The sequence below is a fragment of the Pseudomonas ulcerans genome, from assembly GCF_036324125.1.
Lineage (GTDB): Bacteria > Pseudomonadota > Gammaproteobacteria > Pseudomonadales > Pseudomonadaceae > Aquipseudomonas > Aquipseudomonas ulcerans.
Window position 1 is genome coordinate 1 of record NZ_JAZDQN010000027.1, and the last position, 57671, is coordinate 57671.

The 57671-nt window shown below is 61.6% G+C and carries 47 protein-coding genes and 4 pseudogenes (1 of these 51 running past the window's edge); 36 read left to right on the top strand and 15 right to left on the bottom strand.

Annotated elements, in window-relative coordinates; all coding sequences use genetic code 11:
* Positions 1 to 265: 265 nt before the first annotated feature.
* Positions 266 to 1648 (top strand): hypothetical protein, encoded by a 1383-nt coding sequence (locus V0R59_RS21320; protein WP_330076664.1) that lies wholly within the window; start codon positions 266 to 268, stop codon positions 1646 to 1648.
* A 164-nt stretch (positions 1649 to 1812) separates the two neighbouring features.
* Here the strand turns inward: V0R59_RS21320 and V0R59_RS21325 are convergent.
* Positions 1813 to 2577: pseudogene (locus V0R59_RS21325) on the bottom strand (IS5 family transposase); the annotation flags it as partial.
* A 99-nt stretch (positions 2578 to 2676) separates the two neighbouring features.
* Between V0R59_RS21325 and V0R59_RS21330 the strand changes: the two are divergent.
* Positions 2677 to 3530: pseudogene (locus V0R59_RS21330) on the top strand (IS5 family transposase).
* Here the strand turns inward: V0R59_RS21330 and V0R59_RS21335 are convergent.
* Positions 3530 to 3773, bottom strand: a pseudogene (locus tag V0R59_RS21335) (transposase); the annotation flags it as partial. The pseudogenes V0R59_RS21330 and V0R59_RS21335 sit on opposite strands and share 1 nt — an antisense overlap.
* Positions 3774 to 3989: 216 nt before the next feature.
* Here V0R59_RS21335 and V0R59_RS21340 point away from each other — a divergent pair.
* Positions 3990 to 5642, top strand: coding sequence for a methyl-accepting chemotaxis protein (locus V0R59_RS21340; RefSeq protein ID WP_330076716.1), 1653 nt, complete (start codon positions 3990 to 3992; stop codon positions 5640 to 5642).
* 175 nt (positions 5643 to 5817) lie between these two features.
* Here V0R59_RS21340 and folE read toward each other — a convergent pair whose 3' ends face one another.
* Complete coding sequence (gene folE / locus V0R59_RS21345) at positions 5818 to 6375, bottom strand: GTP cyclohydrolase I FolE (RefSeq protein WP_330076665.1); 558 nt, start codon at positions 6373 to 6375, stop codon at positions 5818 to 5820.
* A gap of 13 nt (positions 6376 to 6388) precedes the next feature.
* Positions 6389 to 9952: pseudogene (locus V0R59_RS21350) on the bottom strand (indolepyruvate ferredoxin oxidoreductase family protein).
* 273 nt (positions 9953 to 10225) lie between these two features.
* Between V0R59_RS21350 and V0R59_RS21355 the strand changes: the two are divergent.
* Entirely contained in the window at positions 10226 to 11152 is a 927-nt protein-coding gene (locus V0R59_RS21355) for a quinone oxidoreductase family protein (protein WP_330076666.1), read from the top strand.
* Positions 11153 to 11206: 54 nt separating this feature from the next.
* On the top strand, positions 11207 to 12118 hold the full coding sequence (locus tag V0R59_RS21360) for a LysR family transcriptional regulator (RefSeq protein WP_095156777.1): 912 nt from the start codon (positions 11207 to 11209) through the stop codon (positions 12116 to 12118).
* Positions 12119 to 12187: 69 nt separating this feature from the next.
* Here the strand turns inward: V0R59_RS21360 and V0R59_RS21365 are convergent, their stop codons facing one another.
* A complete protein-coding gene (locus V0R59_RS21365; protein WP_330076667.1) occupies positions 12188 to 12745 on the bottom strand; it encodes a TetR/AcrR family transcriptional regulator in 558 nt (185 codons plus the stop codon).
* Between the two features lie 243 nt (positions 12746 to 12988).
* Between V0R59_RS21365 and V0R59_RS21370 the strand changes: the two genes are divergently transcribed.
* From V0R59_RS21370 to V0R59_RS21400, 7 genes are all read left to right on the top strand, one after another.
* Positions 12989 to 14608, top strand: coding sequence for a GMC family oxidoreductase (locus tag V0R59_RS21370; protein WP_330076668.1), 1620 nt, complete (start codon positions 12989 to 12991; stop codon positions 14606 to 14608).
* Positions 14605 to 16095: an aldehyde dehydrogenase family protein gene (locus tag V0R59_RS21375; protein WP_330076669.1), complete on the top strand. Its 1491-nt coding sequence runs from the start codon at positions 14605 to 14607 to the stop codon at positions 16093 to 16095. The genes V0R59_RS21370 and V0R59_RS21375 overlap by 4 nt, the downstream gene beginning before the upstream one ends.
* A 64-nt stretch (positions 16096 to 16159) precedes the next feature.
* Positions 16160 to 17818 (top strand): DUF1302 domain-containing protein, encoded by a 1659-nt coding sequence (locus V0R59_RS21380; RefSeq protein WP_330076670.1) that lies wholly within the window; start codon positions 16160 to 16162, stop codon positions 17816 to 17818.
* Positions 17819 to 17845: 27 nt separating this feature from the next.
* Positions 17846 to 19207 carry a DUF1329 domain-containing protein gene (locus V0R59_RS21385; protein WP_330076671.1) on the top strand — a complete coding sequence of 454 codons (1362 nt, stop codon included), beginning with the start codon at positions 17846 to 17848 and terminating at the stop codon, positions 19205 to 19207.
* A gap of 182 nt (positions 19208 to 19389) precedes the next feature.
* A complete protein-coding gene (locus tag V0R59_RS21390) occupies positions 19390 to 20424 on the top strand; it encodes an amidohydrolase family protein (protein ID WP_330076672.1) in 1035 nt (344 codons plus the stop codon).
* On the top strand, positions 20421 to 21620 hold the full coding sequence (locus tag V0R59_RS21395) for a phosphotransferase (RefSeq protein WP_330076673.1): 1200 nt from the start codon (positions 20421 to 20423) through the stop codon (positions 21618 to 21620). Before V0R59_RS21390 ends, V0R59_RS21395 begins: the two co-directional genes overlap by 4 nt.
* 2 nt (positions 21621 to 21622) lie before the next feature.
* Positions 21623 to 22408, top strand: a complete 786-nt coding sequence (locus V0R59_RS21400) for a tyrosine-protein phosphatase (RefSeq protein ID WP_330076674.1) — start codon at positions 21623 to 21625, stop codon at positions 22406 to 22408.
* Here the strand turns inward: V0R59_RS21400 and V0R59_RS21405 are convergent.
* Complete coding sequence (locus tag V0R59_RS21405; RefSeq protein WP_095156515.1) at positions 22405 to 23289, bottom strand: DMT family transporter; 885 nt, start codon at positions 23287 to 23289, stop codon at positions 22405 to 22407. The genes V0R59_RS21400 and V0R59_RS21405 overlap by 4 nt on opposite strands.
* An 11-nt stretch (positions 23290 to 23300) precedes the next feature.
* Positions 23301 to 24146, bottom strand: a complete 846-nt coding sequence (locus V0R59_RS21410) for an SDR family oxidoreductase (protein ID WP_330076675.1) — start codon at positions 24144 to 24146, stop codon at positions 23301 to 23303.
* A 407-nt stretch (positions 24147 to 24553) separates the two neighbouring features.
* On the opposite strand from V0R59_RS21410, the gene V0R59_RS21415 reads away from it, so the two are divergent.
* The 8 genes from V0R59_RS21415 (at position 24554) to V0R59_RS21450 (ending at position 35765) form a co-directional block, all read left to right on the top strand.
* Positions 24554 to 26209, top strand: coding sequence for a DUF1302 domain-containing protein (locus tag V0R59_RS21415; RefSeq protein ID WP_330076676.1), 1656 nt, complete (start codon positions 24554 to 24556; stop codon positions 26207 to 26209).
* Positions 26210 to 26239: 30 nt separating this feature from the next.
* Positions 26240 to 27604, top strand: coding sequence for a DUF1329 domain-containing protein (locus V0R59_RS21420; protein ID WP_095156518.1), 1365 nt, complete (start codon positions 26240 to 26242; stop codon positions 27602 to 27604).
* A 186-nt stretch (positions 27605 to 27790) separates the two neighbouring features.
* The gene (locus V0R59_RS21425) at positions 27791 to 28858 is read left to right on the top strand and encodes a WD40/YVTN/BNR-like repeat-containing protein (RefSeq protein WP_330076677.1); all 1068 of its coding nucleotides are present in this window, start codon (positions 27791 to 27793) and stop codon (positions 28856 to 28858) included.
* A 35-nt stretch (positions 28859 to 28893) separates the two neighbouring features.
* A complete protein-coding gene (locus V0R59_RS21430) occupies positions 28894 to 31428 on the top strand; it encodes an efflux RND transporter permease subunit (RefSeq protein WP_095156520.1) in 2535 nt (844 codons plus the stop codon).
* 44 nt (positions 31429 to 31472) lie between these two features.
* Positions 31473 to 32444 (top strand): VOC family protein, encoded by a 972-nt coding sequence (locus V0R59_RS21435; protein ID WP_095156521.1) that lies wholly within the window; start codon positions 31473 to 31475, stop codon positions 32442 to 32444.
* Positions 32441 to 33250, top strand: a complete 810-nt coding sequence (locus tag V0R59_RS21440) for an enoyl-CoA hydratase/isomerase family protein (protein ID WP_330076678.1) — start codon at positions 32441 to 32443, stop codon at positions 33248 to 33250. The genes V0R59_RS21435 and V0R59_RS21440 overlap by 4 nt, the downstream gene beginning before the upstream one ends.
* A gap of 30 nt (positions 33251 to 33280) precedes the next feature.
* Entirely contained in the window at positions 33281 to 34102 is an 822-nt protein-coding gene (locus V0R59_RS21445) for an SDR family NAD(P)-dependent oxidoreductase (RefSeq protein ID WP_095156523.1), read from the top strand.
* Between the two features lie 58 nt (positions 34103 to 34160).
* A complete protein-coding gene (locus V0R59_RS21450) occupies positions 34161 to 35765 on the top strand; it encodes a phytoene desaturase family protein (protein WP_330076679.1) in 1605 nt (534 codons plus the stop codon).
* A gap of 47 nt (positions 35766 to 35812) precedes the next feature.
* Here V0R59_RS21450 and V0R59_RS21455 read toward each other — a convergent pair whose 3' ends face one another.
* Positions 35813 to 36478: a TetR/AcrR family transcriptional regulator gene (locus V0R59_RS21455; RefSeq protein WP_330076680.1), complete on the bottom strand. Its 666-nt coding sequence runs from the start codon at positions 36476 to 36478 to the stop codon at positions 35813 to 35815.
* Between the two features lie 186 nt (positions 36479 to 36664).
* Between V0R59_RS21455 and V0R59_RS21460 the strand changes: the two genes are divergently transcribed.
* From V0R59_RS21460 to V0R59_RS21480, 5 genes are all read left to right on the top strand, one after another.
* Positions 36665 to 37942 carry a cytochrome P450 gene (locus V0R59_RS21460; protein ID WP_177454426.1) on the top strand — a complete coding sequence of 426 codons (1278 nt, stop codon included), beginning with the start codon at positions 36665 to 36667 and terminating at the stop codon, positions 37940 to 37942.
* Between the two features lie 57 nt (positions 37943 to 37999).
* Positions 38000 to 39031, top strand: coding sequence for a hypothetical protein (locus V0R59_RS21465; protein WP_330076681.1), 1032 nt, complete (start codon positions 38000 to 38002; stop codon positions 39029 to 39031).
* 83 nt (positions 39032 to 39114) lie between these two features.
* Complete coding sequence (locus V0R59_RS21470; protein WP_095156527.1) at positions 39115 to 39903, top strand: SDR family NAD(P)-dependent oxidoreductase; 789 nt, start codon at positions 39115 to 39117, stop codon at positions 39901 to 39903.
* 31 nt (positions 39904 to 39934) lie between these two features.
* Positions 39935 to 41224: an MFS transporter gene (locus tag V0R59_RS21475; protein WP_330076682.1), complete on the top strand. Its 1290-nt coding sequence runs from the start codon at positions 39935 to 39937 to the stop codon at positions 41222 to 41224.
* A gap of 13 nt (positions 41225 to 41237) precedes the next feature.
* Positions 41238 to 41588, top strand: a complete 351-nt coding sequence (locus V0R59_RS21480) for a nuclear transport factor 2 family protein (RefSeq protein WP_095156529.1) — start codon at positions 41238 to 41240, stop codon at positions 41586 to 41588.
* On the opposite strand, the gene V0R59_RS21485 is transcribed toward V0R59_RS21480, so the two are convergent.
* From V0R59_RS21485 to V0R59_RS21500, 4 genes are all read right to left on the bottom strand, one after another.
* The gene (locus tag V0R59_RS21485; protein ID WP_330076683.1) at positions 41578 to 42417 is read right to left on the bottom strand and encodes an oxidoreductase; all 840 of its coding nucleotides are present in this window, start codon (positions 42415 to 42417) and stop codon (positions 41578 to 41580) included. The two genes, V0R59_RS21480 and V0R59_RS21485, sit on opposite strands and share 11 nt — an antisense overlap.
* A gap of 75 nt (positions 42418 to 42492) precedes the next feature.
* Complete coding sequence (locus V0R59_RS21490; RefSeq protein ID WP_095156531.1) at positions 42493 to 43728, bottom strand: NAD(P)/FAD-dependent oxidoreductase; 1236 nt, start codon at positions 43726 to 43728, stop codon at positions 42493 to 42495.
* 20 nt (positions 43729 to 43748) lie between these two features.
* The gene (locus V0R59_RS21495) at positions 43749 to 44069 is read right to left on the bottom strand and encodes a 2Fe-2S iron-sulfur cluster-binding protein (protein WP_095156532.1); all 321 of its coding nucleotides are present in this window, start codon (positions 44067 to 44069) and stop codon (positions 43749 to 43751) included.
* 23 nt (positions 44070 to 44092) lie between these two features.
* Complete coding sequence (locus V0R59_RS21500) at positions 44093 to 45352, bottom strand: MFS transporter (protein WP_330076684.1); 1260 nt, start codon at positions 45350 to 45352, stop codon at positions 44093 to 44095.
* A gap of 307 nt (positions 45353 to 45659) precedes the next feature.
* Between V0R59_RS21500 and V0R59_RS21505 the strand changes: the two genes are divergently transcribed.
* From V0R59_RS21505 to V0R59_RS21530, 6 genes are all read left to right on the top strand, one after another.
* Positions 45660 to 45896 (top strand): ferredoxin, encoded by a 237-nt coding sequence (locus V0R59_RS21505; RefSeq protein WP_330076685.1) that lies wholly within the window; start codon positions 45660 to 45662, stop codon positions 45894 to 45896.
* A gap of 51 nt (positions 45897 to 45947) precedes the next feature.
* Complete coding sequence (locus V0R59_RS21510) at positions 45948 to 46706, top strand: SDR family NAD(P)-dependent oxidoreductase (protein WP_095156535.1); 759 nt, start codon at positions 45948 to 45950, stop codon at positions 46704 to 46706.
* Positions 46707 to 46772: 66 nt separating this feature from the next.
* Positions 46773 to 47723 (top strand): VOC family protein, encoded by a 951-nt coding sequence (locus V0R59_RS21515; RefSeq protein WP_095156779.1) that lies wholly within the window; start codon positions 46773 to 46775, stop codon positions 47721 to 47723.
* A gap of 1 nt (position 47724) precedes the next feature.
* Positions 47725 to 48609 (top strand): fumarylacetoacetate hydrolase family protein, encoded by an 885-nt coding sequence (locus V0R59_RS21520; RefSeq protein WP_095156536.1) that lies wholly within the window; start codon positions 47725 to 47727, stop codon positions 48607 to 48609.
* A 33-nt stretch (positions 48610 to 48642) separates the two neighbouring features.
* A complete protein-coding gene (locus V0R59_RS21525; RefSeq protein WP_330076686.1) occupies positions 48643 to 50223 on the top strand; it encodes an MFS transporter in 1581 nt (526 codons plus the stop codon).
* A gap of 94 nt (positions 50224 to 50317) precedes the next feature.
* Entirely contained in the window at positions 50318 to 51103 is a 786-nt protein-coding gene (locus V0R59_RS21530) for an IclR family transcriptional regulator (protein WP_095156538.1), read from the top strand.
* 9 nt (positions 51104 to 51112) lie between these two features.
* On the opposite strand, the gene V0R59_RS21535 is transcribed toward V0R59_RS21530, so the two are convergent.
* Positions 51113 to 52303 carry a thiolase family protein gene (locus V0R59_RS21535; RefSeq protein ID WP_330076687.1) on the bottom strand — a complete coding sequence of 397 codons (1191 nt, stop codon included), beginning with the start codon at positions 52301 to 52303 and terminating at the stop codon, positions 51113 to 51115.
* Entirely contained in the window at positions 52303 to 52701 is a 399-nt protein-coding gene (locus V0R59_RS21540; protein WP_330076688.1) for a Zn-ribbon domain-containing OB-fold protein, read from the bottom strand. The genes V0R59_RS21535 and V0R59_RS21540 overlap by 1 nt, the downstream gene beginning before the upstream one ends.
* A gap of 134 nt (positions 52702 to 52835) precedes the next feature.
* On the opposite strand from V0R59_RS21540, the gene V0R59_RS21545 reads away from it, so the two are divergent.
* The 4 genes from V0R59_RS21545 (at position 52836) to V0R59_RS21560 (ending at position 56722) form a co-directional block, all read left to right on the top strand.
* The gene (locus tag V0R59_RS21545; RefSeq protein ID WP_330076689.1) at positions 52836 to 53537 is read left to right on the top strand and encodes an SDR family NAD(P)-dependent oxidoreductase; all 702 of its coding nucleotides are present in this window, start codon (positions 52836 to 52838) and stop codon (positions 53535 to 53537) included.
* Positions 53534 to 54535 (top strand): fumarylacetoacetate hydrolase family protein, encoded by a 1002-nt coding sequence (locus tag V0R59_RS21550; protein WP_330076690.1) that lies wholly within the window; start codon positions 53534 to 53536, stop codon positions 54533 to 54535. Before V0R59_RS21545 ends, V0R59_RS21550 begins: the two co-directional genes overlap by 4 nt.
* Before the next feature lie 112 nt (positions 54536 to 54647).
* A complete protein-coding gene (locus V0R59_RS21555; RefSeq protein ID WP_330076691.1) occupies positions 54648 to 56048 on the top strand; it encodes an aromatic ring-hydroxylating dioxygenase subunit alpha in 1401 nt (466 codons plus the stop codon).
* Positions 56049 to 56146: 98 nt separating this feature from the next.
* Complete coding sequence (locus V0R59_RS21560; protein WP_330076692.1) at positions 56147 to 56722, top strand: aromatic-ring-hydroxylating dioxygenase subunit beta; 576 nt, start codon at positions 56147 to 56149, stop codon at positions 56720 to 56722.
* Between the two features lie 27 nt (positions 56723 to 56749).
* Here V0R59_RS21560 and V0R59_RS21565 read toward each other — a convergent pair whose 3' ends face one another.
* Positions 56750 to 57493 (bottom strand): DUF2889 domain-containing protein, encoded by a 744-nt coding sequence (locus V0R59_RS21565; RefSeq protein WP_330076693.1) that lies wholly within the window; start codon positions 57491 to 57493, stop codon positions 56750 to 56752.
* Between the two features lie 100 nt (positions 57494 to 57593).
* On the opposite strand from V0R59_RS21565, the gene V0R59_RS21570 reads away from it, so the two are divergent.
* Positions 57594 to 57671 carry the 5' portion of an SDR family NAD(P)-dependent oxidoreductase gene (locus V0R59_RS21570; RefSeq protein ID WP_330076694.1) on the top strand. The gene runs 723 nt beyond the window's last position, so the window shows 78 of its 801 coding nt (coding positions 1–78); its start codon is at positions 57594 to 57596; its stop codon lies beyond the right edge, outside the window.

A 57671-nucleotide genomic window follows, 5' to 3' on the forward strand; every position in this document is an offset into this window, starting at 1 on the left:
TTTTTCGGTGGGCTGCTGGCATTCAGAGGGACTGACCTCCCAATAGCCGGAAAATATCCGGCTAATTCAGAGCATCCTTAACGGTAGGGCGCCTATTTCGGAACGCGTTATATTGCTCAGCAGCAATCACGCCGAACTACAGCCTCTCAGCAGTGCCTCTAGCCACTGTGCGTCTTGTTAGCTGTGGTTACGGTTGCGGTATTCCTAGATGGTGCTGAGTTGCGCTAGTATTGATGCTCTTGGGAAATAACTGTTGAGTGGTTAAATGTCTGTGTGTTCTGAGATCTCGCATCTTTCTGAAGAGCAAGTGGAAGAGCTTTATCGGCGATACATTTCTGGTGAGCGGAATGCTGATCTTGTGGCTGAATATAAAATAGCTGTTCCCCCTAACAGCCTAATCAAAGTATTTCCGCCGGTTCAACTGGATTCGATATCTTGCCCATACTGTTGCGTGAAAATGTATGAGCGAAGAAAAAGTAAAGGGGATTTTACGTCAGGGGTAACAGTAGGTTACTGCCAGACGTGCGAGCACAAATATTACCAAGGGCGTTCCTATGGTAGCAGGCGCCAATGCACGTGCGGTCCATGCGAGAATGAGCGTGAAAGGGAACAACTGAATAAGGATCAGATTGCACGTGAAAAAATACTTGAGTATTGGCAGCCGCTAGTTGCGAATGCTATCCCGTTCGAGGACCTCGATATGCGGGAAAAGGTTTACTTGCTGTCATTGATTAACGCACAAGGGGATCTCAAAGGCTCTAAAATTTTATCGGTCCTTGAACGTAGGCGTGACGTTTGGTTGGCGCCCACTGGAGAATTGGAAACTGAAGTGCTCGAACTACTCTATCGGCGTAGATTGATTGTTGTAGATCCGGAGTCGCCTCTCTCTGCATTTGACAATAAGAAAATAGAGTCCGTTAATCTAACGGCTGTTCGCTGGCTTTTAAATGTTGAACTTCAGGGGGCGTCAGTTATCTCTGTAGAGGGATTGCAAAGACAAATCGTGAAAGAGTTTGCCATGGCCCCGGCAGGCTATGATGCCCATCAAACGAAATTGCTGGTAGTAAGCATTCTGACTGAACAGGTCATGAGGCAGATTCATTATCACTGTGCGCGATATGATCTATTTTTTACTGCCGAAAAGAAAGGTAGAGATGTCGTTGCTTCTCTACTGGCGGATTATAGCGTGGCGGTTGTCAGCTACTTTGCCTACTTGGCCGCGCATCAGGCATATAATTATCGCAAAAATTCTCATGTCAGTATTGTTCAGGCTACGAATGTAATTCCTCGAAAACTTCACGAGTACGGTATTAAGGCGCGCAGTGAAGCCTGGGATCTTAGTTCTAAGAAATTCCTCAGCAATGATCCGCGGTCCGAGTTGAATAAGGTGGTCTTCGATTTGGTGTTGCGGGCGGAAGATAGCGGCTCTTATAAGAAAATTGGTGATTATTTTATGCCGATGCCGATGCCGATGCCGATGCCGATGCCGATGCTCAAGCTGAGCTCACCAAAATCGGCCTTAGTCTTCAGTTGTCCCGTTTGCGGCTCCAGCGCGGTGCATGCCAGTACGTGCGCAAGCGGAATCATCGTCGACTGTAAGGACTGCATAGCCAGATCTCCGGTTCAACTTACTCATCCAATTGCCTGACGTTGGCAGGTGCAATGGTAATGGTAGTTGGGGGCAGCCTGATTAAGGTCGGGCCTCCCTTTCTGCTCAGGTTGCTAAGGAAACTCCGAACAAGCTGCCCATCAGCCGGAAATGGACGGCTTGGCGATGCCGAAAAGCCTGATTTTCAGCCGCTGATTATTGGATCACCAAGGCACAGCCTTGGTTTTCTGCCCTCGCGGGCGCACCTCTCCCGCTCCAGGCAATAATTGCGAGCGTACCATCCACAGATTCGACAGGGCAAACAGCGTGGTCAATCGTGCCGTGTTCTTGGCCAAGCCACGGAAACGGGTTTTCACACAGCCGAACTGGCGCTTGATCACACGGAAGGGGTGTTCGACCTTTGCTCGCGCCTGCGCTTTGACCTTCTCGATATTGCGTCTGGCTTTGTTGAGCACGCTGCGTTTGCTCAAGTGCTTGTAGATGCTACGACGAGCCGCAATCTGCCAGATCACCGGCCTTCCCTCGTGCTCCGGCCGCTTCTCCATGCCGGTATAACCCGCGTCAGCACAGATAACATTTTCATCGCCACGCAACAGGTGAGCGACCTCCGTGACATCGGCCACATTCGCCGCTGTACCGTGGACGTGGTGCACCAGGCCCGACTCGGCATCGGCACCGATATGTGCCTTCATGCCGAAGAAGTACTGGCTACCCTTCTTCGTTTGATGCATTGCAGGATCGTGCTTGCCCTCCTTGTTCTTGGTCGAACTGGATGCGTGGATAATGATGGTATCGACGATGGTGCTCTGGCGCAACGACAGGCCCTTGTCTCGCAGGCAATTGTTGATGGTTTCCAGAATCCCCGAAGCCAGTTCGTGCTTCTCCAGCAGGTGCCGGAAATTCATGATCGTGGTGTCTTCGGGGATCGGAGCGCTGAGCGTCAGACTAGTAAACTGGCGCATCGAGGTGATCTAGGTTCTGTCTGAAATTCGGAGAAAGCGAACTCCACTGCCGTGAGCGCTGAGATTTTGTAAGGTTTTCAGCCATCTAAGGAAAGGAATCCTGTGATGGCTAAGCGCTACGAAATTTCGGATGAAGCATGGGATGTAGTCGCGGATCTCTTCCCCAACCCACGCCAGAGGTAGACCGCGATCAAGTGATCGCCTAATGCTCGATGGAGTGCTTTGGTTGTTGGGCTCAGGTGCTGCTTGGCGGGACATGCCCGATTATTTTGGGCCCTGGCGGACGGTTTATCACCGCTTCCGAATTTGGCGAAACCGGGGAACATTTGATCAGATGCTCAAGCGATTGCATCTCAAGCTCAATGATCAAGGGCTCCTTGACCTGCAGATCTGGATGATCGATTCAACTGCTGTTCGTGCTACCCGCGCCTCACCAGGTGCAGGTAAAAAAGGGGGGCTGATGAACCCGCCGATCACGCTCTAGGCCGCAGTCGCGGTGGCCTCACCACCAAGATTCATATGCTCTGCGACGCCAACGGCGTGCCATTGCGCTTTCTCCTTTCTGGCGGTCAAGCCAGCGACATCAGGTACGCACAGCCATTGCTGGATGATGTTCGCATCCCGACGAGCAAACGAGGCCGACCTCGCAAGCGCTGCCGCTGGCTTTTGGCCGACAAGGGCTACGACGCTGATGCACTGCGGCGCTACTGTGACCGATATCGCATGCAGCCGGTTATTCCGTTGCGTGCGATGAAGCGCAAACCCTAGCCTGGGTTGCCCCGCCTGTTTGATCGCCCCAAGTACCGGCAACGTAATGTGATCGAGCGTCTGTTTGGCTGGCTGAAAGAGAACCGCCGAATCGTCACGCGCTTCAACAAACTCGAGAAAGCTATGGCGCGATGGTCTCGCTGGCTTGTGTCATGCGGTGTCTGCAACACCTTTTTTCAGACAGAACCTAGTACAGCGCTTCTTCCATGGCTGGGTCGCTCAGCGAGAACCAGTTCTGCAGCAGATGAATACGCAGCATGGTTTCCAGTGGATACGGCTTGCGACCACCGCCGGCCATTGCGTAATGCGGCTCGATCAAATGCAACCAAACCGCTCCACGGCACCACCTATTCCATCTCGACCAGGAAACGTCCGCGACGGGTTTGCTTGCGCTTACCGGCGTACTCGAAATCGGAAAAGCTCATCTGACTCATGGGATGGCGGGCTTGTAGAGGGCAGTTGGATGGAGGTCTATTTCAGCAAAGGTTAGGTGGGCTGTGCTGACTTGATCGGAGAATCCCTAAAGCAACGACAGAGAGGGTTTCCACGCTGCCTGTTCTCCATTGGAAATTTGATGTTGTATGTAGAATTTTACGTGATAAATTTCCACGTCAGCGGATTCCCTATAACAACAAGAACGGTCATTGATTATGCATCTTTGCAAAAAGCTCTCCATCGGTGCCAAGCTTTTGGTGCTGCCCATCTTGTTCGTGCTTGCATTGTCAGTCGTCTCAGGTATGGCCTATTACGGTCTGGCCAGGCAGCAGGCAGTCATCGAAGAAATTCAACAGTTGCGCTTCCAGCAATATCGGCAGGTGCTGGAAACCGCGACCGCGTTGCAGGCGGCGATGGTCGGCGCATATGCCACGGGGTCACGCATTCTTGAGTCCCAGGGGCAGGCCACGCTCGAGGAACTGGAGTCTTATTTCGAGGATATTCGGGCCAGTGTCGATGACCTGCGCACTGGTCTCGACAACGCAGCCCGTGAAACCCGCCTGGGTGAAGAGGAGAAGGCGCTCTACGAAGCGGTGCACGAGCAGGCTGCCGTGGTTACCCAAGGACTGGACGATTTCCAGAGCACCGCCTTGAGAGATCAGATTCAGGCTGCTTCGCTATTGGGCCGGGTGCGCGCTGATAGCAACGGCCTGCAGGCCCAGTTCAACAGTCTGTTGGGGTTGCAGGCACAACTGACCGCCGACGCTTTCGCCGAGGCTGGTGCCCTGCAGCGCCAGATGTCAAAGATGCTGGTAGTGGTACTGCTGGCCGCCAGTGCCCTGGCCTTGATGGTCAGTCTTTTGTTGCGGGGGCAGATCCTGCGTCCTATTCGGGAAATCGAGCAGGCATCGATCAGGTTGCGTGACGGTGATCTGACTCATCGTGTGCGCGTGATCGGGGGGGACGAGATCGCTCATACGGCGCAGGCGTTCAATGAGCTGATTGACAGTTTCCAGCAGGCGATGCGCCAGGTCGCAGCGGTTGCAGCTTCGGTCAGCGCCTCGGCCGAGACCCTGGTAGGCGCCTCGGCGCAGGTGGCCGAGAGTTCCTCGGCACAGACCGGTGCGGTTGGGGTGGTGTCGATGACCATCGAGCAGATGAGCGTCAGCATCGCCGCCATCTCCAACCATGCCCAGAGTCTGCGAGGGTCCGCCGAGGCCAGCTTACGGGGCACGCAGGACGGGCATCAGGCACTGTCGCGGCTGCTCGAAAACATCGACAGCGTACGCCTCGCATTCTCAGCTATCCGCGGCTCGGTGGGTGATTTCGTCGAAAGCACTTCGGCGATCACCACCAGCATCACCCAGGTCAAGGACCTCTCTGCACAGACCAACCTGCTGGCGCTCAATGCGGCGATCGAAGCGGCGCGCGCAGGGGAAAGCGGGCGCGGTTTCAGTGTGGTGGCTGATGAAGTGCGTCAATTAGCGCAACGCTCGGCGCGAGCGGCCAATTCAATCAATGATCTGACCGTGAAGCTTGAGGGTCAGTCCGAGGTGGTTGACGAGGCGCTGCGGGCAGGCACCGTGGCGCTGGATGACAGCGGCAGGTTGCTGAGCGAATTGGAGAGCACCTTGCAGCAGGCCGCGGACCTGGTCGGCGACTCGACGCGGGGCGTGGACCAGATCGCCGACGCAGTGAGTGTGCAAAGTGAGGGCGGCCGGGGGATAGCAGAAAATATCGAACACATCGCACGGATGGCAGGGGATGGTGATGCGATTACACGTCAAGTGTCCGGAGCGGTGGTTTCCCTGCGGGAACTTTCAGACGAACTTAGCCTGGCGGTGAGCCGTTTCCGCTTCGAAGCCTGACCGGTGAGGCCGCTTGTCGAGGGGCCCCGCTGGCGACGCTCATGGTTGCGCAAACGTGGCCTGTTCGCGACTTGGCGCGGTTTATCACAGGGCTGACGTTGATGTTCGGTGGCGAAATTTGACGCGTGGCTGGTGTGCGGGAGTAGCAGATGCCGTTCCCGCATACCAGTGAGCGCTAACGGCTACGAATCAATTGCAAGAACTCTTGCCGAGTGTTGTACGAATCGCGCATGCACCCCAGCATGACCGAGGTACTCATCACCGAGTTCTGCTTTTCCACGCCGCGCATCATCATGCACATGTGCTTGGCCTCGATCACCACTGCCACGCCGGCAGCATGGGTCACCTCGGCAATCGCTTCGGCAATCTGGCGGGTCAGGTTTTCCTGGATCTGCAGCCGGCGCGCAAACATATCGACGATACGTGCCACCTTCGACAGACCCAGGACCTTGCCCGTGGGGATGTAGGCAACGTGCGCCTTGCCGATGAACGGCAACAAGTGGTGCTCACACAGCGAATACAACTCGATGTCGCGTACGATCACCATCTCGTCGTTGCCCGAGTCGAACAATGCGCCGTTGACGATTTGCTCAAGGCTTTGCTGATAGCCATGACACAGGTACTGCATGGCTTTCGCTGCGCGCTTGGGCGTGTCGAGCAAACCTTCGCGCTGCGGGTTTTCGCCGACGCCCTCCAGGATTTCGCGGTAGTTACGGATGAGTTCCTCGTTCATGGCTGTCCCTGATTCAGAGTTGAGTGACGGTAATCTTGCCGGTGGCCGCGCTGGCATCGTGAAACTGCCCGCTCGAACCCGTGCGCCACTGCTCCAGTAACTGCGCCTGTCGTTGGTGGGCATGGCGCAGGAAACGCTCCTTCACCGGCCCATACCCCCGCACGCTGTCTGGCAGTTCCAGTAGCTCACGCGCCAACCGCAGGTTGTCGCTCCCAAGGCCTGTCAGTACTTCATTCAGAATGCTTTCGTAGTTGCGCAGCCAGTCGCGTTCAACCTTGCGTTCATGGGTGTGGGCAAAGGGATCGAGCTAAGTGTTACGCACAACCTTGAGCCTGGCCAACAGCTTGAAGCCTTTCAGCATCCAAGGCCCGAAGCTGCGTTTTTTCGGGGCTTTGTCCGAATTATTGTCATTGAGCAGCGGCGGTGCCAGGTGAAACCGCAGACGGTAGTCGCCCTCGAACGTCGACTGGATGTTCGCCAGGAATTCCCCATTGGTGAATAGCCGCGCGACCTCGTATTCATCCTTGATAGCCAGCACTTTGAAGTACTGGCGGGCCACGCTTTGCGACAGCTCGCCCGGCTGGCCCAGCAGCCGGGTCTCGGCCGCCATGAACTGCTCGACGCGTTGTCGATAGCGCTGGGCATAGGCCTTGTTCTGGTAGGCGGTAAGGGTGTTTGTGCGCCGGTCCAGTGTTTCTTCCAGGGTCCGCGACAGCGTACGGTCGGCGCTTTGCTGCTTGCCGGCGTCCACCAGACGCAGCACCCGCGCCAGGTCGTGGGCGCTGCGTCGGCCCCAGGCAAAGGCCGCGAGGTTGAAGGACACTGCGGTGCCATTCAGTTCGATGGCCTGTATCAGTGCGGCTTCGCCCACCGGTAACCAGCCCTTCTGGTAGGCATAGCCCAGCATGAAGGTGTTGGTGGCGATCGAGTCGCCCATCAGCGCTGTGGCAATTCTGCTTGCGTCGACAAAGTCGGCGCGCGCAGGGCCAACAGCCTCGGCAATCTGCGCTGACATTTGCTCGGTATGGAATTGCGGGTCGGGATGGCTCTGCAAGTCGCCGCTTTGCGCCTGCATGGCGAAGGTGCGTACGAACGCGCTGGTGATGCTTTTCTCGCTGTTGACCAGCGCATGCGTTACGCCCTGGCGCAGCTTGGACAAGGTTTCGGTGTTGGCGCTGACCACCAGGTCACAGCCCAGCAGCAGGGCGGTTTCACCCTCGGCAATCCGTGGGGCGAACAGTTCTTCCTGGCGCGCGGCGATGCGAATATGCGACCAGACCGCGCCACCTTTTTGCGCCATGCCCGCCATGTCGAGGTTGAGCGTGCCTTTGCCTTCGATGAACGCCGCCATGCCCAGCAAGGCACCGATGGTCACCACGCCCGTGCCGCCCACGCCGGTCACCAGAATGCTGTAGGGCTCGTCGAGGGAGACGGTCACGGGGTTGGGGAGCGTCCACAGGTCGCCGGGCTGGGCTGCCAGGGCCTGGGGCTTGCGCAGCACACCGCCTTCTACGGTGACAAAACTTGGACAAAAGCCGTTGAGGCAAGTGAAGTCCTTGTTGCACGACGACTGATCGATTTCGCGCTTGCGGCCGTACTCGGTTTCGACCGCGACCACCGACATGCAATTGGACTTGCTGCTGCAGTCGCCACAGCCTTCGCATACTGCCTCGTTGATGACCACCCGGCGCGCCGGGTCGGGGAACTTTCCGCGTTTGCGACGCCGGCGTTTCTCGGCGGCGCAGGTCTGGTCATAGATGATCGCCGACACACCCTGGAACTGGCGCAACTGTTCCTGCACCTCGTCCATTTTGTCGCGACGCATTACCGGTACGCCTTCGGCCAGGTCGTGGATGTCCTTGTACTTCTCGACATCGTCACTGACCACCACCAGGCGCTGAACGCCTTCGGCCGCCAACTGGCGGCTGATTTGCGCCACGCTCAGACTGCCATCCACCGGCTGCCCGCCCGTCATGGCCACCGCGTCGTTGTAGAGGATTTTGTAGGTGATCTGCGCCTTGGCCGCGATGGCGGCACGAATGGCGAGAATGCCGGAGTGAAAGTAGGTGCCGTCACCCAGGTTGGCAAACACGTGTTGGGTGGTGGTAAACGGCGCCTGGCCGATCCAGGCCACGCCTTCGCCGCCCATCTGGCTGAAGGTCTGGGTTTGCGGGTAGATCCAGGCCGCCATGTAATGGCAGCCGATGCCGGCCAGTGCGCGGCTACCGGAGGGCACTTGGGTCGAGGTGTTATGCGGGCAGCCCGAACAGTAGTGCGGTACACGCTCCATCAGGTTGCTGAACTGACCCTTGCTGGCCAGTTGTGCGTCGAGTACGGCCAACTGAACCTGCAGCGGGCCGCCCGGGTGCAGGCGCAGGATCCGCTTGGCCAGGGCACGGGCGATCATGGCCGGGGTCAGGTCACTGATCGCCGGCAACAGCCAGTCGGTATGCGGCAGGCTCCATTCGCCCTTGTCGTCGAACTTGCCGACGATGCGCGGACGTACATCTTCACGCCAGTTGTAGAGTTCTTCCTTGAGCTGGTATTCGATCAGGTGGCGCTTTTCTTCCACTACCACAATCTCTTCCAGGCCTTCGGCAAACAGGCGCACGCCTTCGGCTTCCAGTGGCCAGACCATGCCGACTTTGTACACGCGCAGGCCGATCTTCTGCGCCTGCGCCTCGTCGATGCCGAGGATCTTCAGGGCCTGGCACACGTCGAGATAGGATTTGCCCGAGGTCACGATGCCGATCCGGGCATTGGGCGCATCCATGACGATACGATCAAGACGGTTGGCGCGGGCATAGGCCAACGCCGCATACAGCTTGTGTTCCAGAAGGCGTTGTTCTTGCGCCAGTGGCGGGTCCGGCCAGCGGATGTTCAGGCCACCTTCGGGCAGCGCAATGGTGGGAATAACCGGCTGAACACGGTGGATATCGATGTCCACCACGGCTGCGCTTTCAACGGTGTCGGCCACCGCCTTGAGTGCGACCCAGCAGCCGGAATAGCGCGACATGGCCCAGCCATGCATGCCGTAGTCCAGGTATTCCTGTACGCCCGAGGGTGCCAGTACCGGCATCATTACTGCTTTGAAGATGTGTTCGGTCTGGTGCGGCAGGGACGAGGAGCGCGCGCCGTGGTCGTCGCCGGCAATGGCCAGCACCCCGCCGAAGGGTGAGGTGCCCGCGGCATTGGCGTGACGAAACACATCACCGCAGCGGTCCACACCCGGGCCCTTGCCATACCACATGCCGAACACGCCATCATAGGTCGCGCCTTCGAACAGGTTGACCTGCTGTGTACCCCAGATCGAGGTGGCGGCCAGATCTTCGTTCATGCCGGGGTGGAACACCGTGTGGTGCGCCTTGAGGTAGTCACGTGCTTTCCACAAAGCCTGGTCGAAACCGCCCAGCGGCGAGCCGCGATAGCCGGAAATGAACCCCGCGGTATTCAGGCCGTTGGCCTGGTCGCGTTGACGCTGCATCAGGGGCAGGCGGACCAGCGCCTGAATTCCTGTGAGCAATACGTGACCACTGTGTTGCACATATTTGTCATCCAGTGAAACCGGCGTACTCATGTTCATCCTCCAGGCGTTTTTGTTCTTGTGTGGCGGTGCCCGCTGCGTGGCGATGCCTTGTTTCGGCCGAAGTCTAGGAAGCAGGGTATCGATCGTAAAATCACAAAAACGGCGGCGCGATATTGGCTTTTCAAATATCCGGGCGGTGCGGCGTTGGCTGTGTACGACCGCTTGGGCCGGGGTGATGCTAATTAAATATGGACAAATAATCAAAATATGTTCAATTATTGGTAATGCAAACGCTGAAAAATAAAACAGACAAGGGAGAAAGCCATGCGTGCAGCCATCATTTCCGAACGCAATGCGCCGCCACAGGTGCGTGAGTTCAATGAGCCGCAAGCGCAGGACGGCGCGGTACTGATCGATGTGGACACTGCCGGCCTCGGGGGTTGGGACGTGCTGGGTGCCTATCGCCTGGGCGTCGAATACCCCTGTGTCATTCGCGGCGAAGGCGTGGGCCGGGCTCCGGATGGCCGTCGGGTGTATTTCGGTGAGCGCTCGGTGCTGCCTTATGGCGCGTGGGCCGAGCGAACCCTGGTGCCGCAGGCCGAGGTGTGGAACGTGCCGGACGATGTGGACGACAAGACTGCGATCAGCATGGGCATTGCTGCTACCGGGGCCATCGTGCCGCTGGAAAAGGCAGCGATCCAGAAGGGCGAAAAGGTATTGGTGCTGGGCGCTACCGGCACACTGGGGCAGATTGCCCTGCAGCTTGCGCGCGGCATGGGCGCGGGCAAGGTGGTCGGTGCCGCCCGCTCGCAGGCGGCACTGGGCAGCCTGAAGTCACGCGGCATCGCCGACGAAGTGGTGACCTTGGGCGGCAGTGATGATGTGGAGGCGCTCAAGGACGCAGGCGATGGCGGCTTCGACGTGGTCCTCGACCTGGTGTGCGGGCAGCCCCTGCTGACGTCATTGAAGGCCACCAATTGGGGGGCGCGCATCATCACCATCGGCACCGGTGCCGGCCGCCAGCTCAACCTGGACATCGCCGACTTGCTGTTTCGCAACCTGTCGTGCATCGGTACCGGCCAGCGGCCTCCGGCGGACCGCGAGCAGATCTGGCTGCGGCTGCTGAAGATTGCCAGGGAACAACAGATTCACGTGGACTACCTGGACTTCACCCTCGACCAGGCGGCCGAAGCATGGGCTGCGCAGGTCAACGGGCCGCACGCAAAGATCACGGCCACTATCCGCCGCTGACGGATGCACGCGGTAAGCGGTTCCATTCGGTGTGGCGGCAGGCTCGGCAAGCAGATGACCAAGGGCAAAGACGTTTCCATGCGCCAGTTGCGCTATTTCGTGGCGGCGGCCGATGCCGGGCAGTTTTCGCAGGCGGCGCTCAAGGTACATGTGTCGCAGTCGGCCATTACCGCCGCGGTGCTGCACCTGGAGGAGACCCTGGGCGTCAGCCTGTTCGACCGCTTGCCCTATGGCGTGACGCTGACGGCCGAAGGCAACAAGTTTGCCCAGCACGCGCGGCACATCCTCGACACGCTGCAGGACGCCCTGAGCGAGCCGCTGTTTCTCAGCCATGCGATGCAGGGCAGTGTGCGCGTGGGGGCGTCGTATACGGTGCTGGGCTATTTCTTGCCAGCGTTGCTGGCGCGATTCAAACGCAGCTACCCGCAGGTAGAGATCGACCTTGTGGACATGGACCGCCACAGCATCGAACAGGCGGTGAATGATGGCGACCTTGACCTGGGACTTGCGATCGTGTCCAACACGCCCAGCCTGAAGGGCTTTGCGCACCAGGTGTTGATCCGTTCACGCCGACAACTCTGGTTGTCCAGCCAGCACCCTTTGATGGCAGCCACGTCAATCGACCTCGCAGACGTCGCGCAGCATGCCTATATCCTGGCCACCCTGGACGAAGGGGACAGCTCGACGCTGCGCTACTGGGAGTCGCGCGGGCTGGCCCCGAATGTCGCCTTTCGCACGTCCTCGATGGAGGCGTTGCGCGGCCTTGTGGGTCACGGCTTTGGCGTGACCATCCTGTCCGACATGCTCTACCGGGCCTGGTCGCTGGAGGGCAAAAAGATTGAGGTCCGGCCGTTGGTGGATACCATTCCGCCCATGGAGCTGGGGCTGATCTGGTTGCCGGACAGGTGCCTGTCGGCGCCTGCCCAGGCGTTCCGGCAGTTCCTGATCATGGCGTGCGCGTCGTGATGCCCTCCTGGCAGGCGCTGGCTTGCGGCGGCCAGGAGCCGTTGTTCATCAGGCTGTCGAAGGTCTCGGTCATTCCTTGGCGGAGTTGGGATAATCGTGGCGCACCCACCATAGCCACAACCCCACCAAGGCACCGACGAAGCAGCGCACGGCGGCTTCGCCGCGGATGCCGGTTCGTGAGTAGAGGCCTTGTGAGCGATAGTGTTCACGGACCTGGATGGTCAGGATGCTTTCCAGGTGTGCCAGTATCACGCGGTGCCCAGGACCGCTGAAAAATGAGGTGGTGAGCGCGGCATGGCGTTCGGTCGCGCCGAACAGCCAGGCCGATACGTCCAGTACCACGCACCGGTCGCCACGGACTTCAGTGATCCGCGTACACGGCACGCCGATGGCGTCGTACCCGGCGATGATCAAATCTTCTTTGTCGCGAAAGTGCGCATAGAACGTCGAGCGTGCTACCCCGGTCCTATCCAGCAATTCCTGCACGGTGATTTCGCTGTAGTCCTTCTCTAACGCCAGGCGGTACATCTGGTCCAGCAGCCGTTCGCGGGTGCGTTGCGAACGCAAGGCGTGGCGTCGGCTGGAGAGGCTCTTGTCTACGGTTTGTACGGAACTTGCACGCTTCATCCTGTACCTCTGCAGAGCTTTCTTATTGGAGTCGTGACGCCTGGCGGCAGGGCTGCCCGGCGGTGCTTTCTGAACAGTGGCATACACATTTCCAGGTCGGCAAGAAATGTTTTAGAACAGATTTTCGATAATTGTTAATTATTTCCCGCATGCCGAACACATTCGCGGTTCCGTTCGTTGTCGCTTTACCCCGCCGGCCGTACCGTCTCTCCAGTGCCCACGTACCTGGAGAGAACAACAACAATGAGCAAAACGTACGACTACATCATCATCGGCGCCGGGTCGTCGGGGTGTGTATTGGCCAACCGATTGTCTGCCGACTCGACGGTATCGGTGCTGCTGATCGAAAGCGGCCCGGAGCATCGCAGCCCGCTGATCGCCATGCCCCGGGGCATCGGCAAACTCCTGCGCCCCGGCAATCCGCATGTCTGGAGTTACCAGGCCGCCCGCGGTGCGGGCATGGCCGACGAGGTATGGCTCAAGGGCAAGACGCTGGGCGGCTCCAGTTCGGTCAACGGCATGGTTTATGTGCGCGGTACGCCTGACGACTACGACCATTGGGAAGCCTTGGGGTGTACCGGCTGGGGCTGGGCCGACATGGGGCGGCAGTTCGTTGCGCTGGAAGACCACCAATTGGGCAAGAGCCAGTGGCGCGGTGTGGGCGGGCCGCTGAAAGTCACCGTGCACCCGGCGGGGTATGCCTTGTGCGATGCGGTGATCAGCGCGGCCGGTGAACTGGGGGCGGCGCGCACCGACGATACCAACCACGTTGCGTCGGTGCGCGAGGGTGGTTTTGGCTATCAGCCGCAGACCACCTGGAAGGGGCAGCGGTTCAGTGCCGCGCGGGCCTTTCTCGACCCGATACGTGAGCGCCCGAATCTGACGGTGATGACGGACACTGACGTACAGCGTATCGAGTTCACCCAGCGCCGCGCTTCAGCGGTACACACCAGTGGCCACGCGGGAACGGCCTGTTTCGACGTGCGCCACGAAGTGCTGCTGTGCGCGGGAGCCATCGAGTCGCCCAAGTTACTGCAGCTATCAGGCATCGGCCCGGCCGGGTTGTTGTCGGGGCTGGGCATCGCCGTGGTGCACAACGCGCCCGAGGTGGGACGCAACCTGCGTGAGCACGTGTACATGGCGATGCAGTACCGGGTCACTCGTGGCAGCTTCAACCACTGCTTTCACGGGTTGGGCCTGCTGGGGGCGGTGGCCCGGTACTTTCTGCGCAAGAAAGGCCCGATGACTCACGCGGCCCATGAGGCGGGCGGTTTTGTCAAAACGCTGCCGGAGCTGGAGCGCCCGGATGCGCAGATCGGCGTCAGTCTTTATTCCATGGACGGCGACGGCAACAAGGTCGAGATCGACAGGCAACCCGGCCTGACCATCGGCGGCTACTTCCTGCGCCCGCAAAGCCAGGGGCAGGTTTGTATTCAATCGGCTGACCCCAGCGCGCCCCCACGTATCGACGCCAACTACTTGAGCGCCGAGGTCGATCGTCGCTCGGCAATTGCCCTGTTCCGCTGGTGTCGCCGCCTGGCCGCACAGCCGGCGCTAAAACCGTACATCGTGAGTGAGCTGACACCGGGGGCGCACGTCGAAAGCGATGACCAGATCCTGGCGGCCTTTCGTCGCTTCGGCCAGACCGCTTTCCACGTCAGCGGCACCTGCCGCATGGGCGCCGACAGTGCTTCGGTGCTCGATCCCGAGCTACGTGTGCGCGGTGTCCAGGGCCTGCGGGTGGTCGACACCTCGGTGATGCCCTGCCTGGTATCGGGCAACACCAATGCACCGGCCATGGCCATCGCCATGCGCGCGGCAGAACTTATCACCGGCAAGCTATCAGGAGCGGTAACCGCATGAGCGTTCCCTTCACCCAACTGGACAAACTGTATATCGATGGCGACTGGGTTCGGGCGGACGGTCCGCCCGAAGCGGTGCTCAACCCCGCCACCGAGGCGGTGATCGGCTACGCCCCGGCCGGCGATCTGCACAGCGCCGAGGCGGCCATCGCCGCTGCGCGCACGGCCTTCGACCACGGCCCCTGGCCGTGGCTGAGCATGGCCGAGCGTGCGGGCTACCTGCGGCGGATGCACGCTGCGCTGGTGGCCAGGCGTGAACAGATCGCCGCGCTGATCATCGCCGAGGTCGGCTGCTCGCAGGGCGTGACCTATGCCATGCAAGTGGACATGCCGCTCGGCCATGTGCTCACGGCCATCGAGCAATCGCTGCACAGCGACAGCCTGCAGATTCCCGTGCAGGCCAATCCAGATCCCTTCAACCCGGGCGGGCCGATGATCCTGGGCAGCGGCACCGTGGAGCGTGAGCCGATCGGGGTGGTGGCGGGTATCACCGGCTATAACTTCCCGTTTCTGCTCAACCTGGCCAAAGTGTTCCCGGCGTTGCTGGCGGGTAACACCCTGGTGCTCAAACCCTCGCCTTTCACGCCGTACTCAGCGTTGCTGTTCGGGCAGATCGCCGAAGAGGTCGGGTTGCCCAAAGGCGTGCTCAATATTGTCACGGGGGCTACAGCGGTCGGCTGCCTGCTGAGCAGTGATCCGCGCGTGGACATGGTGTCATTCACCGGGTCTGAAGCGGTAGGCATCAGCATCATGAGCCAGGCCGCACCCACGCTCAAACGTGTGCACCTGGAACTGGGCGGCAAGTCGGCATTGATCGTGCGCGCAGATGCTGACATCCAGGCCGCCGCCCTGGGTGCGGTCGCCGGGCTTGCGGTGAACGCGGGACAGGGCTGCGCCTTGCTCACACGCTTCGTGGTTCACCACTCGGTGAGGGAGCCGTTCGTGCAGTGCGCCAAGGCCATTGCCGGGCAGTGGAAGGTCGGCGATCCGGCAGACCCCAGCGTGATGATGGGCCCGCTGATTCGCGAGGCACAGCGGGCCAGGGTCGAGCACTTCATCGCCAGCGGCAGGGACGCTGGCGCCACGCTGGTGTGCGGCGGCGGACGCCCGGCGCACCTGGCCCGCGGGTTCTTCAGTGAGCTCACCCTCTTCGACAATGTTCGCAACGACATGACCATCGCCCAGGAGGAAATCTTCGGGCCGGTCGGCGTGGTGATCGGGTTCGACAGTGATGATGAGGCGGTCGCCATCGCCAATGACTCGCGCTTCGGCCTGAACAGTGCGGTGGCCTCGGCGGACGCCGCCGTCGCCTACGACCTCGCCAGGCGCATCCGCGCCGGCAGTGTGTACCTCAACGGCGGCAGCGGCAGCTTGCCTTATGCACCGATTGGCGAGTTCAAACGCTCAGGTATCGGCCGCGAGTTCGGGCCCAACTGGCTGAAGGAGTTTACCCAGGAAAAATCGATCATCTATCCCATCGGCCGCTAGTACCAGCGCCTCGCCAAGGGCGTTTCAACAGAACGACTGACAATAAGAACAAAAGGTGGTTTGCATGAAAGGGACGAGAAAACAGGGCCGCTCGCGGTCCCTGGCGCTGCTGATATTGAGCGGCCTGTCGGTAGGCCAGACTGGCGCCGCACTGGCGATGGCCATCGACTTGCCCAACCCGGACTTTCGCCTGCGCTGGGACAACACGGTGCGCTACAACCTGGGCATGCGCATGGAGGGCCAGGACCGACGCATCATGAACACGCCCTCGTATGACGAGTCCGATGGCAAGTTCGACAAGGGCGACATCGTCACCAACCGCGTCGATGTACTCAGCGAAATCGACTTGTCCTACCGCAAGGACTGGGGGCTGCGCCTGAGCGCTGCCGGCTGGTACGACCAGGCGTACCATGACAGCACGGTGCGCAGCCATGTCGCCGGCTACCAGAGCAGTTACGACAACGATCGCTACAGCGCGGAGGTCAAGCGTTACGTCGAGGGCCCGTCGGGAGAAATGCTTGACGCCTTCGTGTGGAAGAACGTGCGCCTGGGTGATGCCACCGTCAACGTCAAGGTGGGCCGCCATACCAACTACTGGGGGGAGGGCCTGTTGTTTGGCGCCCATGCGGTGTCCTACTCGCAAGCGCCGCTCGATGGCGCCAAGGCCGTTACCAGCCCGGGCATCGAAACCAAGGAAGTGTTCCTGCCCATCGGGCAGATCTCCGCCAAGGCACAGGCCACCGACAACCTCACCCTGGCCGCGCAGTACTTCTACGAATGGGATTACACCCGCATGCCGTATGGCGGCACCTATTTTGGTCCGGCTGACCCGTTCTTCGAAGGCCCGGACCGGCTACCGGTTGCGCCGGGGTTTTCCCTCAACCGAGAGAAGTCCAGATACGGTCGTGACTCGGGCAACTGGGGCGTAATGGCCAAGTACGAGGTGGAGGCGATTCAGTCCACTGTCGGTGTCTACTACCGCCAGTTCGATGATTACCAGCCCTGGCTGGCGCCGGCGGTGTCCCTGGCCAGTGGCAGCTACCGTCTGGTTTACCCCCGCAACGTCAAGCTGATGGGCCTGAGCTTTTCCCGCGTGTTCGATTCGGTTTCGGTGGGCAGCGAGATTTCCTACCGCAAAGGCGGTGCCCTGAACGCAATAGGGGTGGACCCGACCGACAACGAAGGACCGCGTGGCGACAGCTTTCACTTTGTGGCCAACGCGGTGTACGGCGTGCCGCGCAACTTCATCGCCAACAACGCCACGCTGGTCGGGGAGTTCGCTTATAGCCACCTGCGCAAGGTGACCGGTCACGAAGACCTGTATCTGGGCGAAGGCAACGCCAACTGCGTAGACCCGCGCGTGGGCACGGCCGGCTCGGGGGACAAGCGTGAGGGTTGCTCCACCCGCAACTACGCGGCTTTCGCGCTCAACTACACCCCGCAGTACCTGTCGGTGTTCCCGTCCTGGGACATGACGGTGCCGCTCACCGTCAACTACGGCCTGTCGGGTAATGCCGCAACGGCCGGTGGCGGCAACGAAGGGGCACTGACCTGGTCGGTCGGCGTGCAGTTGACCTACGCCCAGCGCTATGAATTCGGCTTGCGCTACGCCGACAGCGACGCGCAGTCCAAGCACATTCCCGGTGACACCGTGGGCGGCAACGGCAGTGTCGGCGGCACGGACCGGGGCTGGTTGGCGTTCACCTTCAAAACCTCCATCTAAGAAAGCCAAGAAGCGGAGTACCTGTTGATGAAACTACAGATGGCACTGGCGGTAACGTTGCTGAGCGTTGCCACATGCAGCCTGGGCGCGGCACCGGCCGATCAGGTCGCCGAGATCGACAAGACGCTGACGCCTTTCGGCGCGATTATCGCGGGCAATGCCGAGGGCAGCATTCCGCCCTACACCGGTGGCCTGCGCCAGGCACCCCCGGGCTTTTCCCCGGATAGCGGCTTCTGGGCCGACCCGTTCCAGGATGAAAAACCGCTGCTGCGGATCAATTCGAAGAACATGGCGCAGTACGCCGACCGTCTGAGTGGCGGACAAAAGATGCTGTTGGGCAAATACCCGGACTACTACCTGGACATCTACCCCAGTCACCGTACCGCCGCCTACCCGCAGGCCATGCTCGATGCCACCGTGCGCAACGCCAGCACCTGCAACACTACCCAGGACAACCTGGCGGTGGACCCCGCGTGCCGCGGTGGCCTGCCGTTTCCGCTCCCGCAAAATGGCAACGAGGTGATCTGGAACCAGCAACTGCGCTACAAGGGCGCCGGCTATACCACGACGGCTTCGTCCAATAGCTGGGTGGTGGACTCCCAGGGCTCGGTGACCAAGACGGCCGAGTCTGCCACGCTGGAAGAGGCCCCTTACTATCAGGTCACGCAGGCCGACCGGGATCCGCAGTTGTATTACCGGGCCTGGGCGCTGGACAGCTACCCGGCGCGCAGTGCAGGGCAGTTGATTATTCTGGCCGATTACCTTGACCCGCAACGCCAGCCACGTCGTGCGTGGAGCTACACACCGGGCATGCGACGGATCAAGCTGGCGCCGGAGTTCGCCTACGACACCCCGGTACCCAACCAGGGCGGGGTCAACCTGTTCGACGAATTGCAGATGTTTTCCGGCAGCCAGGACCGCTTCGACTACAAGCTGGTCGGGCGCAAGGAAATGTACATCCCGTACAACGCCTACAGGTTCTACTTCAGTTGCGGCCAGCAGGAGCAATTTCTCAAACACCACGCCAACCCTGCGTGCGAACGCTGGGAACTGCACCGGGTGTGGGTGGTGGAGGCGACGCTGAAGCCGGGCAAACGTCACGTGTACAGCAAGCGCACCTATTACCTCGACGAAGACACGTTTGGAGCCGGGCTCTACGACGCGTGGGACCAGGGCGGCACGCTGTACCGGGCATTGTTCCTCAGTGCTGTGCAGCTGTACGACAAGAACCTGCCCTACACTGTGAAGAACGTCAGCTACGACTTCAACAAAGGCATGTGGTCGCTGTTGAACGATGGTCTGAAGGGCGGCTACCGGGTGCACGACACACCGTTATCCGAGCGTGACATGAAGCCCGAGTCCATTGTGGCCCAAGAGACCCAGCGCTGATTCAACCATGCGTCCAGACATTGGCGGCCTGCGAGGGCCGCTTTTTTTTGCCTTGCATACGGCAAAAATTAAATGAACACAAAATCAAAAAGTGTTTATATTTGTTGTGATATCCGAACCTGGCGAGCGGTCCAGTCGATGACCGTTCGGCCTGCTGGCTGATTACAACAAGGAGAAACGCCATGCTGATCGATGTACACGCCCACCTGCTCACCGAGGGCATGCTCAACCGTCACGAATTCTGGGGCCCGTTCATGAAGGTGCAGGGGTTGACCGTCGGTCATTTTTCCCTCGGTACCAAGCAACCGGCCAAGGCCGCCAGCGATGCCGAAGCGCAAGCCAACCTGCTGGCCCGCATGACTCACGCCAGTCGCCGCAAGCTGATGGCCGAGCGGGGCGTCGACAAGCTGGTGGTGTCCACGCCTTCGCATTGCTTCATGTATTGGGCTGGTGATTTCGCCAATGAATATGCGCGTGTCTGCAATGACGAGATGTCGGCATTCTGCCGTGCCGACCCCGACCATTTTGACTTCTGGTGCCATGCCAACCTGGCCGACCCGCACAACGCTGCCAGGGAAATCGAACGCGCGGTCACCCAACTGGGGGCCAAGGGCGTCTGTGTCGGCGGCGCCAACTTCAACGCTCTGCAGGCCTATGACGAGCAACTGTTCCCGGTATGGGAGAAGCTTGTGCAACTCGATGTGCCGATCATGGTGCATGGCTTCAACCAGTCGATTTACTGGGGCGAGAAACACACCGACGACAAGTTCGAAACCACCTCCATCGTGGGTGATTGCGTCGATGAAACGCTGTTCTTCTGGTACCTGATCTGCGGTGGCGCGCTGGATGTGTTTCCAACCCTGAAAACCTACATCACCCACGCCGGTGGCATGGCGATCTTCCAACTTGGGCGGCTCAGTGAGCTCAACCACGCAATGGCGCCTGATACGCGAAACCAGCGGCCACTGCTGGACTACCTGCAGAACTTCTACTTCGACCTCGATGTACACGCACCCGGCTTGCGGCGTGGCGTCGCCGAGGTAGTGGGGGCCGAACGCTTGCTGTATGGCACCAACTTTGGCGGGGCCTATGACCACGGGGATCTGACCGCCGGGCTGGGGCTGTCGGGTGAGGATCGCGAGCGGATTCGCAGCGGAAACGCCATCGAACTGCTCAAGCTCAAGGTGCCGGCCAGCGCTCATGCAGTGACGCCATGACCGGCAGCCTGCTCGCCATGAGCGCCGGGCGGCCCTACCCGCAACGCATTGGGCGGTTGCCGCGGCAACTCGGTGAAATCAGCGCGGCCTGGCTCACGCAACTGCTTCAGCCGTGCTACCCCGGTATCGAAGTGCTGGCGCTGGAGGTGGTGGAGGTCCGCAACGGGCACACCACGAAACTGCGCGCCCGTCTCGAGCTGAACGACGTTGGCCGGCAAGCGGGCATACCGTCGCATGTGTGCCTGAAGTCGAACTGGTCCGAGGGTTTCGAGAGCGGCGATATCTGTGAACTGGAGTCGCGCTTCTATCATCTGGCCCGTGTCTGGCCCGATGCGCCATTGCCAGCCACCTATTTCACTGACTGGGACGCCGATGGCGGTGGTCGCGGTGTGGTGGTGATGGAGGACCTGGGGCTGGCAGCCGGGCGATTCGGCCACAGCACCGATCACTTGGGCGTGGATGGTGTCGCCCGAGGTCTGGAGTCGCTGGCCACGCTGCATGCCGCGACCTGGGCCGACCCGCAGTTGCACCGCCAGGGCTGGTTGCCGGTGTCGATGGCCAACCCGGTCGACACTGATGGCCTGCTGCGCATGTACAACTACATCAAGGTCAATCTGCGCAAGGACGACTACCATCAGCGGCTGCCTCGCTGGATGTACGAGACCCCGGAACTGTTCAGCCATGCTTTCGACGAGCTGGCTGCCTTCGAGCGGGCGCAGACCTCACCCATCTGCCTGATTCATGGCGACTCGCATCAGGGCAACAGCTTCCTGCGCGAAGATGGACAGCGCATCTGGCTCGACTGGCAACTGGCGAGACGTGGTCGACCGTGGCGCGATGTGGCGTATTTCATGCTCGGCGCACTGACGATTGAGGAGCGTCGCGCCGATGCGCAGCGGCTGTTGCAGGTGTACCGCGAGAAGTTGATCAGCCTGGGCGCGATTGGCGTACTCGACCAGGACGCCGCTTGGGAACAACTGCGGCGTTGGCCGGTGTGGGGCATGCAGACGTGGATGTCGAACATGGATGACTGGGGCCAGGCAGGTCTGCCCATGGTAGAACGCTTCTTTGCCGCCGCCGAAGACTTCGACACTCTTCGCTTGCTGACGCACGGGCGCAAGCCGCGCCGTATCCCCGTGCTGGGCGAGGGTGCGCGTGCGCTGACGCAGGCCTATGCCCACTTGCTGGAGAAATGAGCATGACCATGCTACGCACGCTGCACTTGCCTGGCGTGGACAACTTTCGCAGCCTGGCGGGCATGTCCACCCCCTGCGGCCGACGTATCGCAGGCCATAGCCTGTTGCGCTCGGACCAGTTGCATCGGCTGACAGCCGCGAGCTGGCAGGTACTGCAGCGGCTGGGCCTGAAGGCGGTGTGTGACCTGCGCAGCGCGGGTGAGCGCGAGTGTTACCCGAGCGCTTTCCCGGGTGCGCGCCTGCGCCAGTTTCACTTGCCGATCGGTGGCGACCTGCGGGCGGATCCTGGCATCGCCGCGATGCTGGCCGAAAACCCGGCGGTGGAGGGCGCTCAAGGCATGATGCTGGAGGTGTACCGACGCTTGCCCGGTCTGCTGGCGGGGCATATGCCGCTGCTGTTCAGCCTGCTTGCCGGGCGCAAGGCATCGGTGCTGATCCACTGCACCGCCGGCAAGGACCGCACGGGCGTGGCCGTGGCGCTCGTACTGCATGCGCTCGGGGTCGAGCCGGCGCAGATCATGGCGGACTATCTGCGCTCGGCGCGGCGGTTGAGCCAGCTTGATGCACCGCGCCAGGAGGCCATGCACCTGGCGGTGAGCCGTATGGTGGGCCAGTCGGTCCACGAAGCGGCAATCGATGTGGTGCTGGATGCCCGGCCCGAATACCTGAATGCAGCGTATGCGGTAATAGAGGCCGAATACGGAGGGCTGGAGCGTTATCTGCTGCGCTTCAGCGGTCTGGATCGCGAGGGTCTGCGGGCGCTGCGTGAGCGCCTGCTTGTGGTTTAGGGCCGGGTGCTGACGGGCAGACGCGCGGGTTGCCATTGGGCCAGCGCGATCCCCAGCAGAATCAGACCGCCGCCTACCGCGTGGTACAGGTGCAATGTCTCCCCGAGCAGACCTATCGCCAGGACCGCAGTAAACAACGGCACCAGGTTCATCAGCACGGCGGTTTTTTCCGCGCCCAGGCGTTGCAGGCCGTGTATCCACAGGCCGGGTGCCAGCGCTGAAGCGAACAGCCCGGCAAACAGGACCAGTGGCAGGCTTTGCGCACTCAGGGTCATCGATGAGGCAAGCAGGAACGGCGGCACCAGCAGCAAGGTGCCGCAGAGTATCTGTACGTAGAGGCTTTCCCAGATGGGCAGGGGGATTTGCCAGCGCTTCACCAACACGCAATACAGGGCGTATGACAGTGATGCCAGCAGCATCAGGCCCTCACCCAGCCCCACTCCGTGTTGCCACAGCGACGACAAATCGCCCGCTGCCAGTAACCACGCCAGCCCGACGAATGAAATAGCGGCACCAACCAGCAGAGGCAGGGTCGGGCGGGTGTTCAGCAACGGGAACGCTACCAGTACCGTCAGCAAGGGCATGGTCGCCAGAATCAGTCCCATCGAGGTGGCGCTGACCGTATGTGCGGCAAAATAGGCCAGTGACTGGTACAGCGACATGCCAAGCAAGCCCAGCAGCCAGAGCCTGGGCAGGTGTGGCCGTATCGCCCGGCGGATTCTCCAGGCTCTGGGCAGCAGGACGGGCGACAACACCAGCAACGCGGTCAGCCAGCGATAGAAGGAAATGGCCGCGGGGTCGATCACCCCCACTGACAGCCGGTTGACCACCGTGCTGGCGGCCCAGATCAGCGTGGCTAGCACAGGCAACAGCACGTTCATCACGGGGCGCCTCAGTGGCTTTTGGTATTTCGAGCGGCCATGGCCACGGCAAAATCGCGCTTGAGGGTCGGGAAGTAGGCAATCTGTCCGCCCATGCCCCCGGCAATGTCGATCGACGCTGCGCTGATGAAGCTGGCGTATTCGCTGGAAAGGAACAGCACCATTCCCGCGACATCGTCCGGTTTGCCGTAGCGGCCGATCGGCACCACTTTCATGACCATGGCGTCGAACTCTTCCCGGCTGACGCCGGGCCCCATTTCCTTGTAGTGACGGTCCCACTGGCCGGTGTCGATCCAGCCCATGTTCAGGCTGTTGACGAGGATGTTGTCCTTGGCCAGCGACATGCCCAGCGACCGGGAAAGCGCAATGCATGACGCTCGGTTGATCACGGACGGGATGCCATCGGGGGTGGGGACGGTGCCGGCCAGGGCATTGATCTCGATGATTCGTCCCCAGCGCTGTTCACGCATGAATGGCACCACCGCCTGGACAAAGCGGAAATGCCCCATCTGCAGCACATTCGCGTGTTCAAGAATGGCCTCCGGCGTAAGGGTTTCGAGGTTGCCACCGCGTCCCTGGCCGGCGTTATTGACCAGAATGTCCACGCCACCCCATGCATGGACCACTTCGCCGACAAATTGTTGAACACCCTGAGTGTCCGTGACATCCACCGCCCGGGCCAGCACCTCCTGCGCGTTTTCCTGAAGTTGCGATGCCGCTTCACGGACGGCCTCGAGGCTGCGCGCGCAAATCGCCACGCGGGCGCCTTCCAGGGCGAAGGCACGGGCTATCGCAAGGCCTATGCCGCGTGAGGCGCCCGTGACAATGACACGTTTTCCGCTGAGGTCGATGTTCATGCAGGGCGAGCTCCTTGTAGTTTTTATGGGCTGAGCGCAGGTGCAGCGCAGGTGCTTTCTGTGGCTTGTTTACCGGAAAAAGACAGTCAGAGCAAAACATAATTGAACAGTAAGCTTTTTTGTGTGCAGTATTGGTCGTGAGTTTTTCCGTGCCTTTCGAGGCCAAGCGTAAGTAGCAGGCAAAAAAACGCTGATTATTCTGAATGGAGAATTGAAATCTTTATATGGAATTATTTTTTTTTCTCGGTTAATTTGCATCCAGGCCATGGGAGCGCTTCACCGGTAAACCTGCCGGCAAGACCACCCCAAGACGCTTAGGCAAGCGGCAAGGCAGCGGCGCTTCACAACGCCAGCAACCGTCACTTGACCTCACACAAACGACTGAAAATAAAAATAAAAGGTGGCGTATGAAAGACATGACCAAGTCTGGAAGGCATGTGTTTAGCCGCAGTGCAGTAGCGCTGGCAGTGCTCGGCGGGATGAGTGGAGCCCACGCTATTTCGTTTGACCTGAGCAACCCCGATTACCGCCTGCGTTGGGACAACACCGTGCGCTATAACCTGGGCATGCGTATGGAAGGGCAAGATCACCGGATCATGCGGACCCCGACCTCCGACGAGTCCGACAGCAAGTTCGACAAAGGCGATATCGTTACAAATCGGCTCGATGTGTTGAGCGAAGTGGACTTCTCCTACCTGAACGAGTGGGGCGCACGCCTCAGTGCTGCCGGCTGGTATGACCATGCTTACCGTGACACCAGTGTGCACAGCCAGGTGGGCGGCCAGACCAGCTACGAAAATGGCCACTACAGCGATCAGGTCAAGCGCTATGTCAGGGGGCCATCGGGTGAAATCCTCGATGCATTCGTGTGGAAGAACTTTCAACTGGGCGACACTCCGGTCAACGTGAAGATCGGCCGCCATACCAATTACTGGGGTGAGGGCCTGTTGTTCGGTGCCCACTCCGTTTCCTACTCCCAGGCGCCGAGCGACGGTGTAAAAGCCGCCACCAGCCCAGGTATCGAGACAAAAGAAGTATTTCTGCCCATTGGCCAGGTGTCGGCCAAGGCGCAGGTCACTGACCACCTGTCCATCGCTGGCCAGTATTTCTATGAGTGGGACTACACCCGCATTCCTTACGGCGGCACCTACTTCGGCGCCGCGGACTTCCTGTTCGAAGGGCCGGACCAGATGCCGGCCGGCGCAGGGGCACTCAAACGCAGCTCATCCAGATATGGCCGTGACAGCAATGCCAACTGGGGCGTGATGGCCAAGTACAACCTGGAGGCGATCGAATCGACCTTCGGCTTCTACTACCGCCAGTTCGATGACTACCAGCCGTGGCTCGCGCCGCAGGTCAAAGCCAATCTGGGCGAGTACCGCGTCGTTTACCCACGCGGGGTGAAGCTTGCCGGTGTCAGCTTTGCACGGGTGTTCGACTCTGTGGCCGTGGGTACTGAGTTGTCGTACCGCAAGAACGGCGCATTGAACGCCACCGGCGTCAGCACACTGGATGACGAAGGGCCGCGCGGCGACACCATCCATTTCATCGCAAACGCGGTGTACGGCATGCCGCGCAACTTCATCGCCAACAACGCGACCCTGGTCGGCGAGTTCGCCTACAGCCACCTGGTCAAGGTCACCGAGCATGACGAGCTGTTCAAATACAAGGGCAACAATGCTTGTACAGACGCTCGCACACCCGGCGTGGCCGGCTCCGGCGATGCGTCGGATGGCTGCTCGACGCGTGATTACTATGCGGTGGCGGTGAACTACACGCCGCAGTACCTGAGCATCTTCCCATCGTGGGACATGGACGTGCCGCTGACCGTCAACTACGGCGTCCACGGCAACGCTGCAACGGCCGGTGGCGGCAGTGAAGGCGCGATGTCCTGGTCGGCCGGTGTGAAGTTCACCTACCAGCAACAGTACGAATTCGGTCTGCGCTACGCCGATACCCGTGCCCAGCCCAAGAACCTGGCCAATGGCACCGTCGCTGGCAATGGTGGCGTCGGTAACACCGACCGTGGTTGGCTGGCATTCACATTCAAAACCTCCTTCTGAACAAATCCAATAAAAACGGAGACCGCCTGAATGAAACGACAATTAGCCTTGTCCCTCGCACTGTTCGGCATCGCTACCTGCAGCCTGGCTGCGGTCAGCCCTGAAGAGGCCGCGCAGCTTGGTACGACCCTGACCCCCTTCGGCGCGATCAAAGCGGGCAACGCAGAGGGCACCATCCCTGCCTATGACGGCGGCCTTCGCACTGCGCCGGCGGATTTCAAGCCCGACAGCGGGTTCTGGGCCGACCCGTTCCGCAACGAGAAGCCCCTGTTCCGCATCACTGCGCAAAACGTGGCGCAATACGCCGACAAACTCAGTGACGGGCAGAAGGAAATCCTCAAGAAGTACCCGGAGTACTACTTCGATATCTACCCGAGCCATCGCACCACTGCCTATCCCAAAGAGGTGCTGGAGGCCACGGTACGCAATGCGACCAGTTGCAACACCCAGAAAGATGGCCTGGCGGTTGACCCTGCCTGCCGGGGCGGGCTGCCGTTCCCGATTCCGAAGACCGGCAACGAGGTGATCTGGAACCAGCAATTGCGTTACAAGATCGGCCCCGGCTACTCCACCACCAGTTCATCCAACAGTTGGGTGATGGACGCCAATGGCCAGCGCACCAAGGCGGCCGAGCAGGCCACCTTCGAAGAGCAACCCTACTACCAGCCGACGCAGGCCGATCGTGATCCGATGATGTATGCGCGGGTGTATTCGCTGAACAACTATCCGGCGCGCCGTTCGGGTGAGGTCACCGTGCTCAACGACTACCTGGACCCCGCGACCAAGGCTCGCCGGGCCTTCAGCTACTCGCCCGGCCAGCGTCGCGTGAAGCTTGCGCCCGAGTTCTCCTTCGACACCCCGGTGGCCAGCCAGGGCGGGGTGACGCTGTTCGACGAACTGCAAATGTTCTCGGGTAGCCAGGACCGCTTCGACTACAAGCTGGTGGGCCGCAAGGAGATGTACATCCCCTACAACGCCTACAAGTTCTACTTCGAGTGCAAGCAGGACGACCAATTTCTCAAGCACCACGCCAACCCCGCGTGCGAGCGTTGGGAACTGCACCGCGTATGGGTAGTGGAGGCGACGCTCAAGCCGGGCAAGCGCCATGTCTACAGCAAGCGCACCTACTACCTGGATGAGGACACCTTCGGTATCGGCCTGTATGACGCCTGGGACCAGAGCGGCGCCTTGTATCGCGCCATCTTCCTCAGCGGTGTGCAGCTATACGACAAGGACCTGCCGTACAACGTGAAGAACGTTGTGTACGACTTCAACAAAGGCATGTGGGCGCTGCTCAACGACGGTTTGAAGGGGGGCTACAAGTTCTCCGACACGCCACGTACCGAACGGGACATGAACCCCGAGGCCATCGTCGCGCGTGAGACCCAACGCTGAGTCTGGTGTGCTGGCAGTAACCTGCGCGCCCTGCAAAGCGGCACGCAGTTGAGAAGGTTGTGCCTGATGCCTGGCAGCGTGCGGTGTGCTGTCGGGTAGCAGGGCGACTCTGGCGTGGTGAGGATAAAAACAATGATTAGCCAAGGCCTTGCAAGACCCCAACCGTGGCGCACGTGTGTGTTGAGCGTGGCGCTGATCCCCTTGTGGCTGGCGATGGCGGGTGCAACCCAGGCGGCGACCGCCGCCAGCGATCCGCTTGACGTGCCGGCGCAGACGCTCGGGCAGCCGCTAGCCGCGCCGTTGATCAGCGTGGTACGTGCCGGCAACACGCTGGTCGGTGTCGGCCTGCACGGCTTGATTCAACGCTCCAGTGACAATGGCAGCAGTTGGCAGCAGGTCCACAGTCCGGTTTCCAGCGACTTCGTCCAGGTGCGTTTCAGTGATGCGCGCAACGGCTGGATCGTCGGCCACGACTCCGTGGTGCTGCATAGCAGCGATGGCGGCGCCACCTGGGCCGTGCAGATGGACGGACGCAAGCTGCTGAGCCTGCTCGGCAGTGTCTACGGCCAGCGCGCCGAACAAGGCGACCCCGAGGCTGGTGACCTGGTGCAGGAGGTCAAACGTGCCGCGGGCAGTTCCGCGACTCCCAATGTGCTACCCGCGCCTTTGCTGGACGTACTGTTCGACGCCAGCGGCCGAGGCTTCGCTGTGGGCGCCTTCGGCATGATCCTGCACAGCGAGGACGCTGGCGGCACCTGGCAACCCTGGCTCGAGCGGGCTGACAACCCCCGCCGCATGCACCTGTACGGGCTGGCGGAGCGCAATGGCACGTTCTATATCAGCGGCGAACAGGGCGTACTGCTGCGCCTTGAGCCTGGTCAGCAGCGCTTTGAAAAAATCGAGACGCCCTACACCGGCACTTATTTCGGCGTCGCCGCCTTCGAGCAGTTACTGCTGGCCTATGGGCTGCGCGGCAATCTGTTCGCCAGCGTCGACGCCGGCCAGCACTGGCAACGGCTTGAAACCGGCATCGAAACCAGCCTGGTCAGTGTCGTGGAGCAAGGTACGGCGCTGGTGGTGGTGAGCCAGGGCGGGCAATTGGTCAGTGTGGATCGCCGCACTCTGGACGTCACCCCACTGGCACAGGCGCGCGTGGGCGAGGTGTATGCCGCCAGCGCGACAGAGCAGGACGGGCGGCTGGTGGTGGCGCGCTTTGCTGGCGCCAAGGTCATCGATATCGCCCGGGCTAACTGACGCCGTCGGCACGATTCCCCAACGAGAAAGAAAACATGGTCGAGCAAAAATTCAACAGCGGGATGCCAGTGATTGCCCATCTGGAGGACTTCGATAAAAACTCCGGCGGCTGGTTTGAGCGGGTGATCTTCCGTAACCGCATGTTGGTCATCGTTGCCTGCCTGCTCGCTACCGTGGTGCTGGGCTTCTTTGCGGCACAGCTTCAGGTGAACGCCAGCTTTGAAAAGATGATTCCCAGCTCCAGTCCCTATATCAAGAATTACCTGGCCTACAAAAACCAGTTGCCGGGGCTGGGCAACAGTGTCCGGGTGGTGGTCGAGAACAAGACCGGCGATATCTATGACGCCGAGTACCTGCTGGCCCTGCAGAAGGTCAATGACACGCTGTACCTGATTCCGGGCGTTGACCGCTCATGGATGAAGTCGCTGTGGATGCCCATCGTGCGCTGGAAGGAAGTCACCGAAGAGGGCATCGATGGCGGGGCAGTGATGCCATCGGACTACGACGGTAGCGAGCAGGCGATCCAGGCCTTGCGCCGCAACATCATGCGCGCTGGCATCACCGGTAGCCTGGTGGCCAACGACAGCAAGTCGAGCATGATCGTGGCACCGCTGCTCGACACCAACCCGCAAACCGGCAAGCCGCTGGACTATGGCGATTTCTCCAGGCAGCTTGAAGACAAGATCCGCTCGCTCGAAAGCGACAAGGTCGGCATCCACATCGTTGGTTTCAGCAAGTTGGTAGGCGACCTGATCGACGGCCTGTATTCGGTCATGCTGTTCTTTGGCGCCTCAGTGATGATCGCCGGCCTGTTCGTCTACTTCTATACCCGTTGCCTGCGTAGCACCTTGCTGCTGGTGAGCGTGGCGGTGGCCGGCGTGGTCTGGCTGCTGGGGCTGATGCAATTGCTGGGCTACGACCTGGACCCGTACTCGATCCTGGTGCCGTTCCTGATCTTCGCTATCGGCATCTCCCATGGCACCCAGAAGATGAACGGCATCCTCCAGGACATTGGCCGCGGCACCCACAAGTACGTAGCGGCGCGCTACACGTTCCGCCGCCTGTTTCTCACCGGGCTGACGGCGCTGCTGACCAACATCGTCGGCTTTGCCGTGTTGGTCATCATCGACATCCCGGTGATCCGCGACCTCGCCCTGACCACCAGCATCGGCGTGGCGGTGCTGATCTTCACCAAGTTGCTGTTGATTCCGGTGGCGCTGTCTTACCTGGGCGTGAGCGCCAAGGCCGCGCGCATCGCGATTGCCAAGGACCAGGCCGGTGAGGCCGGGCGAGGCTTTCTCGGGCGGGTCTGGCACGGCCTGGACCGTTTCACCGAGCGCCCGATGGCGACTGCGGTGATTGCCTTGTCAGTGCTGGTGACCGTGCTGGGCAGCGCGGTGATGATGCACCTGAAGGTAGGCGATCTCGACCCCGGTGCGCCCGAGCTGCGCCCGGACTCGAGATACAACCGCGACAATGCCTTCATCACCCGCCATTACGGCCTGTCCAGTGACCAGTTCGTGGTCATCATGAAAACCGACGAAGACAGTTGCCGGCTTTATCCGGCCCTGCAAAGCATGGACAAGCTGGCCTGGCGTCTGAACCAGACCCCCGGTGTGCAAACCACCCAGTCACTGGCCGAAACCGTGCGCATGATCAGCTCGGGCATGGCCGAGGGCAGCCCGAAATGGCTCAGCATCAGCCGCGACCAGGCCATCACCAACTCGGCGGTGGACGCGGCAATGATCTCGGCGCCCGGCATCACCAACCAGCAGTGCTCGGTGACGCCGATGATCGCCTACCTCGCGGATCACAAGGCAGACACCCTGAGCCGAGTGCTGAAGGTGTCGGAAGCGTTCGCCAGGGAGAACAACACTGTACCCGGCGCTGAACACCCGGTTGAGTTCCTGTTGGCGGCAGGCAACGCCGGCATCGAGGCCGCGACCAACATCGAGGTCGAGAAAGGCATCATCACCATGTACCTGGCGGTGTACGGCGCGACGGCGCTGCTGTGCCTGCTGACGTTCCGTAGCTGGCGGGCGACGGTCGTGGCGCTTATCCCACTGCTGATGACCACGATTATCTGCAAGGCACTGATGGTGTGGCTGGGCATCGGCCTGAAGGTGGCGACGCTACCGGTCATTGCGGTCGGTGTCGGCGTCGGCGTCGATTACGCGCTGTACCTGCTCAGCGTGCAGTTGGCGGTGCAGGAGCGCGGGGCCAGCCTGGCGGTCGCCTACCGTCGCTCGCTTGACTTCACCGGTCGCGTGGTCGCGCTGGTCGGCCTGACCATGGCGGCCGGGGTGATCACCTGGGCCTGGTCGCCGATCAAATTCCAGGCCGACATGGGCATCCTGCTGACCTTCATGTTCCTGTGGAACATGCTCGGGGCGCTGGTGCTGATCCCGGCCCTTTCGCATTACCTGCTCAACCCCAAACGCAACGCCAAGGCCGGGGCCACCCTCGACCTCGACGACGCGCGCTCGCGGCAACGCCCCGACAAGCCAACGAGCGCGGCCAAACGACATGCATTGCCCGGGTCCGCCGTGCGCGGCGTGCCCGCTGACTGAAAAGGCCGGATACAGGCCTCGCCAACCCTTTCGAGGAGAGAGACATGTTCGAATTATTGATGAGTGCCGACATGATGGTTCCGGACCCGGACGCCATGACGGAAATGCTGGTCGACAAGCTCGGTATCTACAAGCACGAACGCTGGCGCCAGGCGTTCGACAATCACCCGTACATTGCGCACTTCCTGCGTGTACACAAGTCCCTGGCCGTGTCGCCCACGCGCATCGAGCCGCAGTGGCACCTGGATCGCCCCAACCCTGGGGACCCGCTGTTCCATGACTTCCTGGAGAGCTTGAAAGACTTCCAGGGCCACCACCGCCCGATGCTCACCCACTCCATCGTGCTCGCCCTGCATGGCGACAAGTTCGACGCGTTGGTGGACAAGCTGATGCGCCGTCGCCTGCCGTTTCGCATGGCGCAGCGCACCCCGGAAATGCCCTTCGATCGGCTGTGGCTGGGTGCGACCCCCGAGAAGCCCTATTACCAGCCGTCGGTGGACGGTGGCCTGTGCATCGAGATCATGCCGACCGAGCCGTTGCAGATGCCGTCCGAAACCTACCAGTTGCCGCCGGTCCAGCCACGCGACCTCAAGCCCGGCGACATGGTGCGTGTGACCGCACGCGGCTTCCTGGTGCGCGACCTGGATGAAACCCTGCGCAAGGTTTCCACCAACCTGGACTGGGAGCCGAGCGGGCCGGTGGAGCATATCCGTGGCGAAGGCTACCGCCGCGCACGCATGGGTTTCAGTGTGCCCAACAGCGCCACCCTGGATGTGCTGGAGGCCACCTACTGGAACACCGACGCCGGCCACTACGTCAACAACTGGGGACCTGGCCCTTATTACATCCGTATCGGCGTCAACGACCTTGCCGCCAAGGCCGACGACCTGCGTGCCCGTGGCACCCGCTTCGAGTGGATCGAGTCGTCCGAGGCGGTGGGCGGCCGTGCGTTGATCAAAGTCGACCCGCGGGAACTCAACGGTCAGGTGTTCGAGTTCGAGGAGTGCCCTGCATGACCATAACGCCGAGCGAGCAGGTGATCAACGAGGCCGTACGCGTCGAGTGCGACGCCCGGGTCGGTTGGGTGGTGCTGACACGGCCAAACCAGATCAACGCTATCAATGACGCGATTCGCCTGGGTGTGCCACAGGCATTGGCATTGCTGGAGCAAGACCCCGAGATTCGCGTGATCGTGATCCGTGGTGAAGGTGAGCGGGGTTTCTGCGCCGGTGCCGATATCAAGGAACGCCGCGGCCCCGAATCCAGCCTGCAAGTACGCCAGCGCATGGAAAAGGTGCGCTGGATCGAAGCCCTGGATGGCGTTGCCAAGCCCGTGATCGCGGCCATCCATGGTTACTGCATGGGCGGTGGGTTGGAACTGGCGCTGGCCTGTGACATTCGTTTTGCGGCGCCCAATGCGGTTTTCGCGCTACCGGAAACCGGCCTGGGGCTGATTCCCGGTGGCGGCGGCACGCAACGGTTGTCTCGCGTGGTCGCGCCGGGCCAGGCGCTGGATATGCTGCTCTCCGGCGACCGCATGAATGCAGAGCAGGCGCAGCGTATCGGTCTGGTCAGCCGGGTGGCCACTGACACCCTCAGCTTGCTGGAGGAGGTGACCGCCTTTGCCCGGCGCATCGCTGGCAAGCCGCCCACCGCATCGGCTTTCGTCAAGCAGGCGGCCCGCGCGGCGCTGGAGCTGGACCTCAAGAGTGGCCTGAACCTGGAGCTCGACCTGTTTGCGTTGCTGGCGCCTACCCACGACGCACGAGAGGCCGCCCAGGCCTTCAGTGAACGACGTGAGCCGCGTTTCACGGGCGAGTGAAGAGCCCTTTACAACAACAAGGAAATCAACATGAGTACAGGCAAGCTGGCAGGGCGGGTGGCCATTATCACGGGCGCCGGTGGCGGGTTGGGGGCAGAGTGCGCCCGTGTGCTGGCCTCCCACGGTGCGAGCATCGCAGTGGTCGATATCAATCTCGACGGGGCCATGGCCGTCGCTGAATCACTGCTCGGCGAGGGGCATCAGGCGCTGGCGATTCGTACCGATGTTTCGTCGGAGGGCGAAGTCCAGGCGATGGTTGCCCAGGTGAAGCAGCGGTTTGGCCGTATCGACGTACTGCACAACAACGCGGCGATTCTCAATGCAGAGCAGCGCCAGTTGGATCGCGACTTCGTCAACCTCGACATGGCGGCCTGGGATCGTGCCATCGCCGTCAACCTGCGCGGCGCGGTGCTGTGCACCAAGCACGTGATTCCGGCCATGCTGGAGCTGGGCAAGGGCTCGATCATTTTCGCGACCTCCGGGCTTGGTATGCAGGGCGACATGTCCCTGACCGGTTACGCCACCTCCAAGGCCGGCCTGATGATGCTGCCGCGCATGGTGGCCTCGCAGTACGGTAAGCAGGGGATTCGCGGCAACGCCGTACAGATCGGCCTGGCGCCCTCCGAGCACGCCATGCCGCCAGCGCTGCTGGATATTCTGCGGGACAACCACTGCACTGCCGAACTCGGCACTCCGCGCCAGATTGCCGATGTGGTGGCGTTCCTGGCCAGCGATGAATCGTCCTTCGTCACCGGCAGCACCCTGGTGGCCGATGGTGGCTTCAGTACCCACACCCCCTCATTGGTGGCCATGCGTTCGCTGTTTGCGCAAATGGGCCGCACTGGCATGTAACGCGGCTGGCGACGTGTGCCTGCGTCGCCCCGGCTGACCTTCGACATGGAAGCATGTGATGAACCAGAAGCAACCCGCAGTAAACACTGATTTTGATGTGATCGTGGTTGGCGGCGGTACCAATGGCCTGTCTGCTGGCTGCTACCTGGGCATGGAGGGCAAGAAGGTGCTGGTGCTCGAGGCCCTGGACAAGGTGGGGGGCATGGCCTCCTCGGGCTACCTGATACCCGAAGCGCCGCAGCATCTGGTGCACCCTTGCGCACTGGACATGATGTCGATGCGCGTGCACGCCCACGTGCCGGCGGAGCTTGGCCTGGAGCAATATGGCTTCAAGTCGGTGGAGCTGGCGCCAGGTTATGTGTACCTGCACCCGGACGGCCAGTCGTTGATCTTCTGGCGCGACCGCGAGCGCACCGCCGACGAGATTCGCCGTTTCAGCGCGCGGGACGCCGATGCATTTCTCGAATTCATGAAGGTCATCGACCTGTTCCTGGACATTGCGCTGCCGATGATGCGGGTCGATCCGGCCAAGGCCAACCTGGGGGTAAAACTCCGGATGGTGGGCACGGCGATCAAGCATAAGGCCCTCAAGCCCGAACTGATGGCGCTGATGACCGGCTCGGCATTGCAGGCGGCGCGCGAGCGTTTCGAGCACCCGATCACCCGTTCGGCGATGTGCGCGCTGACTGGCCTCGCGGGCGACATCACCGCCGACGGCGGGGGGATCTACTACGCACTGCTTGGGTTCCTCCACCGGTTCGGCGTTGGGCGGGTGATGGGCGGCATGCAGCAGTTGAGCAATGCCATGCAGGCCCGCCTAGAAGCGTTGGGCGGCCAGGTGCTGGTGTCGGCCAGCGTCAGTGAAATCGTGGCCAGTGATGGCCAGGTAAAAGGCGTGAAACTGGCCGACGGCCGCACGTTCTCCGCCCGCGCCGTGATTGCCGGCTGCCACCCCAGGCCGGCGCTGGAGATGGTCACTTCTGGCCAGATCCCCAAGCACTTGCTGACGCGTATCGCCATGGCCCCGGCCAATGCCAAGGGCTCGGGCCCATTGAAAGTGGATGTCGCGCTGCGTGGGCAGATTTCGCTGCCGCGGTTCGAGGCGATGCGCGGCGACGGTGTCGATTTGCGCAATACGTGCCTGATGATCGGCACTGAAGAGGCCGTGCTGGAAAACTTTGCCGCCTGCGCGCGTGGCGAGGTGCCCACGTTGCCGTATATCACCGTCGCCGTACCGAGTGCCGCCGACCCTTCACAGGCACCTGCTGGCCAGGACGTGCTGTACATCTATCCGCCGGTGATGCCGGTCAACCCGAACCAAGGCTGGGATGCGCTGCGTGAGCAGGTGGCCGATCAGGTGATCGAGCAACTCTTCGCCTATGTCGATGGCATTGAGGGGCAGATCATCGGCCGCCGCATCGAAGCCGCGCCTGACTTTACCGCGCGCCTGAATACGGTGAACGGTTGCGTGGTGCACATCGACACCACGTCGATGCGCTCCAGCACCATGCGCCCGGCGCATGGTCTGGGCGGCGACACGCTACCGGTGGCAGGGCTGTACCTCGGCAGCGCGGGTATTCATCCCGGCGGCGGGGTCAATGGCATGGCTGGTCGGTTGGCGGCCAGGCGGGTGAGTCGCTACCTGCAGAAAACACGTCGCTGAAACGCAACCTGCCCGCAGGGGCCGCAGGAAGGTGAAGCCGGCCGCCGTCAAACGCTGCCGGTTTTGTTTTCTGCGCCCAATGAAAGGCTTGCAATGACGAAGTCGGCCGAGTACTGGCGCCAGGTGATCATGCCTTCGGCGGAGTCGGTATCGAGGCCAGCGAGCGTCGACATCGAATAGCGGTTGGTGAACCAGCCCGTGGTCACCAGCGAGGCACAGGCCAGCAGCAGGCGCGGGTTGATGTCTGCGCGAAAATCCCCGCTGGCGGCGCCCCTGCGCAGGATGACGTCAAGCTTTGCAATCAGCGCCGGCGCCATTTCCTGGAAATGGTTACGAGGTGTTTCGTGGGCGTCGTGATAGCGGATGCCTTCAAGTGCGAGGCTGCCCAGGAAGGGATCGAGCCGGTACTGGTCGAAGAAGTGGTTGAGCACGGCACGCAACGCCGCAGGTGGTGGCAGTTGCTCGACTTCCAGGTTCACCAACTCGGACATGATGTGGCTGGACGACTCGTCCAGCACCGCCACGAACAGGCCTTCCTTGGAGCCGTAATAGTGGTAGACGAGCTGTTTGGTGACACCGGCCTCCCTGGCGATTTCTTCCACGCGTGCCCCGGCCAGGCCTTTTTTCGCGAACTCCACACGTGCAGCCGCGAGCAGGCGTTTCATCGTGCTGCGTTTACCTTGCTCGGCCCCGTCTGCTGCTTTGACTACCACCCTGGACTCCTTGTTATTCACACCTTGAAGCATTTAGCCGGCTGCCTTCGTTTGACCCCGAGTCAAACGAATCGGGGTACCCGCCAAAAGACATGCGCATACCATAGGTTGGCAGGCGAGACATCCTACGTAAAGCGCGGAAATACCGGCGCGCGGGCAAGAATAAAAACAACACTGGAGATCCTGATGAGTAAGGAAAGTGCAGCACTGGACCTGGCAACTGCCTACAACGCCGTGTCGGAAATGTATCGCGGCACCGATCTGGACATACATGCGGTGTGCCGTGAGCAACGGCTGAAATCCCCCATTTACGAGGGCGATTTCATCACTCAGTTCGGGGTGCCGACCAATGCTGGCACTCAGCAGGGCACACGCCCAACCTATGCGTTGTTCAAGTACCAGGATGTGATGACGGTGCTTCGCGACGGCGCTACCTACACCAGCGGGTTTATCGCTGAAGGCCTGGGCGCGTTCTTCGACGGCCTGATCATCCTGGCCATGGACGGTGACGAGCACCGTAAAGTGCGCGCCCTGCTGCAACCGGCGTTCATGCCTGAAACCGTCAACAAGTGGCGCCCACAGATCGACCAGGTGATCCGCGAGGAGTATATCCTCCCAATGTTGCCAGCGAAAAAGGCCGATCTGATGAAGTTCGGTCTCGAATTGCCGATTCGCGTCATGTACGCGCTGATGGGGTTCCCTTCCGATGACCCGTCCAAATACAAGCAGTACGCAGCCTGGGCGTTGGCCATCGTGGGGGGCAATCAGATTGACCCGGACAAGATGGTCGAGGCGCGCCGCCAGGCCGGGATCGCGGTCAAGGGGTTGTACGACGCGCTGGCTGAAGTGGTGGTGCAGCGCCGGCAAGAGGGCAGCCAGGGCGATGACGTCGTGGGCCGCCTGCTGCGCGCCGAGTACGAGGGGCGCACGCTGAACGACCATGAGGTCATCACCTTCACCCGGTCGTTGCTGCCGGCGGCCGGCGAAACCACCACGCGCATGTTCGGTTCGGTAATGACCTTGCTGCTGACCACGCCAGGTCTGCTGGAACGGGTCAAGGCTGACCGCAGCCTGATCGCCAGACTGATGGACGAAACCACACGTTTCGAGCCGGTGGCGACATTCAAGGTTCGCGAAACGGCCAAGGAAGTCGAGTTCCATGGCGTGAAGATCCCCAAGGGGTCGTTCGTGCAGTGCATGGTGGTATCGGCCAACCGCGACGAAGACGCCTTCGAAAACCCGGATGTGTTCGACATCGATCGCAAGCCCAAGCCTTCCTTCGGTTTCGGCTTTGGCCCGCACATGTGCATCGGCCAGTTTGTTGCCAAGGTCGAGATCAGTTGCGCGGTCAACGCCATCCTCGACCTGTTCCCCAACCTGCGCCTGGATCCGAGCCAACCGCTGCCGGTGATCAGCGGTGCGCAACTGCGCGGCGTATCCCGGTTGCCGGTGATCTGGGACTGATCCAGCGCCAAAAACAGCATTCAGCTTCACGGCCTTACAAAAACAACAGAGGGCATCATGAGAACGTTCAAGACCATTCCAGAGCGTGGCGATTTCGGCTTCCAGCAATTGGTGGGCCCGCACAAGGTAAGCGGCGCCTCGATGTCGGCCGAGCGTGGCTTTTTCGGCCTGCACCTGAGCAAGAGTTCGCCCTTCGGCTCGGTGCGCGATGAGCAAGGCAACATCTATTCCTTCGTTCGCTCGCTGATGGCCCCTAACGGCACGCCGAACCCGACCAAGTTCTTCTACCTGAACAACCATGTCGACAAGGTCAACCTGCGCATGGACCACGAGAAAATGGCCAGGCAGGCGCTGACACCCATGCCCGTGCACAGCCTCGACGGTGATACCGCGCGTTGGGCCAGCCAGCCGGGGGAGCCGGGTAATGCCTGGGAAATCACCGCCAGCAGCGAACGCCTGACCTGGAAGGAGGACGGCCTGTTCGATATCGAGGGACGCCTGCTCGGGCCGGGTTTGCAGTGGTACTTGCCGGGTGTGGAGTGGGGCACGTTCTATGTTTCGCAATTGTGGGACGTGGCGGGCGTGTGCGAGGGCCGGCCCGTCAAGGGTGCCCTGGCGCTGGACCAGTTCTACATGGCCGAAGGCGGCGCCATCCACTTCAAGAAAGACCTGGTGGTGAACAACAACAAGCATGTCATCTGGTGGTCGTTCGTCACCGTGTACAAGGACGGCACTTGGGATACCGGTTCGTTCATGGTCGGCCACGACCACCTCGGTTATGCCTTCTTCAACAATGAAAAGGGCGAAGTACGGGTCACTACCGACATCGAAGGCCAGACCGAGCACAAGGACGGCAGCTATTTCCTGAAGTCCGCCCGCATCGTGCTGGAAGGCAAGGAAGAGTGGGAGTTCCTGCCGGACGAGCGGGGCGAGATGATCGACTTTGTCGGCGGCTTCCCGATCACCGCCCAGCAGGAAGGGCGCTGGCGTCGGGTGGGCGATACCCGCGAGCCATCGCACTGGCTCGGCTGGGGCGAATCGGACCGGCGCAACGGTTCGGCGCGTAATGTGCCGGGCAAGGATCTGTAAGGCTGCACCGTGCGCCTGCCCCAGCGGGCAGGCGCATGCCTCAGAGCAAAATCCTCTACCAATAACAACAATGGGAAACCGCGATGAAGTTTCGCGACAAAGTGGTACTGGTAACCGGTGCGGGCCGTGGCATGGGCCGGGCGATCGCCCTGGCTTATGCGCGCGAAGGGGCGCGGGTGGTGGTCTCGGCACGGACGGCGCGCTACGGTGAAGACACCGTCGAGCAGATTCGTGCACTGGGTGCCGAAGCCAGCCTGGTGGGTGGCGACATCGCCGACCGCGAGGCGATCAGGTCGATGGTCGAGGGCGGTGTAGCCCAGTTCGGCGGCCTGGACATCGTGGTGCACTGCGCCGCCGATACTCGCCACGGGCTGATCGCCGAGATGCCGGATGACGCGTTCGATCACATCGTGCGCAGCAATATCCAGTCGCTGTTCTGGTTGGCCAAGGACAGCGCGCCCTACCTGTCCAAGGCGCCCGACAAGGGGCGGCTGATTTTCATCTCCTCAGGTGAGGCCAACCGCAAATACACCCCGCGGCTGATCGCCTACGGCTCCAGCAAAGCCTTCATGAATGCCTTCGCCCGCGGGCTGGCGGTGGAATTCGGCGCCATGAACATTCTGGTCAACGTGGTCGAGCCCGGCCTTATCGGCACTGACCACATGCTGGAAACCCTGGGGCAGGAACTGCCGCACAAGCTCGCGGCGCACTTCCCGGTCGGGCGTCTGGGCGAATCTGCCGACATTGCCAATGCGGTGCTCTTCCTGACGTCCAACGAGGCGTCCTACATCACTGGCACCTCATTGCTGGTGGACGGTGGCGCCACCATGGTCGCGCTGCCCAAGGTCGAAGAAATCCTCAAAGGCCAGTAACCAGCCGCGTCTGCTCCGGGAGTAAAAGCGTATGACTACACCGACTCGCAATCGCCAGTCCGCTGGCAATGATTTTTCTGAATTCAAGCGCGGCTGGCGCGTGGTCCTGCTGGGATTGTTCGGCATCTGCACCAGCATCACCGCCGCCTTGCTCTATGCGTTCGGCACCCTGGTGATTCCGCTGGAACAGGCCTTCGGCTGGAGCCGTGGTGACTTGCAAGCCTCGATTTCCTTTCTGTTCGCCGGCGTGGCGATCTCCACCCAGGTGGTCGGCTGGCTGTATCGGCGCTACGGCCTGCGCCGGGTGGCCATCGTCTCGATCATGCTGCAGGTCGTCGGTTACTTCGCCATCACCCAGATCCAGGGCTCGATCTCCTGGTTGTACCTGGCGTTCTTCTGTATGCCGATCGTGTGCGCCGGCACCATCGCGATCACCTGGACGCAACTGGTCAACCTGTGGTTCGAGCGTAATCGGGGGCTGGCCCTGGCCGTGATCCTGTGCGGCACCGGGCTGATGGCGCTGATCTTGCCACCCGTGTTGTCGCGGTTGATTGCCGCCTATGGCTGGCAAGCCGGGTTCATCGCCCTGGGGGCGATGCCGCTGCTGTTCACGCTGCCCCTGTCGTTGATGTGGTTACGTATGCCGGCCGGGGCCGGTAAGACCGACCCGTCAACGCCGCGAACGGAGCCGTCGTTGTCAGGCATGAGCTTCCGGCAGGCGCTGCGCTCGGGCAAGTACTGGGGCTTCAATGTCGCGTTGATCCTGTCAGTGTCGTTGACCGTGGGCATGGTCACCAACATCGTGCCGATGCTGCAAAGCAAGGGGCTGAGCGCGCAGCAAGCCAGTCAGATCTTCAGTACGTTCGGCATTTCGATCATTGGCGGCCGTTTGCTGGTGGGGTACTTGCTGGACCGTTACTCGCCGTCGCTGGTGGCGGCGGTGAGTCTTGTACTGCCTGCGCTGGGGTGTGTGATCTTCTTTTTTGGCGGTTCGCAGCACGTCCCGCTGCTGGTGCTGGCTACCTTGTGCATCGGTGCCAGTGCCGGCGCCGAATTCGACCTGGCGGCGTTTCTGATGGCGCGTTATTTCGGCCTGAAGGATTACGCGCGCATCTTTGGCTTGCACCTGTGCCTGATCACCATCGTGTCCGGGTTGGTGCCGATGCTGTTCGGCCATCTGTTCGATGTGTACGGCAGCTATTCCGCGGTGCTGGTGAGTTGCTTTTTCTGCGCCATCATCGGCCCGACCATTCTGCTGTGGCTCAGGATGGAGCCGGCCTTTCAAGCACTGCAGCGTCAGTTGAAACAACAACCCGCCTGAGGACGACTCTTACATGACGATGGAAAAACACGTGATCGAAGACTTTCTGCATGGCCAGATCGATTGTTGGAATCGGGGCGACAAGGAGGGGTTTTTTGCCCACTACCGCAGCGTGTCGCCCAATGGCTTGAGCATCGAGTATGTCGGCAAGCCGCAGCATGACGCCTGGCAAGTGCTGGAGGGGATGTGGGCGCAACAGCAGCCCAAGATCAGGGTCGAGGTGCGTCAATGCATCATCAATGGCAATGAAGCGGCCTGCCACCACCTGAACGCCTTTCGCGAGCAGGACGGTGGCATAGAGACGATCGAGTTGTATCGGTTCGAAGAGGGGAGGTTGTTCGTGCGTTATTTCATTAACCTTTAGTGCCATCGGTAGAGCAGGAGAGCTCGCGCCAGTCTTCTATCTGCGCGAGCATTCCGGTGAGCTTTGCGCTGACCTGCCGGTAGGCGTCGGAACCGGCCAGGTAGCGCATTGGCGGCTCGCTGGTGTTGGCCAGGCGTACCAGTGCCTCGCCGAGTTTTGCCGGGTTGCCGGCCTGCTGATGGTTGCCGGCGGCTGACGCCGCCTTGACCCTGGCGGTGAACGCGGCGTAGTCCTGCAGCCCGCGCTCACCGAATACAGCAGAGCTGGCATCGAGAAAGTCAGTGCGGAACACCCCCGGCTCCACCAGCGTGACCTTGATGCCGAACTGGGCTACTTCCTGGGCCAGGGATTCGGAGAAACCCTCCACCGCGAACTTGGAGGCGCAGTACAACGCTGCGCCTCCCATGCCCAGTACGCCGCCCATGGACGACACATTGAACACATGACCGCTGCGTTGCGCGCGCATCACCGGCAGCACGGCACGACACACGTTGAATACCCCGAACACGTTCGTGGCGAATTGCTTTTCGGCATCACTCGCAAGGTTGTCTTCGAAGGGCGCCAGTTGGCCATACCCCGCGTTGTTGACCAGTACGTCGATTCGACCGAAGCGAGCCACGGCCGCTTCGACGGCAGCCAGTGCCTGGGCTGCATCGCTCACTTCCAGTGCCACCGCCAGCACCTGCTCACCATACTCGGCAAACACACTGTGCAGGCTTTCCAGCCGCCGACCACTGACGACCACGCGGTCACCGTTCGCCAGCGCCGCCTTGGCAATGGCGGCGCCCAGCCCGCGGCCCGCGCCGGTAACAAACCAGACCTTGTTCATTGCATCGCTCCAGCAGGTTGTGCAAACGCCGCGCTGGGCTCTGGACACAGCGCGGCGGGTTGTGGGTGAGGCGCGTCAGTCGCGGTTGGCCGCTTCCCAGGTCTTGAGATCGAAACCTTCGGCCGCCGCCTGGGCCGCCGTCAGCCTTGGGGCGCGGGCAAGAATCTTGCGGGCGGCCATGTGGTCGCCCGGGCGGTTGCAGGACTCCACGGCCACCAGGCGGTCATTGCGAAAGCACAGCACCGAGAGTTGTCTGTCCTGGGCAGAACCCAGCACGACCGTGCTGTCGTGGCCGTTGGAGAGCCCGGCGATCTGCAGTTTCAGATCGCCCTGGTCAGTCCAGAACCAGGGCAGGGCGGCGTAGGGCGAGGGCTTGCCCATCAGGCGCGCGGCCACGGTACGCGCCTGGTCGATGGCGTTCTGCACCGATTCGAGGCGGGTCGACTGCTCTTCGTTCTGCACGCACGGAAAACTGGCCACATCGCCCAGCGCGGAAATCTGCGGGTCAGAGGTGAGCAGGTGAGCGTCCACCTTGATGCCGTTCTCGATGTCCAGGCCCGCCTCGGTGGCCAGTTGGGCATTGGGGATGACCCCGATGCCGAACACCACCAGGTCTGCCGGCAGGGTGCGTCCATCCGCGGTTTGCACGCCACACACCTTGCCGTTGTCGTCGAGAATGCGGCCCAGGCCTTGGCGAAAATCGAAGTGCACGCCCCATTGCTCGTGTGCCTGGCGAAACAGCTCGGACATTTCCCGTGACACCGCACGCGCCATAGGGCGCTCGCCCAGCTCCAGCACATGCACCTGGGCGCCCTGAGCGGCGGCCACCGCCGCAAATTCGAGGCCGATGAAGCCTGCGCCGACCACCACCACGTTGCGCGCCTGTTTGGCCAGCGGCGCCAAGGCATCCGCATCGGCCTTGGTCTTGATACCGAATACGTGCGGCAGTTCCGCACCGGGCACTGGCAGTGGGCGGTTGTGCGCGCCGGTCGCCAGTATCAGGTGGTCATAGCTCAGGGCCGTGCCGGAGGCCAGCACCACGCGGCGATTGAGCCGATCGATGGCAGTGGCCGGGTCATGCAGCAGTTCGATGCGTTGGGTGGCGTAAAACTCGGCGGGACGAAACAGCAGGTTGTTTTCCTGGATCTTGCCGAGCAGGTAGGCCTTGGACAACGGCGGGCGCTGGTAGGGCAGGCCGGGCTCATTGCCGATCAGGGTGATGTAGCCTTCGTAGCCTTCCTGGCGCAGGGACGCGGCCACTTGAAATCCGGCTTGGCCGGCACCGACGATAACGACTGAGGCGAGGGTCATGAATACTCCTTGCAACGCATTCAGAATTGCGAAGAGGGCAGGTGCAACACCATGCCTTCCATGTCTTCGCTGATGATCAGTTGGCAGCTCAGGCGGCTGTTCTCACGGCGCTCGAAGGCGTACTCGAGCATGTCGCTCTCTATCTCTTCCGGTGCCTGCAGCGTGTGCAACCAGGCCGCGTCGACATAGGTGTGGCACGTGGCGCAGCTACAGGCTCCGCCGCAATCGGCGGGCAGGCCGGGGACGCTGGCGAACGTGGCGGCCTGCATGACCGACTGGCCGACTTCGCCTTTGACCTGATGGTGGGTGCCGTTGTGCTCGATGAAGGTCAGTGTGGGCATGTTCTGCTCCGTTTCTTGTGGGCTCAGGAGTGGCAGGGCAAGGGCTGCGCATTGAAGCGTGGCACTGGTCCGAGGGTCAGTAGCAACAGGGGGCCGAGCACGCAGCACGCGGCGCTGTACACCAACATGGCGGTGTATGAGCCGGTACGTGCGAGCAGGAAGGCAAAGAGCAGCGGCGCCAGTGCCGATGCCACGGTATTGAGGCCCTGGTGAACGCCGAACAGGCGGCCGTATTCACGCAGGCCGAAGTAGCGGGCAATCAGGAACGCGGCGATATCGAATTCCGCCCCGGCGCCAAACCCGACCAGCACTGCCGCCAGCATCAAGGGCATGAATTCGCTAGTGCCGCTCAGGTACACCAGGCAGCCAACGGCGGGGAGCAGCAGGCTGCACGCGGAGACCATCGGTGGCCATAGCCGGTCCAGCAGATAGCCGATGACCATTCGCCCCAGGATCAGCGAAATGCCGAAGCCGCTGAAAATGGTGGCCGCATCCGCTGCCGACAGTCCCTTGGCCTGCAGCATTGGCACCGTGCTGGTGACCATGCCGACAATCGACGAGATCACCAGGCCCAGCGCCAGGTTGCAGGTCCAGAATTTCAGAGAGCCCATGCCCTCGCGAAAGCTCATGCCTGGCAACTGCGCCAGGGCAGCGTGCGCAGTGGTATCAGCCGCCTTGGGCAGCTTGAACCACAGCAAGATCAGCGGCAGCAGCACCAGCAGGTTGAGCAGTGCGAGGATCACGAAGGCCGCACGCCAGTCCCACTGTTCTATGCCCCAGGCCATCAGCCGGGGCACGGTGGCAGCGGTGACGCCGGTGCCCGACAGGCCGATGGCCAGCGCCAGCCCGCGATTGCGGTCGTACCAGAGGCTGATCAGTTGCGTCCAGGTCACGGCCAGCGCACCCATGCCCACGATCGGCAGTAGCGCAAAGGCCAGGTACATCGACCAGATCGACGAGGTGACCTGGGTAGTGGCCAGGTAGCCGACTGACAGCAGCAGAAGCGACGCCACGGTGACGCGCTTCATGCCGAAGCGCAGGTTGAACCAGCCCACCAGTTGCAGGGACACCACGGCGCCGCCAAACAGAAAGGTGATACACGCCTGCAGTTCGCTTTTGCCCCAGCCAAAGGCATCGCCCAGCGGTACGACCAGTGTGCCGAAACCGTACAAAAGCGCGGCGTTGATGCTGATGGCCACGCCCGCGACGGACAACAGCAGGATCTTCCAGCTTTGCCGGAATTCGTGCAGATCGATGGACGCCTGGTTTTTCGAAGGGTTCATGGGTTGGCTTCCTTATAGGTTTTGTTGAGCCAAACACTGCGTTTTTTTGAATGAAATCGGTGATTTCAGGTTTGTCCAGCAAAGCCGTATGACTCACAGACAAACGAATGTCCTGCGCCGCCCATGCCGTTGAATCACCCTCGGTTACAGCGTGTTCAACATTGCTCACACCCGTGGGGGAATGTTGCGGCGCAACCATGTTTGCTGCCGTGGCTGAGGGTGAGCATATCCTTGCCAAAAATAAATTGCACATAAAATAAATAAGTGTTCATAATTTGACGATCCTGAACCTGATAAGGAGAAAAAAATGAGTTCAGACAAAGCGCAGTTCAAAGCCGTTGCCGACCGTGGGCGCTGCTGTGGATATGGCTTGTGCGCCACGATCTGCCCCAGTGTGTACAAGCTCGATAACGACGGTCTGGTGTACTTCGAGGACGCCCGGGTCCCGCCTGAACTTGAAGAGGAAGCCCGCGAGGCCGCTGCCGCCTGTCCGGCCGAAGCGGTATGGCTGGAGCCCATCGGTGCCGACGACAGACCCGCTTGAGCGCGCCCGCACCTGGCTGGGCGTGATAACCAACGAGTTGAGGATGTGCAGATGGGACGTTTACGCGACAAGGTGGCCCTGATCACCGGCACCGGTGGGGGCCAGGGCCGTGCGGCAGCGCTGCGCTTCGCCCGCGAGGGAGCGATTGTGGTCGGCTGCGACTTCAATGCCGAGGGCCATGAGCAGACCCGCGCAATGATGAGCGCCGAGGGCTTTACCCTGTATGGCAGCGCCCCCGTGGACCTGGGCGATCACGAACAGGCCAGGGCCTGGATCGAGGCCGCCGTTGCTGAGCATGGGCGGATCGATGTTCTCTACAACAACGCATCGGCGGCGCGTTTCGGGTTGGTGAGCGAATTCTCGATCGAAGACTGGCAGTACACCCTGCGCAACGAAATCGATCTGCTGTTCTACACCACCAAATACGCCTGGCCCTACCTGGCCGAGCGGCGCGGGGTGATTATCAACGTGTCTTCCACGGCAGCCTGGGGCGGTTCGAAAGTCGCCGGTATCAGCGCCCATGCGGCAGCCAAAGGCGCGGTGGTGTCGTTTACCCGGCAACTGGCCGTGGAAGGTGCGGCCGTCGGCATTCGCGCCGTCAGCCTGAGCCCGGGGTTCGTCGCCACGCCTGGCACCCGGTCGTTTCTGGAAAACCCCAAGGCCCGCGCCATGCTGCTCGACGGCGTTTTGATGGACCGCCCGGGGGAGCCTGAAGAGGTGGTGGCACTGGCGGTGTTCGTCGCCTCCGATGAAGCATCATTCATTACCGGCTCCGACTTTGTCATCGACGGCGGGCTGCTGGCGGTCTAGCCCAGCGGCGACAGCGCGAGCAGCGGTTGGCATCGTTTCATCTCGAACAAGAACAAGGTGAACAACGTGGACATCATTGGTATCGGTTACATGGGCTTCGAAACCCCTGATCTTGACGCCTGGCGCGAGTACGGCCCGCAGGTGATGGGCTTTGGCATCGGCAAGAACCCGCCCGGCGACCCGGATTCGTTGTATTTCAGAATCGATGATCGCCGTCACCGCTTTGCGTTCCATCCGGGCAAGGTTGACCGCATCGCCTACATCGGCTGGGAAGCCATCGGGCGCATGGCGTTCGAGGACGGGATCAGGAAGCTTGAGGCGGCCAACGTGGCGTATAGCCGCGGTGATGCGCAACTCTGTGAGGCCCGCGGCGTACGCGAGGTGGTTCGCTTCCGCGACCCGGTCGGCTATCAGCATGAGCTGTTTTATGGACAGAAATGGCTTCCACGTTCATTTCAGCCGGGGCGGCCCCACAGTGGGTTTCTTGCCGACGAGCGCGGTGCGGGCCATGTGGTGCTGATCACCCCGGACTACACCCCTGAGCTTGAAGACTTTCTGCTCAACGTCATGGGTTTCAGTTGGTACGGCGCGGGGGCGGGCAAGGGGCGGACGGGTTTCTTCCGTTCGAAGCTCAACCACCACACCAGCCATGACATCGCCTATGGCCACGGGCCAGGACGGATGGGCGTCCAGCACGTTGGACTGTTCGTTCGCAACGTGCGGGATGTCGGGGAAACCTACGATATCGTGCGCCAGCGCGAACTGCCGATGATGATGACCCTCGGTCAGCATGCACAAGATCCGCACCTGTCGTTCTATCACTACAACCCCTCGGGTTTTGCTTTCGAAACCATCGCTGAAATCGAGCCGTGGCAAGGCGATCCCTATGAGTTGAACCCGGAAAAACTCAGCCTGTGGGGGCACGAGATGGTGGGGCCAATCCTCGGCCCGAGCGTCAAGACTCCCGAAGAGGTTCTCGACGCCGAATACCTGCCCACCTACCTGGCCAGGCAGTGACGTGCGTCTGGCACGCATCGAGCTGGACGGACAGGCGTCCTGGGCGCTGGTAGACGCCGGCGGCGACCATTGTCGGCGAGTCAGGGCGCCCTTCGTGCGCTGGGCGGGACTGGGTGCGAGCCTGCACCCGGATGCCCTGGACCTGGCGGGAGAGCGGTTGTCGCTGGCCGGTGCCCGCTTGTTGCCGCCGCTGGAGCCGGGCAGTCGCGTGTTCGGCGTGGGCCTCAACTACCTCAGTCACCTCGAACGGCTGGGCAGCAAGGCCCCGGCGCACCCGCTGGCCTACCTCAAGCCCGATTCGGCACTGGTGGGGGCCAATGATCCAATCCACCATTCGCCGCTGACCCGGCAACTGGATTACGAGGTGGAGCTGGTGGCGGTGGTGGGTCGAGCCCTGCTGGATGAGCCTCGCGCCAGTGCATGCCTGTTGGGTTTTACCGTGGGCAACGACATCAGCGCGCGCGATGCGGGCCAGCAGATCGGGCGGCTGGACCTGCTGACCCAGAAAGCCATGGACCGCACCACACCCACGGGGCCCTGGATCGTGACGGTCGACGAACTCGGTGGCGGGCAGCAGCCCGCATTGGAGATGCGTTTGAGCGTCAACGATGAAGTGCGCCAGCAAGACAACACCCGACACATGATCTTTCCCCTGGATGAGCTGCTCAATTACCTGGATGCACGGATCAAGCTGCGCCCCGGAGATATGGTGTTCACTGGATCCACGCACGGGGTGGGTCTGGAGAGCGGGCGGTTCTTGCAGCCAGGCGACCAGGTTGTGGCACACATCGGCGGCATCGGCCAATTGCGCAACACCATTGCGGCGCCTTGCCCGCTGGCTCCTGCTCGAGCGGTTGGGCGCCTGGGGTTGCCGCTGGATCACTAAACCCTGTTCTGCAAGACGTTCCGAGGAGAAATGATGAGCGAGGCTTCGGCGTGGGCGCCATTTCGCAACAGGGCCTTCCGTGGCCTATGGCTGGCCGGTGCAGTGGTCAATCTGGCGATCTGGATGCAGACGGTTGGCGCGGCGTGGATCATGACCACGCTTACCGCGTCGCCGACGATGGTGTCGTTGGTGCAAAGCGCAGTGACACTGCCGGTGTTTCTGTTTGCACTGCCGGGTGGGGTGATCGCCGATCTGGTGGATCGGCGCCACTGGCTGATCGTGACCCAGTGGCTGATGGTGTTTGCGGCGATCATGCTCAGCGTCCTGGCCTGGTGCGACCGCCTCGAAGCCTGGGGGCTGCTGGCGTTCACCTTTGTCCTGGGCACCGGCAGCGCGCTGGGGATGTCGGCGTGGATGGTGACCATGGTCACCGTGTTGTCCCGCGATCAGGTGCCGGCAGCGGTTGCCCTGAACGGCATTGCGGTCAACGTCACTCGCGCACTGGGTCCTGCCCTGGCCGGGGCATTGATTGCCTACTGGAACACGACGTCAGTATTTTTGTTGATTGCGCTGTGCATGGCCGCGGTGATGCTCTTTCTGTTCCGCCTCACGCCGGCGCCGCCTGCCCAGGATCTGCCGCCGGAAACCCTGATGGGCGGCATGCGCAGCGGCCTGCGCTACATCCGCCATTCGGCGGTGCTGTCCAGTGCGCTGAAGCAGGTGCTGATCTTCACCAGCAGCGCCAGCGCCTTGTGGGCGCTGATGCCTCTGGTTGCCCGGCGGCAACTGGGCATGGGCGCTGATGGCTACGGCTTGCTGATGGCGTTCCTGGGGGCGGGGGCGGTGCTGGCCGCACTGAACTCATCCCGCCTGCAGCGCAGGCTCGGCCTGCGTCGTCTGATTGTCTGCGGTACCGTCGCCTTTGCCGCCGCCGCTCTGGCCGCCGCGCTGTCGAGCAACCGCTACGTGGTGTGCTCGATGATGCTGTGCGCGGGGTTTGGCTGGATGGCAGTCAACGCCACGCTTTCTTCGGTGGTGCAAACCTATGCCGCCAACTGGGTGAGGGCTCGCGTGGCGTCAATGTATGTATTGACCCTGATGGGCGCGATGGCCTTCGGGGGCGCCGCCTGGGGTGTGCTGGCCGAGTTTGCAGGACTGCAGGCGAGCCTGCTGCTGTCCACGTTAAGCCTGCTCGGCGGGGTGCTGCTGACGCGCAAGGGTCGTGTGGAAATGGGGCACGAAGCCGACTTTGCCCAGGTCTCGCTGAGTGACAGCCTGCAGTTGCCGGCCCCCGTGGAACATGCCGACGGGCCCGTCTCGGTAGAGGTGATGTATCAAGTGCCCGTGACGCAGCGCGATGCTTTTCTGATGGCGGTGTACGCGGTAGGCAAGGCGCGGCGGCGCAATGGGGCGCGGAACTGGCGACTGTATCGCGATATGGCCCAGCCGCAGTGCTACAGCGAGCGGTTCATCGTCGACTCCTGGCTCGACTACTTGCGCCAGCAGGTACGCGTTACCCAGGCCGACCTTGTTCAGGAAAGGCTTTTGCAGCCGTTTCGCCACGAAGACCTGCAAACGCGAAGGCTGATTTACCAGCCTCCGGTAAAACACTGACGCTGTGTTAACGAGAAATTCCCATGTAAAACTTTTACGTCGCTGGTAATTCTCAAGCTAGAATGACGGCAATAATTTGTTACCGGGACGCAGTATGGACATTTCAGACGTCAGCGACAGCGCAAAATCGGCCAATGCCACTCTTGTGAAACCGGTTTCCAATGCCATACGCATCCTGCGTCACCTCAGCCAGGGCGGTAAACCCGAGCGTTCCGTGGACATCGCCCGTCAGCTCGGCATCAACCCCAGTACCTGCTTCAACATCCTGCGGACCCTGGTGCAGGAAGATGTGGTTGATTTCAGCCCGCTGTCCAAGCGCTACTCCGTGGGCTCCGGCCTGGCACGCCTGGTGGAGCAACTGGTGACCCAGGGTCACCGCGTGCAGATGGCCAAGCCACTGTTGCAGAACCTCGCGTCGCGGCTGCGGGTCACCATCACGCTGTGGCGCAAGATGAGCCCGGACCGGATCGTCATCGTCAGTTCCGCCGCCAGCCCCACCGATGTGCGCATCGATATGGCCGAAGGCCAACGGCTGCCGATTCTGATGGGCGCCAGTGGGCGATTGTTCGCCACTCAGATCGACATGGACGATCCGCTGCTGGAAAGCAGTTTCGAGAAGATCCGCTGGGCTCGACCGCTGTCGCTCGAGGATTATCGCGAGGAAGTCAAAGTCGCTGCCGAGCGGGGCTGGGCGATGGACGACGGGCATTTTTCGGGCGGCATCCTGGCCGTGGCGGCACCGATCTATTCGCCGTCCAACAGCATCGAGTTCACCGTTTCGGCGGTGATGTTCCGTGGCCAGCGCGACGAAGAGGGCCTTGCCGAGATGGGCAAGGCGCTGATCGAGTTCTGTAACGAAGTCGCCTGCGTGCTCTACTGAAACCCGCCGCTACTCGCGTACCAGCAGCAGGCTGCCTCCCAGGGGACCGCCGCCCGCGGCCACTGTGCTGACGCAATGATCGCGGGTTTGCCGACCTTCGGCGCGGCCCCACAGTTGCAAGCACGCCTCGTGCACATAGCCGAGGCCATGGGTGCGTCCGCCGGACAACTGCCCGCCGTTGGTGTTGATCGGCAAGCTGCCCTGCAGCGCGATGCGCCCCCCGCCTTCGACAAAGGCCCCACTTTCGCCAACGGGGCACAGGCCCAAGGCTTCCAGCCAGATCAGGGTCAGAATCGAGAAACCGTCGTACAACTGCGCCGAGCCTACGTCCTGCGGGGTGTAGTCGGTGCGCGACCACATCATCTGACCGACATCGAAGGCGGCCATCCGGGTCAGTGAGATCTGGTCCCACGACCAGGGCTGGTTCAGCGCGGCACCCATGGCTTCGATGCGGATTGGCGTATTCGGCAAGTCCTGGGCCACATCGCGACGCGACAGGACGATGGCGGTAGAGGCATCGCAGTGCACATCGCAATCGAACAGGCGCAGGGGCGAGGAGATCATTCGCGCACCCATGTAGTCGTCCATCGTCATGGGTGTGCGGTAAACCGCCTTGGGGTTGCGCATGGCGTTGCGTCGACAGGTGAGCGCGATCTGCGCCAGTTGTTCGGCGCGAGTGCCGTACTCATGAAAATGGCGCTGGGCGTACAGGGCCATCAGGTTTATGCCTGAGTGCACATTGAACGGCGTGAACCATTGCCATGCATAGCTGCTGTCGCGGCCCTGGGTCTTGGCGGTCAGTGCGCCGGCCTGCCGGTTGACCGCGCGTGCCGAGGCTTCGGTGATGGTACGAAACACCAGCACGTGCTTGCACAGTCCGGCAGCGATCGCCATGGCGCCGTTGATCACCCCGGCAAGGGGGCCAGGTCCTTCGTAGCCAGCGCCGAACCAGTTGACGTTGAGCCCCAGGGCACTTTTCAGAGCGCTTGGCCCCACCGGGGAAAACGGGTCGCCATTGTTGTTGTCGCCCGGCCAGCACGCCACCCCGTCGATATCGCTGCGCTGTAGCCCGGCATCGGCAATGGCTTGCAGGCAGGCATCGAGGGTCAGGCGCATGGCTGACTTGTCTGACGGCCGGCCCACTTCCGACTGACCGATGCCGGTGATGGCCACGTCTTTTTCGTAACGATGATCGAACATCACTGAGCCCTCTCGAACAGGGGTAGCCACACATCCTCGACATTGAGGAAGGTGACCTGTACCGGCATGTCGATATGTACATCTGTCACCGGTGTGCCCACTACGTTGCTGACAAATTGCAGGCCGGCTTGCTCTGGCAGCTCGATGATCGCCACGACATAGGGCACCTCCAGGTCTGGCGCCCAACCTTGGTAGTTGATGGTGAAACTGAGCACCTTGCCTTGGCCGGACACCGGCTCGGGGGCCACCTCGAAGCTTGCGCAATGCGGGCAGAGCGGGGCGGGCGGATGAAAGTAGCGGCTGCAGGCCGCGCAGCGGTGTATCAGCAAACGGCCCGTTTCACCGCCTTGCCAGAAGGCGCGGTTGTCGGCGTTCAGTGCAGGGAGTTTTCTAGGCATCAGCAGTCCGGGTGAATGTTTGACGTGGAGTCACACAGTATCATTTGCACATATTTTGGAAAAGTGTCATATATTGCCGCCAGAGAAAGCACGAATCGACCGTTCGCACGGTAAAACAACAAGAGGATGTGGCTATGTCCCAGTCATTACTGGACAAAAGGGTAGTCGTCACGGGCGGCTTCGGCGCCTTGGGTAGTGCGCTGGGCAAGTACCTGTTGGCGCAGGGTGCGCGGGTGATCCTGCTGGATCGCAGCGAGGTGCCTGCTGATCTGCTGGCGACGCAGAACCTGCTGTGCCTCGGTGGAGTCGACCTGACCTCGGCCGAGTCGGCTGCTGGCGCATTCGAGCAGGCGGCCGCGCACTGGGGCGGCATTGATGGCCTGGTCAATGTCGCCGGCGGGTTTTCCTGGGAAACCCTCGAAGGCGGTAGCCTCAACACCTGGGACCGCCTGTACCAGATGAACGTGCGCACCGCCGTGGTCAGTGCTCAGTCGGCACTGGCCTACCTGCTGCGATCCCGCGCCGGGCGAATCGTCAATATCGGCGCGCTGGCATCGGTCAAGGCCGCAGCCGGCATGGGCGCCTATGCCGCCTCCAAGGCGGGTGTGGCCCGCCTGACCGAAGCCCTGGCCGAAGAGCTGAAAGACCGTGGCGTGACGGTGAACGCGGTGTTGCCCAGCATCATCGACACCCCAGCCAATCGCGCCGACATGCCCGACGCCGACAGCAGCCGCTGGGTGACCCCCCAGGCACTGTCGGGGGTGGTCGCGTTCTTGTTGTCCGATGAAGCGGCCGCCATGACCGGCGCTTTGTTGCCCGTGAGCGGTCGGGTATGAGGCTGGTCACCTATACCGACGCCAATGGCGTGGACCGTGCTGGCGCGCTGCTCGATCAGGACCAGAAGGTACTTGATCTGCTGACCGCCTATCGCGTTCTGGAAGGACGCGACAGCGCCGCCCTGGGCAGTATTCTCGCCCTGGTCGAAGGCGGTGAGACGGCACTGGAACTGGCGCGCTCCCTTATTACCAAGGCGCCTTCGGCAGCGGTGCTGGAGCGCGCCAGTGTCAAGCTGCGCGCACCGATCCAGCCACCGCCGCAAATGCGCGATTGCTCCTGTTTCGAGTTGCACCTGCGCCAGAGTTTTGCTGCGGCACGCCGTGCCCGCGCGCTGCGTACCGAAGACCCCGAGGCCACCCTCAAGGCCATGAATACCCGTGCCGATGATCGGGTGATCGAGACCTTCAACAAGCAACCCATTTACTACAAAGGCAATCGCTTTGCGGTGGTGGGTATCGACGATGAGTTCCAGTGGCCGAGCTTCAGCCGCGCGATGGATTTCGAGCTGGAGTTCGGGTGCTACATCGGCAAGCGCGGCAAGGACATCACTCGTGACGCTGCTGGCGCGCATATCGTTGGCTACACCATCTTCAACGACATGAGCGCCCGCGATGCCCAGGCTCTGGAGATGCCCGGCATGCTTGGCCCTGCCAAGAGTAAGGACTTCGATACCGCCAACATCATGGGACCCTGCCTGGTAACCGTGGATGAACTGGGCGACCCCTATGACCTGAATATGGTTGCCCGGGTCAACGGCGAGGAGTGGGGGCGCGGCAATACCCGCGACATGCGCTGGCGGTTTGAAGATGTCATTGCCCATGTGTCCCGCTCGGAAACCCTTTATCCAGGGGAGTTTCTGGGTTCCGGTACGGTGGGCAACGGCTGCGGTCTCGAGCAACTTCGCTATCTCAAGCGTGGCGACGTGGTTGAGCTGGAAATCGACGGTATTGGTGTGTTGCGCACCCAGGTGGGTCAGGAGCGGGCCTCGGATGTTTGACGCCCTCCGACCACCCACCTAATTTTTGCGTGTGAATGAAGTATACAAAAATAAATAAAGTGTCTTATATTTCGTTGCGGATTCGCCGTGACACCCTGAGCAGGAGGCAATCATGCTAACAAGAAAAAGCCCCGTATTGTCTGATGGAACGGAGGTCTCGGACCTCATCTACCCCGCTACACGTGAAGTGCAAATGCGCGTGTTGTCTGATCACGAGATTTACGAGCTGGAGATGGAAAAGATCTTCGGCAAGATCTGGGTAATGTTGGGCCATGAAACGGAAATCCCCAACGCCGGGGACTTCATGGTCCGCGACCTGGGGTCTGACTCGGTGATTGTGGCGCGCGGCAAGCAAGGCGAGGTGTTCGTCACCCTGAACGTCTGCCCGCACCGTGGCATGCGCATCACCACCGCCGATTGCGGCAACACGCAGATTCACAAATGCATCTACCACGGCTGGGCCTTCCGCCCCAACGGCGACTTTGTCGGCTCGCCGGTCGAGCGCGAGTGCATGCACGGCAAGATGATGCCCAAGGAGCAACTGGGCCTTAAAAAGGCGCGTGTAACGCTCTATGGTGGGCTGGTCTTCGCGACCTGGAACATTGAGGGACCGTCCTTCGAAGAGTTCCTGGGTGACGCGAAGTGGTATTACGACATGCTGTTCTGTCGCTCCGACAAGGGCATGGAAGTGCTCGGCCCGCCCCAGCGTTTCATCGTCAACGCCAATTGGAAAACCGCGGGTGAGCAATCGGCCGCCGATGGCTTCCACACCCTGACGCTGCACCGCTGGCTGGGTGAGGTGGGCAATTACGCTAAAAAGGGCGAAGGTGAAACCGCTGACCTGAGCCCGGAAATGATCGGTGTGGAGGTCAGCTCACCTCATGGTCACGCGTTGCGTTGCATCGACCTTGCCCGCAAGATCAAGCGCCTGACCGGCCTGGATCCGGCCGAGCTCAGCGTGCAGCAGAAGCTTGAAGCGCTGCCTCCCGCCGGCATGACCGCCGGTATGGTCGAGCAACTGGCGCGTAACCTCACTGATGAGCAACTCCAGGTCCTTACCAGCATGCCGCCGCAAGTCGGTGGCATGTTCCCGAACATTCTCTTTGGCTTTGTCTACATTCCCCAGCCTGACGGCAGTGTAGTGGGCTCCATGACCATGCATGCCTATGTACCGCAAGGCCCGGACAAGCTGGAGTTCGTTAACTGGATATTCGCCGAGAAGGATGCGCCACCGGAGTTGCGTGACAAGATGCTCAAGCAGACCATCCAGCTGTTCGGCACCTCTGGCATGGTCGAGCAGGATGACTCCGACACCTGGCCGCACATGACGCTAGCCGCCAAAGGGGCGATGGGACGCAAGAGCACGCTCAAGTACCAGGCCTGTTACGAGACCGGCGCACCTGAAGGTTGGCCGGGCCCTGGCATCGTCAACGAAGGGTTTACCAAGGACGATACCCAGTGGCACTGGTGGCTGTATTGGCACGAACTGATGACCGCCTCTGACGAGAAGTAAGTGCGGGGGGAGGGGCGCCTTCGTCGGCGACCCTTTCTGCACGCTCACCCTTCAAGTCGTCACTATCCAGGTACAAGAACAATAATGAGGAATTGCTCATGACGCAGGTTCAGCAACGCGGCGTGGAGGATATCCAGCCAGGCTCCCCGGTCGGTACGCGGCGAGTGCCGGTGGGGTCGCCGGTCTACAACGATGTGGTGACCTTCCTTTACGAGGAGGCCACCTTGCTCGACCAGATTCGCCTTCAGGAATGGGCCGAGCGCCTGGACACGGATCTGGTGTACACCGTGCCGCTGCGCCAGACGCGCCTGGCTTCGGAATTGAAAACCACAATCGTGCGCAGCGTGCAGCACTACCATGACGACTACCGCTCAATGATGGGACGCATCCTGCGCTTGTCCGGCAAGAGCGCCTGGGCAGAAGATCCGCCTTCGCGTACGCGTCGGCTGGTGACCAACGTGTTCGTGGAAGAGACGGAGAAATCCGACGAGTTCGTGGTGACCAGTTACCTGTTGCTGACGCGAAGCCGTTTCAAGGACCACCACGTGGACATCATCAGCGGCGAGCGGCGCGATGTACTACGGCTGGGTGCTACCGGGTTCAAGCTGTCACGGCGTGAGGTCATTCTGGACCAGGCGGTACTGGGTACACCCAACCTCGCTATCTTCCTCTAGGTAATGAGCCTGCGGCCAAGCGGTGTATCACGCCGTAGGGCCGTCGGGCCGGGCATGTAGCCATGTCTGGTCCTGGGCGCACAAGGCCTGCGGCTCGTCGCTGAAATCCAGCGTCGAGCCCTTCATGCGCAGAGCCCGTTCCGCGCGTTCCGCTTGCTGGCTGTAGCAGCGACCGCTGCTAGTGGCGTGGACCTGCTCGTCAAGGTTATAGGCGCGTCCCATCGAGATGAGGGTGCAGCGACGCAGAAGCAGCGCCGCTTCGGCGACGTCTTCGCTTAGGGTGCCGAGTGCCCAGCGTGCCATACCTTCGCGAAGGTTGACGCCGGCATAAGGCGATGGGCTTTCGATCATCGTGCCGTTGATTTCCCAGTTCAGGACCAGCCCATCGTCGCGTGTCAGGCGTGCGCGGGTACGGCCGTCGATACGCGCCCCGACCTGAATCGCGTAGCGTCGCCGACAGATGCCGCGGGCAGCAGACGCGATAGCCAGGCCGGCAAGGTCGAGCAGGTGGGTGCACTGATGGCTGGCGTCGGTTTGCCGGGTTACCGTATGCGCAATCCGCGCCAGCGGCATGTCCACCAGTGCCTGCAGTTGATCGCATGCCTGCGGGCACAGGGAATAGGGGTAGCGCAGCGCTTCGCCACCGATGGCCGTGACCTGGCCCGCGCAGTGGTTGGCCCATACGCGAAAGTGATGAAAGTCGTCCTCCAGCGCCGCACGAACGTGGTCTGCGCTGGCAGTAATGTCTACGCGGCGTCGAAAAGCAGTCATCTTGGCGTCCTTGTGCAAGGGGTGTGAGGGGGCGCTGAAATCAGCTATATTTGAACACTAAATACTATTATGTTCACTAAAAACAAGAAAAGGAGCGGTTATGGCCCTGCTGAACGAACAGGTCGCGCTGATTACCGGCGCCGGTGGCGGGATTGGTCGAGGTATCGCGCTTAATTTC

What these genes read in the sequence shown, in the direction of transcription:
- V0R59_RS21320 (WP_330076664.1), top strand. Translation starts at nt 266, where the DNA reads ATGTCTGTGTGTTCTGAGATCTCGCATCTTTCTGAAGAGCAAGTGGAA.
- V0R59_RS21340 (WP_330076716.1), top strand. Translation starts at nt 3,990, where the DNA reads ATGCATCTTTGCAAAAAGCTCTCCATCGGTGCCAAGCTTTTGGTGCTG.
- folE (WP_330076665.1), bottom strand. Translation starts at nt 6,375, where the DNA reads ATGAACGAGGAACTCATCCGTAACTACCGCGAAATCCTGGAGGGCGTC.
- V0R59_RS21355 (WP_330076666.1), top strand. Translation starts at nt 10,226, where the DNA reads ATGCGTGCAGCCATCATTTCCGAACGCAATGCGCCGCCACAGGTGCGT.
- V0R59_RS21360 (WP_095156777.1), top strand. Translation starts at nt 11,207, where the DNA reads ATGACCAAGGGCAAAGACGTTTCCATGCGCCAGTTGCGCTATTTCGTG.
- V0R59_RS21365 (WP_330076667.1), bottom strand. Translation starts at nt 12,745, where the DNA reads ATGAAGCGTGCAAGTTCCGTACAAACCGTAGACAAGAGCCTCTCCAGC.
- V0R59_RS21370 (WP_330076668.1), top strand. Translation starts at nt 12,989, where the DNA reads ATGAGCAAAACGTACGACTACATCATCATCGGCGCCGGGTCGTCGGGG.
- V0R59_RS21375 (WP_330076669.1), top strand. Translation starts at nt 14,605, where the DNA reads ATGAGCGTTCCCTTCACCCAACTGGACAAACTGTATATCGATGGCGAC.
- V0R59_RS21380 (WP_330076670.1), top strand. Translation starts at nt 16,160, where the DNA reads ATGAAAGGGACGAGAAAACAGGGCCGCTCGCGGTCCCTGGCGCTGCTG.
- V0R59_RS21385 (WP_330076671.1), top strand. Translation starts at nt 17,846, where the DNA reads ATGAAACTACAGATGGCACTGGCGGTAACGTTGCTGAGCGTTGCCACA.
- V0R59_RS21390 (WP_330076672.1), top strand. Translation starts at nt 19,390, where the DNA reads ATGCTGATCGATGTACACGCCCACCTGCTCACCGAGGGCATGCTCAAC.
- V0R59_RS21395 (WP_330076673.1), top strand. Translation starts at nt 20,421, where the DNA reads ATGACCGGCAGCCTGCTCGCCATGAGCGCCGGGCGGCCCTACCCGCAA.
- V0R59_RS21400 (WP_330076674.1), top strand. Translation starts at nt 21,623, where the DNA reads ATGACCATGCTACGCACGCTGCACTTGCCTGGCGTGGACAACTTTCGC.
- V0R59_RS21405 (WP_095156515.1), bottom strand. Translation starts at nt 23,289, where the DNA reads ATGAACGTGCTGTTGCCTGTGCTAGCCACGCTGATCTGGGCCGCCAGC.
- V0R59_RS21410 (WP_330076675.1), bottom strand. Translation starts at nt 24,146, where the DNA reads ATGAACATCGACCTCAGCGGAAAACGTGTCATTGTCACGGGCGCCTCA.
- V0R59_RS21415 (WP_330076676.1), top strand. Translation starts at nt 24,554, where the DNA reads ATGAAAGACATGACCAAGTCTGGAAGGCATGTGTTTAGCCGCAGTGCA.
- V0R59_RS21420 (WP_095156518.1), top strand. Translation starts at nt 26,240, where the DNA reads ATGAAACGACAATTAGCCTTGTCCCTCGCACTGTTCGGCATCGCTACC.
- V0R59_RS21430 (WP_095156520.1), top strand. Translation starts at nt 28,894, where the DNA reads ATGGTCGAGCAAAAATTCAACAGCGGGATGCCAGTGATTGCCCATCTG.
- V0R59_RS21435 (WP_095156521.1), top strand. Translation starts at nt 31,473, where the DNA reads ATGTTCGAATTATTGATGAGTGCCGACATGATGGTTCCGGACCCGGAC.
- V0R59_RS21440 (WP_330076678.1), top strand. Translation starts at nt 32,441, where the DNA reads ATGACCATAACGCCGAGCGAGCAGGTGATCAACGAGGCCGTACGCGTC.
- V0R59_RS21445 (WP_095156523.1), top strand. Translation starts at nt 33,281, where the DNA reads ATGAGTACAGGCAAGCTGGCAGGGCGGGTGGCCATTATCACGGGCGCC.
- V0R59_RS21450 (WP_330076679.1), top strand. Translation starts at nt 34,161, where the DNA reads ATGAACCAGAAGCAACCCGCAGTAAACACTGATTTTGATGTGATCGTG.
- V0R59_RS21460 (WP_177454426.1), top strand. Translation starts at nt 36,665, where the DNA reads ATGAGTAAGGAAAGTGCAGCACTGGACCTGGCAACTGCCTACAACGCC.
- V0R59_RS21465 (WP_330076681.1), top strand. Translation starts at nt 38,000, where the DNA reads ATGAGAACGTTCAAGACCATTCCAGAGCGTGGCGATTTCGGCTTCCAG.
- V0R59_RS21470 (WP_095156527.1), top strand. Translation starts at nt 39,115, where the DNA reads ATGAAGTTTCGCGACAAAGTGGTACTGGTAACCGGTGCGGGCCGTGGC.
- V0R59_RS21475 (WP_330076682.1), top strand. Translation starts at nt 39,935, where the DNA reads ATGACTACACCGACTCGCAATCGCCAGTCCGCTGGCAATGATTTTTCT.
- V0R59_RS21480 (WP_095156529.1), top strand. Translation starts at nt 41,238, where the DNA reads ATGACGATGGAAAAACACGTGATCGAAGACTTTCTGCATGGCCAGATC.
- V0R59_RS21485 (WP_330076683.1), bottom strand. Translation starts at nt 42,417, where the DNA reads ATGAACAAGGTCTGGTTTGTTACCGGCGCGGGCCGCGGGCTGGGCGCC.
- V0R59_RS21490 (WP_095156531.1), bottom strand. Translation starts at nt 43,728, where the DNA reads ATGACCCTCGCCTCAGTCGTTATCGTCGGTGCCGGCCAAGCCGGATTT.
- V0R59_RS21495 (WP_095156532.1), bottom strand. Translation starts at nt 44,069, where the DNA reads ATGCCCACACTGACCTTCATCGAGCACAACGGCACCCACCATCAGGTC.
- V0R59_RS21500 (WP_330076684.1), bottom strand. Translation starts at nt 45,352, where the DNA reads ATGAACCCTTCGAAAAACCAGGCGTCCATCGATCTGCACGAATTCCGG.
- V0R59_RS21505 (WP_330076685.1), top strand. Translation starts at nt 45,660, where the DNA reads ATGAGTTCAGACAAAGCGCAGTTCAAAGCCGTTGCCGACCGTGGGCGC.
- V0R59_RS21510 (WP_095156535.1), top strand. Translation starts at nt 45,948, where the DNA reads ATGGGACGTTTACGCGACAAGGTGGCCCTGATCACCGGCACCGGTGGG.
- V0R59_RS21525 (WP_330076686.1), top strand. Translation starts at nt 48,643, where the DNA reads ATGAGCGAGGCTTCGGCGTGGGCGCCATTTCGCAACAGGGCCTTCCGT.
- V0R59_RS21530 (WP_095156538.1), top strand. Translation starts at nt 50,318, where the DNA reads ATGGACATTTCAGACGTCAGCGACAGCGCAAAATCGGCCAATGCCACT.
- V0R59_RS21535 (WP_330076687.1), bottom strand. Translation starts at nt 52,303, where the DNA reads ATGTTCGATCATCGTTACGAAAAAGACGTGGCCATCACCGGCATCGGT.
- V0R59_RS21540 (WP_330076688.1), bottom strand. Translation starts at nt 52,701, where the DNA reads ATGCCTAGAAAACTCCCTGCACTGAACGCCGACAACCGCGCCTTCTGG.
- V0R59_RS21545 (WP_330076689.1), top strand. Translation starts at nt 52,836, where the DNA reads ATGTCCCAGTCATTACTGGACAAAAGGGTAGTCGTCACGGGCGGCTTC.
- V0R59_RS21550 (WP_330076690.1), top strand. Translation starts at nt 53,534, where the DNA reads ATGAGGCTGGTCACCTATACCGACGCCAATGGCGTGGACCGTGCTGGC.
- V0R59_RS21555 (WP_330076691.1), top strand. Translation starts at nt 54,648, where the DNA reads ATGCTAACAAGAAAAAGCCCCGTATTGTCTGATGGAACGGAGGTCTCG.
- V0R59_RS21560 (WP_330076692.1), top strand. Translation starts at nt 56,147, where the DNA reads ATGACGCAGGTTCAGCAACGCGGCGTGGAGGATATCCAGCCAGGCTCC.
- V0R59_RS21565 (WP_330076693.1), bottom strand. Translation starts at nt 57,493, where the DNA reads ATGACTGCTTTTCGACGCCGCGTAGACATTACTGCCAGCGCAGACCAC.